This is a genomic window from Acidobacteriota bacterium (genome assembly GCA_016715115.1).
Taxonomy (GTDB): domain Bacteria; phylum Acidobacteriota; class Blastocatellia; order Pyrinomonadales; family Pyrinomonadaceae; genus JAFDVJ01.
The window spans coordinates 288,358-346,028 of the sequence record JADKBM010000013.1 but is presented as its reverse complement, the minus strand read 5'-3'; the positions used below and the strand labels follow the sequence as shown (position 1 = coordinate 346,028).

Genomic DNA, 57,671 nt, shown 5'->3' with positions numbered 1-57,671 from the left:
TTTTCGATCAATGATCCGAGTGCCGCATCGTCGATCAGGTCAAAGCCCGAAGTCGAACGGACGACGGGATCGACGACGAAGTTTTCGAAACCGAATTCCGACGCCATCGCCGCGATCTCTTCGATGATCCCGCGCGTCGGCAGCATTCCCGTCTTGACGGCGTCGACCTTGAAATCGTCGAAGATCGGCGCAACCTGCGCCCGAACGTTTTCCGCCGAAACATTCTCGGCGCCGAAAACTCCCTGCGTGTTCTGAAACGTGATCGAGGTCAGCGCCGCCGCACCGTAACAGCCAAAGGCGGCGAACGTCTTGAGATCGGCGATGATCCCGGCGCCGCCCGAAGGGTCGAGGCCGGCGATCGTCAACGCAATTTTGGGTTTCGGGATTTGGGATTTCATTTCGCGTTCAGTCGGGCAATGTTCTCCTCGCTGTTAAGAAATCGGATCGCGGCGAAACCGTCAGCGACTCCGAGGACATCCCCGAAGTTCGTTTGGTCGATCCCGCCCAGACCGAGAACCGGAAACGGTCTTACCTCAGCGAGAATTTCAGGAAACTCGCGCAACCCGGTCGGAGTTCCCTTCCCGGGAGTCGCAAAGACCGGACCGAAAACGGCGAAGTCGGCGCCGCTTTTCTTGGCATTGGCGATTTCTTCGCGCGAATGGGTCGAAACCCCGATCAGGAAATCAGACGGAAACACCGCGCGCAACGTTTCCGGCGAAACCGAGCTTGAAGTCAGATGAACTCCGTCCGCTCCGGCCGCGAGCGCGATGTCGGCACGGTCGTTGACAAGCAATTTGGAATTCGAATTTCGGGTGATCGTCGCCGCATCGGAAGTCAGTTGAAAGAGAAAGCGCGCCGGAAGACGCTTTTCACGGATCTGGATCAGCGAGATGCCGTTCCGGACGGCGCATTCGACGAGTTTTAGAATTCGCCGGGAACTTCCGGCGAAACCCGCGACCGTCGCCGAGCCATCGGTGATCAGGTAGATCAAAGGCCGCGGACCTAATTCATTCGTAAAGTTCGCCACCGTAGAGACCCTCGGGATGATCAACAATCGGCTGCGCCGGTCCCTTTTCCCTTTTGCCTTTTCCCTTTTGCCTTTTCCCTTTTGCCTTTTCCCTTTTCAAGCCTGACTGTCCCAGTCGTCGCCCTCGAGTTTGGCGACGCTCTCCTTGAAGTGAGCGATCTCCCAAAAAGCGATGAAAAGATTGAGGATTCCAAGCCCGCTGACGGCGCCGCGCACCCAGTTCGATGAAACCGCGCTCCTCAACAAGGGCAAGCCGGCTTTCTCCGATACAACCGCGAGCAGATAGTTGTCGCCCCATTCGCCGAATCCGTTCAGACGAAACCACGGCAACAGGGTGAGAAACATTCCCATCAAAAAGCAGAGCAGAATCAAAAAAATAACGGTAAGTTTCGCAACCATACCGCTAAGTATAACGTCAATTTCAGTTTAGAGACAAATTTCTGCCCGTTATGCAGGGCTTGGAGTATGGAGCGCTTCGAGTCGCTTCGAAACGTCGCGGTAATCGACGTCGACGGCGTAGATCTGTTCAAAACATTCGATCGCTTTTGATTGATCGCCGGCGAATGCGTAGCCGTTGCCCAATTCGTAGAGCATCGCGTGATTTTCCTGGGAAGTCAGACCCGGCGTTTCGAGCGAGCGCTTGTACCACATTATCGCGAGGTTCGGCATTTGCTTCTCCATAAAACACAGTCCGAGGAGATTGCAGCATTGGAAGAAGCGTCGCGAGCCGTCGTCCGGGCGGACGCGGTTCACGGCGTCCTGAAATCCCCGAATCGAGTCTTCGAGAAGTCCCATTTCCCGATACGCCGTCGCCGTGTGAAAGATCGTGTCGAAATCGTCGTCAACCGCAACTTTCGGCTCGTCAAGACCGAGTTCGCTACGAAATTCGTCCAGAAAATTTCCCGAAGCATTCGCCCCGAAGACCGGTGTCGGCTCGACCACGGGAATCCTCCGTGTTTCCGGCTTGACGGGTATTGCGGGAGTCTCATCGACGACCGCGACCGCCGGCATCTCCGATTCGATCGAAACGTCATCGGGCCATTGTTGGGTTTCGGTCTCGGGCTCGGTTTGCGCGATCCGAGCGCGTAGGTCATCAAATTCCGGACGATTCCCGAATTCATCTTCAAGCGCGGTAATCGAACGGTCGGCAAGTTCCATATAGCCTTGCCCGATGTAGAACTCGACGCTTTCAAGCTCTTGTGAAAGCCGCATTTCGGCCGCCGGACTCAATTCGGTTGTCGTTTCAACCGGTTTGCCGACTTCGGATGTTTCGCTGGGCGAATCGTCAAGCTCAACATCGCCGAACTCGGGAACGATATCCGATTCAGGAACGATCACCGACGCGTCTTCGGAAATCGCTGCGTACCCGTTTGAAGTTCCGTTCGTTCCGGCGAAACTCATTTCCGCGTCGGCCGCGAATCGCGGACTGTCGTTGATGTCCCTGAATTCGTCAAGCGGCACACGGTTGCCTTCGGGTTCAAAGTCGTCCCCGATATGGAAGTTCGAAAACTGCGGCGCAGGTTGGCGTACCGGAGCCAGTATCGGTTCAGGCGGGTCCGACATCGGGAAATCGCCGAGTTCGATCTTGATCTCCTGCAAGCGTTTCGCGTAACCGATCTCGTGGGGAACTATTAAAACCAGCTGACTCAACGCGTATTTTTCGTCATCGACCTGCTGGTGCAGGCGCGCGATCTCGGCGAGTCGCTCGAGTGCCCGACGGAGCTCACTTTCGTCACGCTGCCAACCGTGATAACGGACGAGCAGACGAAGGGCGTCGATCTGTTCAGGATCGCGGGCGACGATCTCGTTCGCCCAGCGCCGAAACTCCTCATGTTTTCCGCCGACGAGAAGATGTTCCGACGACATCGACAGAATTCGCGCTCCCGAAACGAGATCGCCGGATTTGATATACAGTTCGACGAGATCGATGAACTTCGGATAGTTCGCCGGTTCCTGCTCGACCAATCTGATAACGGATTCCTCGGCCAGCGTCAGGTTGCCGGATTCAAGGTGGCAATCCACCAGCAAATACAGGATCTCCCGGTTGTACGGCGACTGTTCGAGGATCTTCTCCAAACGACGGGCGGCATCGTCGGCATATCCAAGTTTGATCTGCGCCTTGACGTAACCGTTCAGCGCCGCCAGGTCATACTGCCGAATTTCGAGTGCGCGCGAAAATGCGGTCAGTGCGGACTCCATCTGCTCCGACGCGGCGAGACGAATCCCGGCTTCGGTGTAGGCCTTGGCGGCTTCGTCCTTCTGGCCATTTTGGAGACAGAACTCGGCGACTTTCAAATAGACTTCGGTATTGTTCGGATCGAGTTTGGCGATCTGTTTCCAGATCTCCAGCGCTTCGGCCTTTTTACCTTGCTTCTGATATTGATCGGCGAGGGCCGCATAGTGATTGCGGGCTTCGGCATTCGAACCTCGCGACTGGTGAAGCTGAGCGAGTTTTTCTAAGACTTCGGGCGAATGAGGATCGAGGCGCAAGAACTTGTTGTAGATCGCGATCGCCTTTTGAGCAAAACCCTGTTTGTTGTAGTGTTCGGCGACCTGCTTGAAACATTTCACGGCGTCCTCGGTTTCGTTGCCTTTGGCATAGAGGTCACCAAGAATGTTCAGGGTGCTGAAATCCTTCGGATCGGATTCGACAATTCTTTGATATTCGCTGATCGCCGCGCGAATCTTGCCCTGCGAGAGAAACCGCTCGGCATTCCGCATCGATTTTGTTTTGTCGAAGCTCATTGTGGATTAGACTTTTGCAAGAAACTGTATTGGTCTGGATAAGCGAGCAAGCGCTGTTAGATGGGACAAAAACAGCAGATGAAATTTCCGGTCCATCTACATTTAAGAAATTATCACGAAGTAACAAAATCTGTCAATGTTTTTTAACGTTGTTGTTTTCCGTCTTTGACTCGATATTTCGAATTGTGGTTTTGTGTTTTGCAACGCAATATTCTTAAAATCAGAGTGTCGAATTTGTTTCGTTCGAGCATTCAATTATATGCAGGCATTAATTTTAGCGGGAGGAAAAGGAACCCGGCTCAGACCGTTGACGGTTTACACGCCAAAGCCGATCGTGCCGTTTCTGAACAAACCTTTCCTGCTTTACCAGATCGAGATCCTGCGCCGTGCGGGCATCGAAGACATCACGCTTTCGCTGAGCTATCAGCCGGACAAGATCGAACATTTGCTCGGCAGCGGCGCGGAGTTCGGCGTCAACCTGCGATACATAACCGAACCGAGTCCGATGGGTACCGGCGGCGCGTATAAATTCGGTATCCACGACGAAAACGAAACGACGGTCGTTCTGAACGGCGACGTTATGACCGATGTTTCAATCGCCGATCTCGTCGAATTTCACCGGTCGAAGAACGCCGATGCGACGATTCTTCTGGCGCCCGTCGAAAACCCTTCCGCATATGGGCTGGTTCAGACGGACGCGGATCACAAGGTCCTGCGATTCCTCGAAAAGCCGAAAGCCGATGAACTCGCGAGTTTGACCACGAACACGATCAACGCCGGCATTTATGTACTCGAACCGTCAGTTCTCGAACTAATTCCCGCAGGTCGAAATTATTCTTTCGAATACAACGTATTCCCCGACCTGCTCGAGAAACAAAAGCGGTTTTTCGCCTATATTCTCGAAGGCGACTACTGGCGCGACATCGGAAATCCGGCAAGTTATCTTCAGGGACATCACGACTTTTTCGCCGGCAAGATTCGCGGTTTCGAAGTTGATCGAACGAAGGAATCGGAAATCGCCACGGCGGCCGTTATCGATTCGAACTCCATAATCGGTCCCGATTGCGTCGTTAAGCCGAATGCGAGGATCCTCAATTCAGTGCTCGGTGCGGGCGTCCACGTCGAGGAACACGCGATCATAGAGAATTCCGTGATCTGGTCGCACACGCGCATCGCCGGTTCGTCCGAGATCCGCGACGCGATCGTCGGCCGCAGTTGCCACATCGGCCGCAACGTGTCCGTCCGCGCGGGAACCGTGCTCGGAGACAAGACCTTGCTGACGGATTACACGCGGGTCTGAAGTTGAAGTTATTCATCGACAAGATCGTCATCTTCATCCTGACCGTGTCCGTCGCGGCGTTCCGGGGTTTCATCGGCGGATTGATGACCGCGATGGCGGTCTTCACGATGCGACATAAACCGATTTGGACACTAGGGTTTACGATGTTCTTTGCACTCTTTCACGCGGACGAGATAAAGGATTTTTACCGCGAACGAAACTGGATCGGATTGATCGGCAGACCCGCGGTTCTGTACGCGATCACCGCCGGGGTCGTTTCCCTGTTCGTTTTCGCTTTCGGCGGCATCGAAGCCGCCGACCTGTTTGACGCGATCGCGACACTTGTCATCGTTGGCGGATCGATACCGATCGCGCTTGGTTGGTTCGGGCTGAAGACGTACGGCAGCGGAACATCGCTGTATCGCGAACTCAGAGGAATCATCGATGGGCTGAAATCAGCCGGCGTTCTCTGGAAAACATAAAACAATGCCCGAACTTCCCGAAGTCGAACTGGTCGCTAGGTCGCTCCAAAAACTTGTCGGCGGCCGAACCTTTGCGTCTGTCGAACTCCGTCGCGAAAGGCTCGCTCCGGAGCATACGCCGGCGGATTTCGCGGCGTTGCTTGGCGGCGCTTCGATCGTTCGAGTCGATCGTCGCGGAAAACACATTCTGATCGAACTCGACAATCGACGGACGCTGATCGTCCACTTGCGGATGTCGGGCCGATTTATGCTTCTCGGCGCGGACCGCGAGGACCCGAAGTTCGCGCACGCCGTGTTTTATCTGGACGACGAAATGCGGCTCGTTTTCGAGGATCAGCGCCATTTCGGATTTATGCGGATCGTCGAAACCGATCTTCTCCAGGAAGCGAAAGAACTTAAGAAACTCGCGCCCGAACCGTTCTCCGACGCCTTCAACGCGGCGTACCTTCGATCCGTATTCAAGGATTCGAAACGCGCCGTCAAACTGGTCCTGCTCGATCAGACGCGCGTCCTCGGGCTTGGCAACATATATGCCTCCGAGGCGATGTTTCTCGCGAAGATCAACCCGAAACGACGGGCGTCTTCGTTCACGCGGCCGAAGACGGAGAAGCTCTTCGGGATGATCCGCGAAGTTCTTGCCGAATCGATGGCGCACGGTTCGACGCTCAACGTCGATCCGGAAAACATAGACGGAAGCTATTATGGCGGCGGCTATGAATCGGCGTGGCGCGTTTACGACCGCGAGAACGAGCCGTGCGTCGAATGCGAAACGCCGATCCGGCGCATCGTCCAGGGCGGGCGGTCAACATATTACTGCCCGAACTGTCAACGATGACCCGCAACGTTGACAAACCCAGACCGAAAACCGCAGACTTTTTTCGAGGATAAAACTAAATGACAAAACTGATCTTGACCGTCGCCTTTGCGACGTTGCTTCTTCTCCCGGCGAATGCACTCGCGTGCGCCTGCTGTGCTGAACACGGAACCTACTCGACCTGGACCGGCCGGCCGGCCGGTTATGATCTCGAAGTGATCGGCGGAATGAAGTTCGCGAAATCGGCGAATCTCATCCTCACCGAGGCGGAGTTTGAAGCGATCAAGGGACTCGAATCGCTGAAGGCGGATTTTTCCAACGAGAAATGGAGCGAGACGATCGATCAGTTCGACCTTGTCGCTTCATTCACCAAGAGCGTCTGGACGCTCAATCTCGCCACGAAAAGCGGCAAGAAAGGAACGCTTGTCCTTCCGCTTCCGGCGCAGCTTTCGAAGTTCAAAGTCGACATCCACGACGGGAAGCCGGGCGGCGCGGGCGGACCGCTTCTTTACAAGGAGTTCCGATTCAAGGGCACGGTCCGCAGCGGTTCGGGTATGTTCGGCGCCGGGATCGCTCCCGCAACGACCTACTTTCTGGTCTTCCAGGGCCGCGGAAACGGATGCGACAATACCGAAGATTTTTCGCACTGGCGTCTTGAGATCAGCGGCCGCAAGGCGCAATACGCTTTCTTCGGGCATCTCGATTCGGGTCCGGCAGAAGAGGAAGCGAAATAGCGCAGTTATGGATCCTTGCTTTTCAAGCGGGATCCGCGTGCGGTCGCCTATGAATTTGCTTGATCTGCACCGCGACGTTCGGCGAGTCGTTGCCGAAGGAATCCGAGCAGGTCGGTTTTGGGCCCATCTTCGCCGTTCACGGTTCGCTTTCGGCTTGACACCTACAAGCGTAAACCGCAGAATTTAAGTAACTTTTCGTGGTGAGTTAATGCGACTTGCGACCACGTTAAATAATCCGCTAAACAGCTAAACCGGACACTTTCAAACGAGTCTCGCTGTTGGCGAGGCTTTTTGATTTTCAAGTTGCGATTTTCGATTTGCAATTGCGTCTTTTGCGATTGCTTGAATCGACGGGAAATGGGGCCAAATCGGGCGGCGAGAATACCCAAGACGATTTCGGGTTCAAAAAACGCCGTCGATCCGATCGCAAATCGCAAATGGCAATTCGCAAATCAGATTATGCGTAACTTTCGAAATCTAATCGAGTCCGACGGCATTTACGTCTTTGACGGCGCGATGGGAACCCGCCTTTACGAGAAAGGCATCTACATCAACCGCTCGTACGACGAACTGAATCTCATCAACAAAGATCTGGTCCGCGAAGTTCACGAGGAATACGTTCGCGCCGGTGCGGAAATCATACAGACCAACACGTTCAGCGCGAACTATCATAAACTGCAGCAATTCGGGCTCGATTCGCAACTCCGCGAGATCAATCTTTCGGCGGCGCAGATCGCGCGCGAGGCGGCGGGAGAAAAGGTCTACGTCGCCGGAACGATCGGGCCGTTGGGAATGCGAATCGAACCCTATGGTTCGACATCTTTTGAAGAGGCGCGCGGTATGTTCAGGCAGCAGGCGGAAGCGCTGCTCGAAGGCGAGATCGACCTGTTCGTGCTTGAAACGTTCTCGGATCTGTCGGAAATTCAGCAGGCGATTCTTGCGGTCAAGGAAGCTTGCGATCTCCCGATCGTCGCGCAGATCGCGATTCAAACCGACGGCAACACGGTTTTCGGAGCGACGCCTGAGATCTTTACCCAACGGCTTGACGATTGGGGGGCCGACGTCATCGGACTCAATTGCAGCGTTGGTCCGGCGATGTTCCTCAACGCGCTCGAAAAAATGCGCGAAGTTACCGACAAGAAACTCTCGGCGCAGCCGAACGCCGGACTTCCGCGCGACGTCCAGGGCCGCCAGATGTATATGTGCTCGCCCGAGTATATGGCCGAATTCGCGCGCCGGTTCATACAGGTCGGAGCCAGTTTTATCGGTGGCTGCTGCGGCACGACGCCGGCGCATATCAAACTCCTGGCGGACGCGATCCGTTCCGTTTCGCCGCGACAGCGTCCGCATCATTTCGTCAAGCACCCGGTGACGGTCCAGGAACTCAAGCCCGAAGACGTCAAGGTCGTGGCGGCCGAAGAGCGGTCAAAATGGTCGCGCAAGATCGCGCGCGGCGAATTCGTGACTTCGGTTGAAGTTTTGCCGCCGAAAGGCTGCGACGCCGAAAAAACGCTCGAATCGATCAGGCTGTTGAAAACCGCCGGCGTTGACGCCGTCAACATCCCCGACGGCCCGCGCGCGCAGACACGTATGAGCGCGCAGGCAATGGCGGTGCTGGTCGAGCGCGAGATCGGAATCGAGGCGGTGCTTCATTACTGTTGCCGCGACCGGAACCTGCTCGGGATGATGTCGGATCTTCTCGGCGCGGCCGCGCTAGATCTTCATAATCTGCTGATCATAACCGGCGATCCGCCGAAAATGGGGCCTTACCCTGACGCGACCGCCGTGTTCGACATCGACGCTATCGGCCTGACGAATATGGTCAACCGACTCAATCACGGGCTCGATCTCGGGAACAACCCGATCGGCCGTCCGACGGCTTTTTCGATCGGCGTCGGCGTAAATCCGGGCGCGGTGAATCTCGACGAGGAGATCAAACGTTTCGAATGGAAAGTCGAAGCGGGCGCCGAGTACGCGATCACGCAGCCGGTTTTCGATACCGCACAATTGAGGCGTTTTCTCGAGCGCATCTCGCACGTCAAGATCCCGATAATCGCCGGAATTTGGCCGCTCATCAGTTACCGCAACGCCGAATTTATGCATAACGAGGTTCCGGGCGTCAACGTTACGGCCGACATTCTCGATCGAATGCGCGCGGCGTCTGAAAGGGGCAAGGAAGAGGCGCGCGACGAAGGCATTGCGATCGCCCGCGAATCGCTCGCGGAGGTCCGCGACATCATCGCCGGCGTTCAGGTATCGGCGCCGTTCGGCAACGTCAAATATGCGCTTCAAGTTTTTGAGGTGCTGGACGAGTTTAAGAAGTAGCAAAAAGACGAGCGGCAGCGTTAGAAATCAGACGATTCTGGCTGCCGCCTCGATATCCAAAAAAGCCTCACATTTCGGCGACAGCAGCGTCAAAAGTCGGCGGGCCTTTACATCCGGGCAGCAGGCCGCGAGAGTTTAGATGGCCAAATTTCACGATCAGGCAAAATCAGCGTGATGAAGTCGGATGATCGATAACCTTCACGATTCCTCGCTCTAAGCCGGCCGGATTCGGTGTCGGCGGCTCAACCAACGAAAATCGATGATTGAACCGGTCGCCGACGATCGATGAGTCCTGCCACTCGTATCGCATTATCGCGCCGTCGTGGAACTTGTAGAGCCTCTCGATTCGCGCGGCCTCATAAACTGTCGTCTGTTCGGCGGCAATCATCGACATTTCGTCGCGCATAATGATTTCAACGTATTTTTCGGCGGACATAAGCATTTGTAACTGAGAACTGAGAACTGAGAACTGGGAACTTGGAACTTGGAACTTGGAACTTGGAACTGAGAACGGAGAATGGAGAATGGAGAACTGATAAGTGAGATCTGAGAAGTAAGGGCTGAAGAGTGAGAATTGAGAAATCATCTCGGTTCTCCGTTCTCCGTTCTCCTTTCTCACCTCTCAGTTCTCATTTATCATTTCTCAGTTCCAAGATCTCACTTCTCACTTCTCACTTCTCACTTCTCACTTCTCACTTCTCACTTCTCATTTCTCATTTCTCACTTCTCACTTCTCACTTCTCACTTCTCAGTTCTCACTTCTCACTTCTCATTTCTCAGTTCCAAGTTCGAAGTTCTCCATTCTCAGCTCTCACTTCTCAGTTCTCAGTTAACAAGGACGATCTTCCCGAAGGCCTTGTGTTCGATTACATCGTGATGCGCCTGCGCTGCGTCATCGAGTTTCAGGCGTTTGCCGACGACCGGCTTCAGATATCCCTTTTGCAGACCCTCGTAGATCGCGACGTGGATCGCTGACATCGTTTCCGGCTTGGCGTTGAACAACGAGAGTCCGAGAATGCTCGCGTCTTTGCCCATCGTCAGGCGCGGGTTGAAGTCGAGGCTTCCGCGGTTTCCGATAACGACGATCCGGCCGAACATTCTCAAGACTTCGAAGTCCTTGACCAGATTGACGTTAGCAAGCATTTCGAGAACAATGTCGACACCTTTGCCGCCGGTGGCCGCGAGAATCTCATCGAGATAACTCTCGCTTGTGTGATCGAAGACGAAGTCGGCTCCCTGCTGTTTCGCGAGGCTCTTGCCTTCCTCCGAACTCGCCGTCCCGAGGACCGTCAAGCCCGCGTGTTTCGCCCACTGAATCGCCGCGATGCCGACTCCGCCCGACGCTCCGTGAATCAAAACGGTCTCGCCCGGACGGGCATTTGCCTTTTCAAACAATCCGCGCCAAGCGGTTGCGTACGGGACGAAAACACCCGCGCCCTCATCGAAATCGACGTTGTCCGGCAAGGCGTGAACCTGTGACGCTTCGCACAATGCGAATTCCGCGTATGTTCCCGTCACCGCGCCGGCGAGATATACGCGATCACCGGGTTTGAAGTCCACGACCGCCGCACCGACCGCTTCGACGATCCCGGCGCCGTCTTTTCCCGGCGTGAACGGCAACGTCGGCCGTATCGCGTGAAGGCCCGAGCGGATGTACGTATCGACCGGATTTACACCGGCGGCCTCGACACGAACGAGAATCTGCGAGTCGCCGACCTTCGGAGTGTCGACGTTCGTAAGCTTCATCACCTCGGGAGGACCAAATTCCGAAACAACAATTGCTTTCATATTTGGATCTCTGCCACAAACAAAACGAATTTCACGAACCCAACGATTCGTGAAATTCGTGATACCTCGCGGCAAACAAAACTAGACGTATTTTCCAACCATTTCGGCGAGTTTCTCGCGGCTGATGTTGCCGCCGACGTAGCGTTCCTGCTCTTCGCCGTTCTTGAAAAGGATCAGCGTCGGGATTCCGCGGATTCCGTAACGCTGCGGAACGTTGATGTTCTCGTCAACGTCCATCTTGAAGACCTTAGCCTTGCCCTCAAACTGTTCGGCGACCGCATCTACCGTCGGTGCGATGACGCGGCACGGACCGCACCATTCAGCCCAAAAGTCGACCAAGACCGGCTGATCCGAACCCAAAACATCCGTTTGAAAGTTCGAATCGCTAATTGCATTTGTAAAATTTCCCATTTGATATCTCCTATGAATATGACGTTTATTATAACCGCCGATGGTTTTATTCCGCAAAACCGAATAAACTGTAACCTGTCCGGTTACAAATGTCAAACACCTCTAATTGAAGTCGTTCTCGAGCACGATCCGATAGCGTGCCTTGCCGCTTTCGAGATGTTCGAACGCTTCGTTGATGCGCGACATAGGGAATTTTTCGGTGACCGTCTCGATCTTGTGGCGCGCGCAGAATTCAAGCATTTTGGCGACCACGCCGGGACTACCGGTCGCCGTTCCGCTCAGACTTTTTTGGTTCATTATGAGCGAAAATGCTCCGACCGGTATCGGTTCGAGGACCGCACCGACGACGTGCAGGATGCCTTTTGGCGCGAGCGCGTTGAAATAAAGATCCCAGTTCAGCGAAACATTGACAGTCACGAGGATCATATCGAATTTGCCCGCGAGCGACGCAAGCGCTTCATCGTCGCGAGTGCCGACGACAAAGTCCGCCCCGAGCTTTTTGAGTTCTTCGGTTTTCGAGGCGTTGGATGTGAACGCCGTAACCTCGCAACCCCATTTGTCCGCGAACTGCAGCGCGAGATGTCCCAGACCGCCGATTCCGACGACGCCGACCTTGTCCGTCGGTTTAATGCCGAGTTGAACGAAAGGGTTGAACACTGTGATTCCGCCGCAGAACAGCGGTCCGGCCTTTGACAGATCGAGAGCGTCAGGCAGTTTCACTGCCCATTCCCAGTTGCATCGCAGGCGTTCGGCGAATCCACCGTGACGCGCGACGATCGTCTGTTCCAGTTTGCGGCAGTTGATCTGATAGCCGTTCAGGCATTGATCGCAGCAATTGCAACTTCCGGAATTCCACCCAAGACCGACCTTGTCGCCGACCGCGACGCCTTTTGCATAGCTGCCGACGGCGACGATCTCTCCGACGGCTTCGTGACCGCCGACAAACGGATACTGCGTGATTCCCCAATCGTTGTTCAGCATCGACAGATCGGAATGGCAGATCCCGCACGAATGCACTTGGATCTCGACCTGTTCGGAGCCGAGTTCCCCGGCGTCGAAATCAAAACGATCAAACTTCCCTCGCGGTTCCGCGGCCGCATATGCCCGTACCAAGTTGCTCATATTATTTGTAGTTTTCGCAAATCTAGTTTGTGCAGTGTGATTGAGTATAAACAATCGAACCGGAGTCCGCACGGAACGGACTCCGGTCGATTCTCGTTGCTCAATGTTCAGGCCGGACTAAGTTCGGTTGCAGGATCAGCATCGACGTCGGGAAGCAGGTAGTTCAAAAGCCTCTCCACAAAAGGGATGAGTCCGACAGAACCAAGGACTCCGAGGATATTGAACATCAAATGCGCATTCGCGATCTGATACTTGATCTCGCTTCCGCTCGACACAGATTCGACCAGCGCAACGAACGGCACACGAAGCAAGAGACCGCAGACGATCACGCCGATCAACCCTAATGTGATTTCCATAATGTTCGAATATTTACTTTTACTTCAAGATTCATAATCGTATCATCCGACGCCGGTCGGGTTGTTACAAATGTCCTACTTTTGAGTTTTCGGTCGTGGTGAGGGGCGAATCAAGGTTCCCGGTTCGGCGCCTGATGTGAACCATTCGAAAGTAACGACAACGCGGCGAACCTTCCGCGCGCCTGCGGCTTCGAATCTCCGGCGTCGTTTTTGGTGAACCATCCGAAGTGAGAGATAATAATTGAATATGCGGAAAAAACTACTATTTCTAATCCTGTCCGTCGCGATGACGGCGGCTACCGTTGCAGCTCAAAACAAGTTCGAAGGCTACAATATCTTTCTTGATGCGCCTGAAAATCACCGGGCCGCGACGTGCGCGACAAGATTCGCGCCGCCGACCGTGAGCGTCACAATTGCAGATCTCGATCCGGCAACGCCGATGAATGTCCGCGCCTGCGACGGTTCGGGGACGACGGTCACAAAGGGTTCAGCTTCGACGGCCTCAATGCGCGTGAACTCAAATAACCTGAAATGGTGTTTCCAGGGGGAAGACAAAAAGTACCGGATCTCGTTTTCGGGCGACCAGTATGTCAGAACGGTGATCTATGACTGGATCGCGACGCCGGACGAAAAGACGCTCGGCGAATACAACATCCGGGATTTCGGGGCTTACGGCAACGGCCGCAACGACGACACATTGGCGGTTCAAAGCGCGCTCGCCTTCATCGCCTCGCACAACGGCGGCGTGTTGTATTTTCCCGAAGGCGATTATCAGATCGGAAACGTCCCGGGCTTTCGCGGCCTGACTCTGCCCTCAAACATCACGATCCGCGGCGCAGGCGGACTTCATTCGCAGGCCGCGACGAGCGATCTGATTCGCCGCAGCGCGACCCGCATCTTGCTGACGACCGCCAGACAGTCTCTGTTCAAAATCGGCGAATGCACGGAAAAGGTTTCATTTGAGAACATCGAACTGTCTTCCGTTACCGGATTGCCGATGACCAACGGCGTCGAAGCGCTCGGTGCATACACCTCAACGCAAAACGTCTATTTCGACAACGTCGCGTTCACCGCGTTCTGGCGGGGGATTTATGCTCACGGACTGCCCCAGACGAATCTCAACTGGCAGTTCGATTACATAAAGATCCGCAATTCGCGTTTTGTTTACAACACCGACACGGCGATCTACTGCGACACGCGCAACACCGACTGGAAGATCGAAGGGAGCGAGTTCATCAATCCGGCCCGCACCGCGACCCAGGCGGCGAATTCAATGCATTTCGAACGCGTCGGAATGGTAACGATCCAGGACACATTCGGCGGCGGATACTCGAATGCGCTCGGCGGGACGTTCATCAATATCCTCGACAGCGGAAATCTGACGGTAATCGGGTCGCAAACGGAATCGATGACGAATTCGCTCGTTTACAACGAAGTTCAGAATCCCGACGCCGGCGATTACTCGTATCCGATAACTTTCGTCAATTGCATTTTCGGCGATCCGATTGTTTTCAAAGCACGCCGGACGTTTGTCTCGGTCGGAAGTATGTTCAACGCCGACACGTTCCGTGCCGACGAGCGCGTCCGTGTCTATTCGACGGGCGACAGATTTTGTTACGACGGCTATACATTGGGATGCCGCGGCGCCGTGAAGCAGAATTTTGACAAGGCGACGATCATCTTTATGACCGGGCAACCCTCTGACGGACGCGTCGTCGGACATCCGACATATTTCGGGACCGACGTCCAGTTCGGCGCTCCGGTCCAGATGCCGATTTTCGCCCAGAACGCTCTTCCGGCCGGAAAACCAAACGGCTCAATGGTTTACTGTTCGAACTGCAAACGTGGTTCGACACCCTGCCAATCCGGCGGAAGCGGCGCGCCGGCAATGGTCGTCGCCGGACAATGGAGCTGCCTGTGACGATTTGGGATTGGCGATTGGCGATTTGCGATTTGGCGATTTGCGATCTGCGATTTGGGGCTTTGAAAAACCGACATAGCGGAAGCAGATCGCGTTTCCCTTAGAACACAGATTGGCGGGATGGAGCGGATTCGTTTCAGTCAATGGGAACAGAAAGGAATCTCGGGAGACGCTGTTTCAAAGCTCCCGATTCCAGATTCCAGATTCCAGATATTCCAGAATCGGTAGCTTTTGAGTTAATCGCGTCTGACACCCGGGTTCCGTTCCGCTTCACGTGCTGCTATCGCAAGTTCGTGTTCTCCGCCCACTTAATCGTTTTTCCGAGTGGCTCCTTGATTCTTTGAATCTGGATTTTGGATCTTCGATCTCGAACTCTTGGAATCTGGATTTTTGGAATTACCGCTTGCCGTCTGAGTTCTCAGCTCTCAGTTCCCACTTCTCAGTTCTCACTTCTCTCTCGCGCGATTTCTTCGACCGCCTCCAGTAATCTCTCGATTTCCTCACGGGTCGTGTAGATGCAGCAACCGATCCGCACAAGTCCGACGTCCGCGAGCCCGAGCTTTTCAACGACCGTCGTCGCGTAAAAATCTCCGTTAGACGCGAAAATGCCCTTTTCGGCGAGTCTAACGGCGACCGTCTCGGAATCGACGCCATCAATGACGAAAGACACGGTCGAAGTGCGCGGCATTTCGTAATTTGGCCCAAAAAGCCTCACACCACCGATCGCGGTCAGTCCGTTCCAAAGCGCCTCCGTCAATTCGAGCTGCCTTTCGTGAAGTTCGCGAAACGAGTTCTGAAGCCGCTCGCGCCTAGTCGCGCCGTCAGCGAGCGACGCCAGAAAATCGACGGCGGCACCGGCGCCGGCGATCGATTCGTGGCTTTGCGTTCCGGTTTCGACCCGATCCGGAGAGTTTTCGGGCGCCGGGCGAAGTTTTGGAAAGTCGATCGCACGCAACAATTCGCCCCGACCGAAGAGAATTCCGATGTGCGGTCCATAAAATTTGTAAGCCGAACACGCAAGAAAATCGCAGTCGAAATCGCGGACGTCGACCAGATTATGCGCGGCGTAATGAACCGCGTCGACAAAACTCAAAACTCCGGCCTCGCGCGCGAGCCGACAGGCGTGCCGGACGTCCGAGACCGTTCCCAAGGCATTCGACGCGGCTCCGATCGCAAGCAGTTTGGTCCTTGAGTTCAACAACGACCCGATCTCGTCGATATTGAGCGTTCCGCTTTCGGGATCCATCGAAACAAAGCGCAGTTTCACGCCGCGTTCCTTTTCGAGAAAACGCCAGGTGTCAATGTTCGCGTGGTGATCGAGTTCGGTGCAAACGATCTCATCTCCCGGTGAAAACTCTCTTCCGAGCGCCCGTGAAAGATGAAACGTCAGCGACGTCATATTCTGGCCGAACGCGATCTCGGTCGGTGCCGCATTGAGAAAATCGGCCAGCGCTTCGCGCGAACGTTCGATGATCGCATCGGTCTCGCGGCTTGTCGGAAACGCCCAATGGGAATTGGCATTGTGGTTGAGCAGGTAATCCGACATCGCATCGACGACGACTTGCGGAACCTGCGTTCCGCCCGGGCCGTCGAAATAGGCAACCGGAAAACCGTTGTGAGTCCGCGCAAGGGCGGGAAACTGCGAGCGAATTTTATCGACAGAATGAACCATATGGATTTGGGATTTGGGATTTGCGATTTGGGATTTGGGATTTGGGATTTGGGATTTGGGATTTGGGATTTGGGATTTGCGATTTGCGATTTGGGAATACGGATTTCGCCAAATCAAACCGCACCGAATCCGATAGTGCGAACATCGCAAATCCGAAATCCCAAATCCGAAATCCCAATTCCCAATTCCCAAATCCCAATTCCCAATTCCCCAATCGGCCTACTCGTCGCCGTCGTCTTCAATCTGAAGGAGCGAGGCGCTGGTGACGAGATCTTCCTCGCCCGTTCGAATAAGCATCACACCCTGCGCGCTGCGGCCTGTCTCGCGGATCTTGTCAACGCCGAGACGAATCAGTTTCGCCTGCTGAGTGATGATCATTATCTCCGAATCGTCCTTGACCGGAAACGCCGCAACGACCTTGCCAGTCTTGGCCGTCGTCTTCATATTGATGACGCCCTTGCCGCCGCGTTTCGTCAGACGATAGTTCGCCGCCTGGGTCTGCTTGCCGTAACCCTGTTCGCTGACCGAAAGGATACGTTCAAGCCCTTCGGGCGCGATCGCGCAGACGGCGACGCAGAAGTCGCCCTTTCTCAGATTGACGCCGCGCACCCCGCGCGCGACGCGGCCCATCGGACGAACGTCGGTTTCATTGAACCGAACCGCCATTCCGTCGTGCGTTGCGATCAGGATCTGCTGCTTGCCGTCGGTGCGTATGACGTCGAGCAGTTCGTCGCCCTCGTCGATGTTGATCGCATTGATCCCGTTGACGCGTATGTTCTGATACTCCGAAAGCGCTGACTTCTTGATCACGCCTTCCTTTGTGACCATCATCAGGTAGATCTCTTCGCTGAAATCGCGCACCGGCATCACCGTCACGAGTTTGCGCTCCGATGAAAGCTGAACGAGATTGACGACGGCCTTGCCCCGCGCCGACGGATCGGCTTCCGGGATCTCGTGGACCTTCATCTTGAAGACCTGTCCGTCGTCGGTGAAGATCATCAGATAAGCGTGCGTCGAGGCGATAAACAAATGCTCGACAAAATCGTCGTTCTTTGCCTTCGCGCCGAGCCGGCCCTTCCCGCCGCGGCCCTGTTTTGAATAGATCGAGACCGGCGTCCGTTTGATGTAACCGGCGTTCGTCACGGTGATCGCGACTTCTTCGTCGGGAATCAGGTCCTCGATGCGGAATTCGACTCCGGCATCGACGATCTCGGTCCGCCGCGCATCGCCGAAGTTCTTTCTGATCTCGGCGAGTTCGTCCGCGATGACCTGCCGCAAAAGCTGCTCGCTGGCGAGGATCGCCTCGAGTTCGGCAATATGCTTGAGGATCGCTTCGAGTTCGTCGATGATCTTCTGACGCTCGAGAGCGGACAGTCTGCGAAGCTGAAGGTCGAGGATCGCCTGCGCCTGAATGTCCGAAAACCCGAGCGCGCCGACGACGCGTTCGAGATCCTTGAGGAATCCCGCAAGCGTTTTGTCGGTCGGAATTCCGCGCCAGTTCTTGACCTCGTGAAGCGTCGCGAGATTGTTCGTCAACCAGCCTTTGGCCTCATCGACAGAACGCGAATTGCGGATCAGCGGAATGATATAGTCGAGCGCGTCGATGGCCTTGTTCAGGCCTTCCAAAATATGCGCTCTTGCCAGCGCCTTTTTCAGTTCGTACTTCGTGCGTCGCCGGATGACCTCGCGCCGGAATTCGATGAAATGCTCAAGTATCTCCTTGAGATTCATCACCCGCGGCTCGCCGTCGACGATCGCCAGGTTGATGATGCCGAAGGATGACTGCAGCGGCGTCAGTTTGTAAAGCTTGTTGAGAACGACCTGCGGAACCGCATCGCGCTTGAGTTCGATGACAATCCGCATTCCCTCGCGATTCGATTCGTCGCGGAGTTCGGAAATGCCGTCGAGTTTCTTCTCGTGCACGAGTTCGGCGATCTTCTCGATAAGCCTTGCTTTGTTGACCTGATACGGAATTTCAGTGACGACGATGGCGTCCTTTTCACGGTCGCCGCGACCGACGCGGTCGATCGCCGCACGGGCCCGCATCTGAATGATCCCGCGGCCTTCGCGGTAGGCGCGGTGGATCTCTTCGCGGCCGTAGATAAAACCGCCGGTCGGGAAATCAGGCCCCGGTACGATCTTGATGAGTTCTTCAATGGATGTTTCCGGATCCTTGAGAAGCGCGCTCACAGCGTCAATTATCTCCGTCAGATTATGTGGCGGAATCTTCGTCGCCATCCCGACCGCGATTCCTTCCGAACCATTGATCAGCAGGTTCGGCACGCGCGTCGGCATAACTTTCGGCTCGCTCAGCGACTCGTCGTAGTTCGGCTGGAAATCGACGGTTTCCTTTTCAATATCGGCAAGAACCTCGTTCGTGAGCTTCGCCATACGGACTTCGGTATTGTGATTGACGAAGCCGTTTGCGACGAACGAATGACATTTGCTGTCGACACGGATCGAATAGACCTTTTGTTCGCCGGCGGATGTTATCGACTCGATCGGCGAGAAAAGGTAATTCGAAATCGCCAGCCCATTCAGGAACTTGAACTCGCTTTCCTGCACTACCGTTTGGAGTTTTTCCAGGGAACCGAGCAGTCGCGGCATCCGATCGAAGTTGTTTCTTTCAAGCCACGTCCGGCCTCCCCGCAATTCGCGCGACCGGACGAACGATGCAACAAACGGCACGTAATCTGTTCTTGACAGCACTCTGCCGGTCATCTCCGACAGAACCCGGTCAAGCGCTTCCGATTTTCGATTCGAGAAAAATCCTATCTTCTCCCGAAAGCGTTCGAGGTTCTCCTTTCCATTGATACACAACCGGAAAGTGCTGCGACCGTGCTTGGCATCACTGTATAAATTCGCCCCGATCCCAAATCGCAGAAGCAGAACCTGCGTCTGATGAAGCAGTTCCCGGCTGACAGATGTCAACGTCACGCGCATCAGACTTTTCGCTGATCTTTCGACCGCGCCATCTCCTTCGTACATGCCGCGGAGGAAAGCCGCGACGACTTTTTGCGGAGACGCGAGGATCGCCGCGGGTATTTGCTTTTCCCGCGATTTGCCGTCAAGGCCAAGATTTGAAAGAAGTCCGACGACCTGCTGACTGACGACCTGCATCTGCCACCACTTCTTCTTACCGTACGAATTCGGCTCCCTCAGCCACCGATGAAGCTTGCAGGTCGGAAAGCATCGCTCGAACGCGCTTACGAATTCGTCGGCAAATTCTCCTTCGCCGTTCCCGAATTCGATGCGATCCTTTTGAAGGGTTCCCTCGGCGACCAAAGCTCCCAGCAGAAACGCGAGATCTTCGCCGAGTGTCTTCGGCAGCTGATGCCGGACTGTTCGCGGATTCTCGAATTCGGGCACAAAACTCGCCAGATCCAATTCACTTTCGGGCCAGAGCTTTTCGCTGCGATCGATGACAAGGAAATCCCCGTTTTTCAAATCGCCGATCATCTTCCAAACAAAACGGGGGCGGTTATCGCGTGCCGTTTCCCAAACGAGCAACGGGTGATTTTCGGTTCCAGTGATCTCGAAACCGAGCTTGGTGCGAACCGTCTTCACCGGGTGCTCGCCGCAATCGAACCACTTGCTCGCCGAATTGATATTTTGATGATGCGACAGGACGTTGACCGTGATCTCTTCCCGGTCCGAAAGTTCCCCGATCTTTACCAACCCGCGATTTGTAACCGTAAGTGTTTTGCCTACAACACAATACCGCATGGCCGCCGCGTTGTCGCCGTCGATACTGCCGAAGTTTCCCTGTCCGTCGACCATCGGGTAGCGGAGCGAGAAATCCTGCGCCAGCCGGACGACCGTGTCATAGACCGCAGTGTCCCCGTGCGGGTGGTACTTACCGATAACGTCGCCGACGACGCGCGCGGATTTCTTGTACGGTTTGTTGTAGGTATTGCCGAGTTCGTGCATCGCCCAGAGGACGCGCCGGTGAACCGGCTTGAGCCCGTCGCGGACGTCCGGAAGCGCGCGGCCGATGATCACGCTCATTGCATAATCGAGGTACGACCGCCGCATTTCGTCCTCAATATTAATCTGATTGCGTTCGATAAGATTATCCATTTATTTTTTGATGAATCCTGTAAGTTCTTTTGTTAGATGGGTTTCAACAAAAGGCGTGAACATAAAAAGTTCTGGAATTAAATCCAATTTAATTGTATCCTTATTTTACAGGCTTGGAGCCTGTTTAGCAAACTATCGAAAGTCGGCTTAAAACGCCGGAATCCGGACTTTTCGGCCTCCTCAACAATCCACTCTGCGACGAAAGACAGTCCTGTTTACCGAGGCTTTTTCAATGTATACGAACACTCAAGTAAGCGAAAAAGAAGCACGGCGGATTCAACGCCTGGCGCTCGCTTTGCCCGTCCGCGTCGAAGGAAAGATCGACCGCACGGTTTCGTGGAACGAGATCACACGTCTTAAGGACGTTTCGGCGTTCGGGGCCGGTTTTCATCTGAACCGACCTGTCAAGCGCGGTCGACTGGTCGTCTTGACCCTACCGATGCCGCGGCAACTTCGCTGTTTCGACCATATGGAACCGCAGTATCGAATCTGGGGACTCGTTCGGCGCTGTATCTCAATCAGCAGCAACCTGACCCCCGAACAATACGCGATCGGCCTCGCGTTCATCGGAAAGGATCCGCCGAACGGGTATTTCGACGATCCTTCAAGACTCTACGAGATCGTCGAACGACCGGAGGACAGCTTCTGGCAGATCACCGAAGCGCCGGACCGGCCCGACGAAAACGAACTTCCGCGTGAGCTCCGACGGCATTCGCGATATCCGATCCCGGTCAGCTTTCTCCTCGAAACCCTTGACGACGAGGGCAACGTCACGGCGGCCGAGATGACGGTGACGGAAAATATTTCGCTCGGCGGCGCGGCGGTGTTTACGTCGCTGGAGACTCACGTCGGCTCGTTCCTGCGAGTTACGAGTGAACAGTACAAGACGACGATCATTTCGGTCGTCCGCGGAAAACGTCTGGGTCCGGACGGGATTCCACGCCTTCACATCGAGTTCATCGACCACTTCTTCCCGCTCGAAGGAATCGAATGAAGTTCAATTCCCGAAATCCGGATCAAGTGCGTCTCAAATTCGCGCTGGTTACCCCATTCCCAGTTGTCTGCATTCAGGAAAAAGGAGTATGAAAGTGAACCTCAACGAATTACCGGATCTTCGGAAATCCGACCGGATGTATACCACGTCAAGCACACTGGTCAAAGGCAAAGACGCGGAAGGCTCGGTTTGGAAAGAGCACACCGAAGCAATTTCTTTCTCACGTACCGGCGCCGGATTCTTTTTGAAACACGATTGCCACCCGGGCCAGTTGTTGTCGTTGCTCGTGCCTCTTCCAAGGCACCTGAGAGCATATGACCAGGAGCGGGAACTATACCGAGTTTGGGGCGTTGTCCAACACTGCCAGTATTTGTCTGAATCCTGCAGTTTTCAGGTTGGCGTGGCATTCGTCGGAAGAATCGAGCAGGACGACTATCAGCTTGATCCGAAGAAATGGTACCGCATCGTCGGGATTGCCGAAGACGGGCTTTGGAAGATAACAGAGACGACACGGCCATTCATCACGAGAAAGTTCTCACGATTCCCATTCAGGGCCGATGTCACAATATCGGCGGTCTCCGATGAAGATAGTCCTGCTGCGGAAACAGAATCCGTTACCGAGAACATAAGTCAGCGCGGGTCGGCGGTTCTTTCGACGCTCGATGTGAACATAGGCGATTGCGTTCGGTTCACTCTCCAACAACCTCAATTCTCTGTACTTGCGGTGGTTCGGAACCGTCGGAGCCATCACGATAACGTTAACCGAATCCACCTCGAATTCGTCACGGCAGATTTTCCGATCAAGGAGGTGCCGTCTCACGATGTGCCGGAAGACGTTGCGCAAGCCGACGATGAAACAAATGCCCCGCCGAGCAAGCAAGAGGCCGCAGAAGACATTAATGAGCGGCAACACTGAAATCCGACGCCGTTGTTCCCGAATAGCGCTCTCATTACCGACCGTTATCTCGGTGCGAACGCCTGAAACATCGATTCAACGCGAGATCACTGGATCGGTCAATGTCTCGCCGTACGGAATGAGTTTTTACTTCAGGCGACCGCTCGAAGTTGGCCAAATAATACTTGTCTCGCTTCCGCTTCCGACGCAAATGAGGCGTTTCGACGAAAAGTCGGATGAATACTCGGTCTGGTCGGTCGTTCGCTTCTGCCGTTCCGTACTGATGAACTACAAAGAGGCTCACCAGATCGGCGTCGCCTTCACCGGGAAAGATCCGCCGCCGGGCTACCTTCGAAACCCCTTTTGCCTTTATGAAGCTTCGGGATACGATGGTGACGAGTTCTGGAAAGTCACGGAAACCGGTTCGACAATGAACCGACGAAGACACCTGCGCTATGCTCTTCCGATCAGTGTCACTCTTGATGTTTGCGATGCGGACGGCAATGTCACCGCGCACGAGCAGACCGTTACCGAAAACATAAGTGTTTCCGGTGCGACCGTTTACACGAGCCTTCCGCTTAAGGTGGGCGATTTTGTTAAATTCCAGTCGGTTGAATATAATGTGACTCTGGTCGCCGAAGTCAGAAACGTCCGCACCGGAACCGATGGAATGCCGCGGGCACATTTGAGGTTTGCTGACGGTGCATTCCCGCTCGAAGGAATCGACCGGTCCTAAGCCCTGTGAAATCAAAACGCGCCCCCATTTGGTATACGCCGCCGCTGGTTATGGACGGCGTACGGCTATTTATCCGCGGCGTCAGCAGAATCGCCTGGCGCATCAAATACCGCGGAACGGAGAACATCAAAAACCTGCCTCAGGGCGCGCTTTTGATCGTCGCCAACCACCAAACCTATATGGATCCGTTCTGGATCTGCTCTCCGCTCAAACGAAAGTTCCGATTTATGGCGTGGGATCGCGCCTTCGGTTGGCCCGTGATCGGCCAGATCATCAAGTTTCTCGGGTCGTTTCCGGTGAACACCGCGTCGGGCAGGACAAAAGACGTTTTGCGCGAGTCGCTCGGCGCGCTCCGCGACGGCGCGACGCTCTTGATCTTCCCCGAGGGCGTGCGCGAATTTGCCGACGGACAACTCCTGGAATTCAAAACCGGCGCGGCGCGGATCGCGGTCACCGCAAACGTTCCGATTTTGCCGGTGACCGTACGCGGCGCGAATCGCGTCTGGCCGCAAGGTTTCGGATATCCGCGGTTTCGCAAGGTCGAGATCGTCTATCACCCGCTGCTCCTGATCGAAAAACCCGCGGACGGCAAAATCACGCGGGAATTTCTTGAATCACAGACCGCACGGATCGCCGCGCTCATCGGTTCGGAATTGAAAAGCTAATCCTGCGGCGGATCGGGACGATTCTGCTGTTCCCGCTGCAATTCCAGCGCACGCCGCAGTTTCTTGCGCTGTGCCGGGGTCATCTTTCTCCAAACATCCGGCGGGATCGTCTGATTCGTTCGAGGGTCGCGCGCCGGACCGACCTCGCCGGGCGGCGGCGGACGATCCGTCACTGCCGGATCGGGACGCGCATTCGGCGGCGTCGGGACCGTTTGCGCATCGACCCTGGCATCGGACTTCGTTGCATCCTGCGTTTTCGAAACTACCGGCTTCGGGCCATCTTTGACCGTTTCGGCCTTCGCTTGATTCGCCGGAAGACTGTTGGATTCCGCCGTCGTCTGATTCGCGACATTCGCGTTCGTCAATGCGACGTTCGTATTCTCGTTCGAATCGTTCGCCGCTGCGGTCTTTCTCTCGACGTTCGCATTCGAAGCCGTGTTCACGTTACCCGTCGACGGGCCGAAGACATAAGCCGCGCCCGCCGCGCCGCCAAGCAAAACCAGCCCGCCGAGGGCGGCGCCGATTGCCAAACCGTGCCGCTTCGGCTTCCCGGCCGCAAGGTCGTCCGACCGAACATCGGAACGCATTTTCGTGACTTTGGATTCGCCGCCGGAGAGCGCTACCGTGTGGATCTCCGATTGTTTGCGACCGGTCTCGACGTCGGACTGCAATTGCGTGTTCTGAGTAAAAAGATTCGTTTGCGGTGCGCCTTCAACAATCGTCGGCGCTGCCGCAAAGCTCTCTCCTCGGGCCGCTGCCTCGAGCATCGACTTCATCTCCCGGGCCGTCGCCGGACGCTCGTTCGCGTTGAGCGACATCGCCCGCTCAAGAACCTCCGAAACGCCAACCGGAACTTCCGGTCGAACCCCGGCGATCGCCATCGACGGATCCGGCTTGTCGCTGAGAACGTTCATCGCCCGCGTCAACGCGTCGACCGGCGGACTTCCGGCGAGCAAGTGATAGAGCGTCGCCGCGAGACTGTAGAGATCGCTGCGCGGATCGGTCCCGGTTCCCTGGATCTGCTCGAGCGACGCGTAATTCCTCGAATATCCGAAAACGCTCTTCGCCGCCGTCGCCGATTCCGGGTTGGTCGTATTTCCCTTCGCCAAACCGAAGTCGAGAAGAACGACCTGTCCCTCAGGCGTAAGTTTCAGATTCTGCGGTTTGATGTCGCGATGCACGACCGGCATCACTTGAGAATGAAGATAGTCGAGCGCATCGAGCAGTTGATCGGCCCAGTTCAAAACATCTCCGACCGGAAAAGCGCGGCCGTCGTTCTCGATCTGTTCGGAAAGGTCCTCGCCGGCGATGTATTCCATCACGATGAACTGGCCGTTGCCCTCGATGAAATGATCGCTGACGCGCGGCAACGCCGGATGCCGGAGACTGTTGAGGAGTTTCGCCTCGCGTTCGAACGCCTTTCGGAACTTGTCGTCGGTGAAAAGCGTCTCCTTGATCGCCACGGTGCTTCCGAAGCGTTCGTCGGTCGCGATGTAAACCGCGCCCATTCCGCCCTGTCCGACCTGTCGAACGACCTTGTACCGATTTTGTAAAACCTTTCCCGCTTCGATCATCGTTGCATACCCGAAAACTGCGGACATTTTACTACATTTTCGAAAAAAACCGAGGCGGACTCCTGAAAGCCCGCCCCGGTTGGTTCGATCGGTCCCGTTGCGATCTATTTGTAAACGCTTGATCCGACCTTCGCCAGATTGTAAACATCGGCCAACGTGTTCAATTCATATCGAACGCGGCTCCAGTTCGCCTCGGTTGTCGCGCCGAAACGGTAATTCTTCATATTCTTGTCAATGTCGCTGGCGATATTCAGGCAGCGGCGAACTTCTTCCTTGTTCTCGATCCAAGCGTCTCGGCGATCGAATTCACGCGCGAGTTCATCGGTCGCAGCTTCGAGATCGCGCGCTCGCTTCATCAGCCAATCTTCGCGGCTCGAACCGTCAAGCTTGCTCCGGTCGAGCGATTTGTCGTAGTTCTTTACGAAGTTGTCAACGCGGTCCTCGACGCGGTTGATGATCGCCTTCACCTCCGCTTTCGACTTGAGTCTTCCGCGCGACTCACGCCGGCGCTGGGCGTTGCTGACATCGGCAAACGTCAAGACCATAACCACCGCAAACAAACCCAACAACATATTTCCAAAGTGCTTTCTCATTTTTCTTCTCTCCTTTTTTGATCTTTACTGCTTAACTTATTATTTCTCAGTAATCGTTCGGCGAATCTCGTTCGCACGGTGTTCTGACGCGAGAGGTTTGTGGATAGTCGAAGAAAACCGGTAAAAAAAACAATAAAATAATTCTCGTAACTTATTACGCAAAAAGCAGTTTACGTCAACGTCAAAGCGATTTTGGATTTGTGATTTCGGATTTTGGATTTGCGATTTTGGATTTCGTTTGAAGCTCACCTTGACGTTCAAGGAGTTGCCGTCAGATAACGGCCAATCCGAAATCACAAATCCCGAATCCCGAATCGTCAGTGCCATTTCTCGGTCATATCGCACCAGATCGCGAGTCCGCGCCAGCGTCCGAACTCTTCGTAAAATAATGCAATTTGCTTGTCGTCGCAAACGTCGCCGTTGTTGTGCTTTTTGTAGAACTGGGACCGCAGCCACGAATCGAGCGCGAGACCGTCGTAACGACCGACGAGTTTCAGGAGGTTCTCGGCGGCGTAATCGCCGACTCCCTTGACCGTCTTCATCGCTTTTTTCAGTTCCGGAGTCGGCAATTCGGAATCGAGCCAGCTTTCGGGATCGAGCGAACCGTCGGCGACCTTCTTCGCAAGCTCGGCAAAATACGGCGAACGATAGCCGGCGCGAATTTCGTCACGATAGAAATCGGACGAAGCGGCGGCCATCGCGTCCGCGGTCGGAAACGCCTTCTGACCGGTCGAACTCGCTTCGCCAAGTTTTTCAACAAGATTCGAGACCATCGATTTGGTCAGCGCCCAGGAACAGTTCGTCGTGCAGATGGTTTTCACGAGATCCTCGAAAACCGTCGGCGAGCGAAGCAATCGGCCGGCATTCATTTCAGATACCCATTTCAATCGCTTCTGCCGATTAGTCAGCCGATAAAATTCGTCAAGCTCTTCGTCGAGCCTGAAGATGTGTCGGACATCGCGAATCAGGCGCGAAGGATCAACGAGTTCGGCTTCGGCATCGATGACGAGTTTGTCATCCTCCACGAAGATCGTCGCCTGAACCGGATCTTTATCGACATCCCTGAAAACACCGCTCAACTTCCAGTTCTCCGCATCGAGCCGGAACGGAGCGAGGTCGTACCAGCCGTGACTGAAAACTGCCGTTCGGAAATTGAAGTCCGACGGCATCTCAAGATTGATTCGTTCGACCATAGCGAGTAAAGTTTAGGCCGATACCGTTTTTTCGACAAATCCGCGGTTTTCTTTCGGCCAAACCGGATTTTGCGTCGTCTAAGTCTCCAGCAGAAACGATTCGCATGGTTTTAGTAATTGGGTTCGGTCGAAAAAAAGACTTGTCTTGGCAACGTCGAATCCGATAGAATTGTAAAACATCATTAAACGGCGCATTCCCAACCGGTCGTCGTAAAGACATAATCAGTAGTGTTTATTTCGAGTAGATCTTTAGGAGGAAAGGGTATGACAAGCGAGCGTATGCGCCTTTGGTCAAGAATTCTGGGGGCAAGTTTCGTTATTTTCACGGTTCTCTTCCCGGTTTTCGGGCAGGACGACACGGATCCGAATTCACCGACGCCGATTCTGATCAGCGAGGAAGGTTCAACAAGGGCTTTGGCGACAACGCCGGCGAAGATCGGACGGACCAACCTGGCGAAGATCGAATCGCAGGCGTTTCGGCCGGAATCGAAGGTAGTCCTTTACGTGACGAATATCGAACTGATGAAGGGCGAAGGGGCGAACGCGTTTCGGGTTTACGCCGAAAGCGCGGACGGTCGGACCTATCGCTATCCGGTAACCGACATCAAACCGTCGGATCTTTATCCAGGAGTGTTCGCTCTGACGTTCGAACTCAAGGATCAATACGGATTCTGGGAACCTCCAACCTACGGCGACGTCTTGCTTTCGGTTACCTGGCGCGGTCTTGTAAGCAATCGCGTCAAATTAGGTTACGGAAGCATGGGCGGGAATTTGCCCGAAGACGAATTGGCCAAGCCGACGCCTCTTGATGATTACGTTTTCAAGACACCGGAAACGCCAACCTCCGATTATGTCGGAGCTCGTGCTCCGGGCGACCGCGTTCGCTTTATGGAGCAGGCGACATTCGGGCCGACCCAGGCGCTCGATAGTTGGCTCAAACGATTCGGTATCAAGACCTGGCTCAACAATCAGTTTGAAATGCCTTATCCGTCGGCCGCGAACCCGTATCCGAATCTTCCGCTGAAACCGATCAACGCACCGGCGGATTGCGACGGCGAGCAAACCACGGTTCCCGATGTTCCGGTCACGTGCGCCCGCGACACATATACGATGTATCCGATCCAGGCGTGGTTTTACAAAGAAGCGTTTTATGGAGAACCGCAGCTTCGGCATCGCGTCAATTGGGCGCTAAGCCAGATTTGGGTGATTTCCGGATTCAACGGCGACACGCAGCAGGCGAGCCATATGATCGCTTACCATCAACTGCTGAACAAAAACGCATTCGGCAACTGGCGAACTCTGATGACGGATATGACGCTCAACCCCGGAATGGGCAACTATCTCGATATGATGCGTTCGACGCGAACAAGCCCGAACGAGAATTACCCGCGTGAGGTTCTGCAGCTCTTCAACATCGGGCTGTTTATGCTCAACCAGGATGGCACGGTCCAAACTGACGGCCAGGGAATTCCGATTCCGACGTACGACCAAAACACCGTCAACAATTTTACCAAGGTCTTTACCGGTTGGCGTGATTGCCGTGCGGCCGACTTCAATGCGAGTTGCCCGAACGCGCTCGCCGGCACCGTCGATTATAAGGATCCGATGACGCTCGCCACGGCGAACCACGATCTGACGGCAAAAACGCTCCTGACCTATCCGGGTTCGACGACCACCAACATCTTGGCCTGTTCGGGGTGTACGACCGCGGCTCAGATCGGCCCCTATGCGAATAACTCGCTGAATCAGGCGCTCGACAACATCTACAATCATCCGAATGTTGCACCGTTCGTCAGCAAATTGCTTATTCAGCAACTCGTGACAAGCGATCCGACTCCGGCATATGTCGGACGCGTGGCGGCAGTTTTCAACGCCAACCGTTCCAGCCAGACGCAGTTGAGGGAGGTCATCAGGGCGATCCTTCTCGATCCGGAGGCGCGCGGCGACGTCAAGACCGATCCGCGCTACGGCAAACTTCGTGAACCGGTCCAGTTGTTGACGAACGTCCTGCGCAATTTCAATGTTGCTTCGGCCGATCTTGCGACCCAGAGCGATGGCAACGTCAACCGCTTCGTCTCCGGTCTCGGACAGGACGCTTTCCGCTCGACGACCGTCTTCAACTATTATTCGCCCGATTATGTCGTTCCCGGGACGACTCTGCTCGCGCCGGAATTCAACATTTATACGACGAGTACATCGATCGGACGTGCGAATCTATTCAATCTGTTTGCGTTCAGTCAGGTCAATATCTCGAATCCTGACACACCAACGGGCACGAGAGCGAACTTTACCGATCTCGCCGCGCTCGCCGCGGCGGATACGACGAGCAACCGACTGCTCGATCATCTGAACACTCGGATGATGCACGGCACGATGTCGGCGCAGATGAAATCCACGATTCAGACGGCTGTCAACGCGGTCGCATCGTCGAGTCCGTTGACGCGTGCGCAAACGGCGGTTTATTTGATCGCGACATCGTCGCAGTTCCAAGTGCAGAGATAGGAGAGGTGAAAATAATGAAACAGAACAGAAGAGACTTTTTGATCAAATCGGGTTGCGCCTTGAGTATGACTGCACTGGCATCGCAGATGCGTCACTTCGGAATGATGAGCGCGCTCGCTCAGGAAGCCAAAGACGCCCAAGACGGTGCCGTTCCAAGCGATTACCGGGCACTCGTGTTCATCCAACTCTCGGGCGGAAACGATGGCAACAATACGGTCATCCCGAATCATAACGACGCCTCGATCAGCAATTACAATGCTTATTTCACTGCGCGGAACACACAGGGACTGGCGTTGGCGCAAGCCACGCTTTTACCGATATCGGTTCCGCGTTTGGGAGGCTTGACCTATGGACTGCATCCGGCACTCGGACCGCAGACCCCGGCGACCAACATCGTCAACAATGGGATCCACGAACTTTGGGCATCGAACAAGATGGCGATCGTCGTCAATAACGGGACGCTGGTCGCGCCGATGACAAAGACACAATACCAGAACGGCTCGATCCAAAAGCCGTTTCAATTGTTCTCGCATTCGGACCAGGTCTCGCAATATCAGGGCGGCCGTAGCGACACGGCTTCGTTCACCGGTTGGGGCGGTCGGATTTCCGATCTGCGCACGGCTCCCGATAACCCGGGCGGATTGGTTCCGATGATCACTTCGATCTCCGGTGCGCAGCTTTTCACATCCGGGCAAACGACGCTTCCGCTCGCGATCGCGAACGCCGGGACTTCGCTGGCGAACGTCCTGAACCCGCAAGGATACAATACGACGGCCGCTTCGCAGGCGAGACTTCTGGCGTTCAACCAGCTTCGGACTCAAGATCTCAGCTCCGAAATCGTTGCCGCCGCCAGCGGAATTACCAATTCGGCGATGCAGGCGAACGCCGTTTTTCAGGTTTCCCAGGAAGTTACGGTCCCGTTTCCGACGACATCGATCGGCCAGCAGCTGAAGCAGGTCGCGCGGGTCATCAAGAAACGGACCGATCTCAGCGTCAATCGCCAGATCTTCTACTGCCAGCTCGGCGGTTTCGACACGCACAATGCCCAGTTGGCGAATCAGAACAATCTGCTTGTTCAACTCAGTCAGGCGATGCGTTCGTTTTATGAGGAGATGGTTGTCCAGGGAATCGGCGACAAGGTCACGCAGTTCACGATGGCGGACTTCTGCCGAACGCTCAATCCGGCCGGCTCCGGCGCGATCGTCGGCAGCGACCACGCTTGGGGAAATCACCACTTCGTTGTCGGCGGCGGCATTGTTGGAGCTGACTTCTATGGCGGCACGCGACCGGACGGCTCCGGCAATTACTATCCGACACTGACGTTCAACGGCCCGGACGACGCCGACAGCGGAACCGGAGCTCGGGGACGCTGGATCCCGACCACTTCGGTCGAACAGTACGCGGCGACGCTTGCCCGTTGGTACGGATTGCCGGACGCGAATATGAATGCAGTGTTTCCGAAATTGACAAACTTCCCGACGTCCAATCTCGGGTTTATGGGACCAGCGTAGCGATTTTGGATTTTGGATTTTGGATTTCGGGCTCTCAGATTTGAGGGCCCGATTTGATTTGGGAATTGGGATTTGGGATTTGCGATTTGCGATTTGCGATTTGAGAACTGGGATTTGGGAATTGGGATTTGCGATTTGCGATTACCTGATCTGCGGCGAGTCAGTACCGCCTGCGTGAGCGGGCGGGCAACCGTTGGGATTTGGGATTGCGGATTTGGGATTGCGGATTTTGGAGGGGCGTCGTGCGGCCGCCGTTGCCCGCCCGCTCACGCAGGCGGTACTGACTCGCCGCAGATCAGGTAATCGCAAATCGCAAATCCCAATTCCCAAATCCCAAAATCCCAAATCCGCAATCCCAATTCCCTTGACTCTCAAATCTTCCAAACCTAAACTCTAAGTGCCGTGAATTTACCGAATTATCTGACATTGGCGCGTATCCTCGTCGTTCCGCTTCTGGTCGTCGTGCTGCTCACGTCGTTGTCGGATAAGTGGTTTGGAATCAGCGGTTACGCGTTTGCGATCGTCCTCTTTCTGCTCGCTTCGTTCACCGATATTCTCGACGGGCATCTCGCACGGCGCCGAAATCAGGTTTCGAATCTCGGAAAACTGCTCGATCCGATCGCCGACAAACTCCTTGTTTCGGCCGCGCTCATCGTCTTGGTCGAAAAACATCTCGCGCCGGCGTGGGCGGTCGTCGTCATCCTCGGCCGCGAATTCATCATCACCGGATTGCGCTCGGTCGCGGCAACCGACGGGATCGTGATTCAGGCACAGTTGAGCGGCAAGATCAAAATGTGGGCTCAATGCGTTGCTATCGTGGCCCTTCTCGTTGCCGGCGCAAACGGCAATCCGCCGGTCTCGAACTTCGGCTGGAGTTTGCCGACGGTCCTGTTTTGGCAGGTCGCCGAGGTTCAGGTCGCATTCTCCAATCTTCTCAGGTTTTCTCTGACGTCCAACGACTGGAAGGTCTTCGGCTACCTTGTCGGACGCGGCGCGCTCTGGGTTTCGGTCGGGCTCGCCGTCTGGTCGTTGTACGACTATTTCCGGTTCTTTATGCGGGAATCCAACCGCCGCCGGCAAGACCTCGCGGAACGCGCGGCCGAAAACGAAAGAAGCTGACGCGAAGGACGATTGACACTTCGCCGGATTCAACTTAATTTGAATCCATCTTCTAGTTCCGGATAGATTCGATGTCAAAACAATTCTCCGCCGCGATCTTCGCGCTCGTCATTTTTGCCTTTGCTTTTCCGCCAACCGGCGCGCACGCCGATAACGCGATCCAGGTCGTCCGGTTTGCGGAGAGCTTTGACTCGGTCACCGCGCCGGCCCTGCCCGCCGCCTGGTCCACCTCGTCGACCGGAACCGGCGCCGGTTTCGCCACGACAACGAACAATCCGGACACCGTCCCGAACGCCGCGTTCTCTCCGAGTCCGTCGACGACGAGCAGCGCCGCGCTGACGTCGCCCCCGATTCTCATAACCGGCGCGACCGCGTTGCTCAACTTCCGGCACAAGTATGCATTGGAGACGACCTGGGACGGCGGCGTGCTTGAGATCAGCCTTGGCGGCGGGCCATTTCAGGACATCGTCGATGCCGGCGGATTTTTTGTCGCGAACGGCTACACCAACGACTTGAATCCGTCAACGAACCCGATCGGCGGGCGCCGTGCGTGGAGCGGCGCAACGCAGGGCGGATACGTATTGACAACGGTCCGGCTTCCGGCCAGTGCTTTCGGCCAGACCGTGCAGTTCCGATGGATATTGGGAACAAACGACAGTTTCGGCGTCGATGGTTGGCTGATCGATACCGTCAGCCTCGAAAACGTCCCGACCGCCGCGAATTCGAACGCGATCACGATCGCCAACTCCGGAAACGCCAACCCGTATCCAAGTGAGATTCAGATCTCGGGACTCAGCGGTTTCGTGACCGGCGTGACGGTCGCGCTTGAGAACTTTTCGCACACCGCGCCCGACGATGTCGACGTTCTGCTCGTCGCGCCAAATGGGCGAAAGATCGTCTTGATGTCCGATGCGGGCGGCACGAATCCGGTTAACGACATCGATCTGACGTTCGCCGACGGTGCCCAAACCAACCTTCCTGACAGCGCGGCGATCGCGTCAGGACTCTTCAAACCGACCAATTACGATTCCATTGACGTCTTCCCTCCGCCGGCGCCACAAACTCCCGCCAGCGGGACGACGCTCGGCAACTTTTTCGGGATCAACCCGAACGGCGCGTGGCAGCTTTTCATCGTCGACGATACCGGAACGAATTCGGGGGCCGTCGCGGGCGGCTGGAGCCTTGACGTTCGAACGTCGGTCAACGCCTGTCTTTTCAGTCTCTTGCCGGCGGCGCAGAGTTTTCCTGCCGCAGGCGGAAACGGAGCGTTTCAAATCAGCATACCAACGGGCTGCGGTTGGACGGCATCGACGAGTTCTTCGTTTGTTTCGATCACGTCCCCGGCCTCCGGCGAAGGCACCGGAAACATCGGTTTCAGCGTAGCCCCGAACGAAGGGGGCGCGCGGACCGGCCTGATAACCGTCACCGACGGCATCACGACGCGGACCTTTCAGGCGCAGCAAGGTTCGGGCTGTCCGACGTCGATCGCGCAGTCGACGCTGAATTTCGCATCTGCCGGCGGTCCAGGCAGCTTGAATGTAACCGCCGGCGCCGGTTGTTCTTGGTTGGCCACGACGACCGCAACCTGGATCGGGGTCACATCGCCGCAGCAAACCGGCAACGGCACGGCGGCATTCAACGTCGCGCCGAACACGAGCCGCAACGCGCGCTCCGCGTCGGTCACGATCGGCGCGCAAACGCTGACGGTAAATCAGTCGGGGGCGACGGCCACGAAGTTCGATTTCGATGGCGACGGCCGTTCCGACGTCTCCGTATTTCGTTCCGGAATCTGGTATTTGCAGCAAAGTTCGAACGGCTTCGTTTCAACGCAATTCGGACTCGCGACCGACCGGCTCGTGCCTGCGGATTACGATGCCGACGGCAAGACGGATCTCGCCGTCTATCGTGGCGGTGTCTGGTACATTCTGCGAAGCAGCGACTCGCAAGTCGCCATCGTGCAGTTCGGAATTGCCACCGACGTGCCGGTCCCGGCCGATATCGACGGAGACGGACGCGCCGAACTCGGTGCGTTTCGCAGCGGTTCCTGGTATTTTCTCAACCTCTCGAACAATCAGGTTTCGACATCGCAATTCGGCGTCGCGGGCGACAAGCCCGTCGTGGGCGATTACGACGGCGACGGCAAGGCCGACATCGCGGTCTTCCGCAACGGTACTTGGTTCGTCTTGCGTTCGTCGCTTGGCCTGATCTCGGTCCAGTTCGGACTCGCGGCCGACCGTCCGGTTCCCGCCGATTACAATGGTGACGGCCGAACTGACGCGGCCGTTTTCCGCAACGGCGACTGGCACGTTCTTTTGGACTTCCAGAACTATTCGGTGACACAGTTCGGCCTCGCCGGCGACGTTCCGGCGGCGGCCGATTACGACGGAGACGGGCGGGCGGATCGAGCCGTTTTTCGCTCCGGAACCTGGTATCTGCTGCAGTCGACGCAAGGCGTGGCCGTATCGCAGTTCGGACTTGCCGGCGATACGGTGATCCCGTCGGTGTTCGTACCGTAGAGTTGGATCGGTGAGAACTCTCGCGGCGCGAACGGTCGTTCCAACGAGCCGGTCTTGAAGATCTGATGCACTTCCGGCCCCGAATACTGATCCGACCGACAGACTCTGCGATCGCAACCGGAAACGGATTTACAAACGCCTCCGATTAATGCGAAAATCAGTCACTATGAATCGCATACTGACGAGTTTCTTGATAATCGCTCTCGCCTGCGCGGCGGCGTTGGCGCAACAGCGTCCGCTGCTCACCGAAGACGTCGATATCACGAACACCGGAGCGATCGAGGTTTCGGCCGGCGTCGATTTCTTGCAGAATGTGAAGTTTCCGCTCTCCGGCCTCAAGGGCGATCTGACGCGCGTTGCCGACATCCGCGTGCGGCAGGGTTTCGCACCGAACGTCGAGATTCAGATCGAAGGGACGATCCAGAATTTTCTTGCCATCAACTCGCAGTCCACGCCGTCGCCGATTCCTTTGAACATCGCCGGCAACTCGACCAACGATTTCGATGATTTCATAGTGTCGGTAAAGGTCAAACTCCGCAACGAGTCCAAGAATCTGCCGGCGATCGGAATGAAGTTCGGATATCAGATGCCGAACACCGATCAGGCGAGGGGCATCGGCACGAACACGATCAATATTTTCAGCAAGGTTCTGCTGCAGAAAAAATTCGGCAAACGGCCGAACCGTTCGCCGTTGGCCAACATTTTCGGCAACGTCGGTCTCGGGATAATGACCGCGCCGCTCGGGAATTTCAGCCAGAATGACGTTCTGCTTTACGGACTCGCCGGAATTTTTCGCGTCAACGACCGCATCAATTTGGTCAGCGAAGTGAACGGCCGGGCCAACACGCGAAGTCGCGGCGCGCCGCTCGGAACCGAAAGCGTCGGCCAGTTTCGCGTCGGCGCACAGATTCGTGCATCGGGTTTGCGGTTTGATACCGCTGCGGTGTTCGGCCTGACGAAATATAGCCCGCGCACCGGCGTCACGTTCGGCGTAACGTACCAATCGCCGAAGATCTTCAAACCGGCGCAGTAGTTCTGAGTCCGGCGTGCGGCGGGCCGTGCAAGACAGATCTCAAATGTTCGAGCTTTCTCCACAGACATTCGAAGAATTTCTCGCCGAATCCGAAAAAGGGAACGTCGTCCCGGTGGTTCGGAGCGTTCTGGCGGATCTTCAAACGCCTGTCAGCGCCTTCCTTCAGATCTCCGCCGGAGCCTCGCAGTCGTTTCTTCTTGAGTCGGTCGAGGGCGGCGAGCGCATCGCAAGGTATTCGTTTCTCGCCGCGAATCCGTATATGACCGTCAGTTCGAAAAACTCTCTGACGACGCTCGAAAAGGACGGGTCCAGAAAGACATATCCGGACCGGACGCTGGTTGATTTTCTACGCATCCACTTCAAACGCTACAAACTCGCGCGCCGCGAAAAGCTTCCTCCCTTGTGCGGCGGCGCGGTCGGTTTTTTCGGCTATGACACGGCCCGTTGGTTCGAACCGGCACTCCGCAAAAAAGCGCCGTCGGCACGGATCGAGGCGGCCTGGATGTTTTTTCGCAATATGCTCGTCTTTGATCGTCTTCGGCAGCGGATCGAGATCGTCGCGACCGTCTTCACCGACGATGCCGACGGTGATCCCGCGCGCCTTCGCGAACTCTACGAGAGCGCCATCGCCGAAACCGCATCGGTCGCGGCGAAACTGCGCGAACGCCCGTTGGCGATATCGACCGCCGCAAAAAGACCCGACTCGAAGCAGTTCGTTTCGAACTGGAAAAAAGGCGATTTCCTGGCCGCGGTCGAGACGGTCCGCGAACATATTCTCGCCGGCAACGCCTATCAGGTCGTGATCTCGCAAAAGTTCAAACGCCCGACCGGGGCCGAACCGATCAACATCTATCGCGCGCTCCGAACGACGAATCCGTCGCCTTATATGTTCTTCGTCAATCTCGGTTCCGAAACCCTGATCGGCGCATCGCCCGAGATGCTCGTCCGTTGCCACGGCAGGAAGGTCGAATACAGGCCGATCGCCGGAACCCGGAAACGCGGAGCGACGGAGACTGAAGACTGGATGCTGGCCGAGGATCTGCGTTCCGATTCAAAAGAGATCGCGGAACACGTGATGCTCGTCGATCTCGGACGCAACGATCTCGGACGCGTTTCGGAATACGGCTCGGTCGAGGTCGCGGAACTGATGAAGATCGAGAAATACTCGCACGTCCAGCATCTCGTGACCAGCTTGCGGTCGCGACTCGCAAAGGACCGCGACCGGTTCGATGCGCTCGCCGCGTGTTTTCCGGCCGGAACCGTTTCCGGAGCGCCGAAAGTCCGTGCGATGCAGATCATCGATGAACTCGAGCCCGACAGTCGCGGAGTCTACGCGGGAGCGATCGGCTATATCGATTATGCCGATAATCTCGACACTTGCATCGCGATCCGCACGATCCGGCTCAAGGACGGAAACGCTTCGATTCAGGCCGGCGCCGGCATCGTCGCGGACTCGGTTCCGGAAAAAGAATACGAAGAGACGATCAACAAGGCGCGGGCGTTGGTCAAAGCGGTCGATTTGGCGGAGAATTTTGACGAGGAGTAAGACGATGAAAAAGCAATTGATACTTTTGTTCCTTCTGGCGGTTGCGGCTGCCGGATGCGGAGCGCGTTCAACGGAAACGACGCCGGAGATGGCGCAGAGCCTTCTCAAGGCGCGCGGCTTTAATTTTACCGAGGACGATTTTTTCAAGGCATTGAAACAGAGCGAGGCGGCGAACGTCAAGCTATTTCTGCAAGCCGGTATGGATCCGAACGTACGCAACAAGACCGGCGACACCGCACTGACGTTCGCGGTTTTGAACTCGACCGTCGAAACGCTCAAAATACTGTCGGAAAAGGCCGATCTGAATCTCAAGGACGGCGCGGAACGCACGCCGCTTTACGCCGCGCTCAAAAACGAACGGTTCGAGAACTTCGATTTTCTGCTTGAGAAAGGAGCCGACCCGAACAGCACGGGAACGGTCGGAAAGACGAAGGGGCAAACGGTCCTGTACGTCGCGGTCCTTCTCAACAAACCGTCGACGATCAAGAAACTCCTCGACAAGGGCGCCAACCCGGATCAACCCGACGCCGACGGCGCGGTCCCGATCTCGGAGCATGCGATGGCGACGCGGGCCGATCTGGAAGTTGTGAAAATGCTTCTCGAAAAGACGAAGAACATCAATGTGCCCGAAAGCGACGGCACGACGGTTCTGATGTTTGTCGCGCAGAATACGAAGATCTCGCGCGCCGACCTCAAAGAGATGATCAAGCTTTTCCTCGAAAAAGGCGCGGACAAATCGCTCAAGAACAAAGAGGGCAAGACCGCGCTCGATCTGGCGAAAAAGACACAGAATAAGGAAGCGATCGAACTTCTGCAGTAGTTTCGAATTATGCTGCTTGTTATCGACAACTACGATTCGTTCACATACAACCTCGTCCAGTATCTCGGTGAACTCGGCGCGGCGATGGAGGTCCGCCGCAACGATCAGGTGACGCTCGACGAGATCGTCAGCGATCTCAAGCCCGAGAAAATACTCATCTCGCCCGGCCCCGGAACGCCCGACGAAGCCGGCGTTTCGCTTGAGACAATAAAGATGCTCGGCGAGAGCGTCCCGATCCTCGGCGTCTGTCTCGGACATCAGGCGATCGGCCAGGTTTTCGGCGGACGCGTGATCCGCGCGCCCGAACCGGTTCACGGAAAACCGGTCGAGATCTGTCACGACGGGAAGACAATCTTCGATGATCTGCCATATCGATTTCGCGCTGCGCGCTATCATTCGCTCGTTGTCGAACGCGAAACCCTGCCCGATTGTCTCGAGGTCTCGGCGACTTCTCCGGACGGCCTGATAATGGGACTCAGGCATCGCAGGTTTCCGATCGAAGGCGTTCAGTTTCATCCCGAGTCGATCCTGACGAAGGAAGGCAAAAAACTCTTGCAAAACTTTCTAAATCTTTGAGATAGTAGAGATTAGCGGTTTCACCCGCGACTGCTTCCGATGCTTCGCTGTTTCAACTTTCCCTCTTCCCGCGTAGAATTGCTTATATGCCGAAATCCGGATGGCTTCTCGACGTTCCAGTCGGTGCCACCAACGCCAAGGCGGACACGCCATTGTTTCCATTTCTCAGCCGTTTGACCCGCGGCGAGGATCTGTCGTTTGACGAGGCGAGCGAGTTTTTCCGGGCTTTGACCGCTCCCGACGCCAACCCGGCCCAGGTCGCCGGATGCCTCGTCGCGCTTGCCGCCAAGGGCGAGACGTTCGAGGAACTGGCCGGGATGGCCCGCGTGATGCGTGAGCGGGCCGTCAAGATCACGGCGCGGCAAAAGAACCTGATCGATATCACCGGCACCGGTTCGAGTCCGGCAAAGACCTTCAACGTTTCGACCGCCGCGGCGTTCGTCGCCGCCGGTGCGGGACTGACCGTGGCGAAGCACGGCAACCGCGCGGTCACGAGCCGTACGGGAAGCGCCGACGTGCTCGCCAAACTCGGGGTGAAAGTTGCGAGCGAGCCGGAGGTTGCGCAGACCAGTTTGAGCGGCGCGGGAATCTGTTTTATGTTCGGCCCGAAGTTTCATCCGGCGCTCCGCCGAGTCGGCGACATCCGCCGCGCGCTCGGGATTCGAACCTCGCTTAATCTTCTGGGCGTTTTGGCGAATCCGGCGAACCCGATGAGACGGTTGCTCGGAGTCTGGCATCCGTCGCTCGTGCGGCCGATCGCGCAGGCGCTGGCGCTGCTCGGAACCGAGCGCTCGTGGGTCGTTCACGGCTCTGACGGGCTCGACGAACTGACGCTTTCCGGCCCGACATCGGCCGTCGAGATCACCGGCAACAAACTACGGGAATTCCAGATCTCGCCGGCCGACTTCAAACTCAAGGAAGGCAGCATCGAACATCTTCGGACCCACAGCGCAGATGAAAGCGCGGCGATCATCCGGGATGTCCTGAGCAGCAAACGCCGCGACGAGGCCCGTTCGCTGATCGTTCTCAACGCCGCCGCGGCGCTCGTCATCGGCGGCATCGCCAAGGACCCAATCCACGCCGCGCGTCTCGCGGAACAAGCGATCGACAGCGGCCAGGCGCAGAACAAGCTCGACCGACTGATCCAGACAACGAACAAACGATAACTCACGCAAGAGTAACGCGTTCACGCGTGACCCCGAGAAGAATTTCACCGAATCGCTCTTCGTCGTCGAAACTCAAACGGTTTTCGGCAACCACGCAAGGGATCGGAAATTCGAGACCGACCAGTTTTACGGCGTCCTTTGCGGTTGTCACAACCGTGTCAGCGCCGGCGGACCGGGCTTCGGAAGCGATCGCAGCGATATCTCCGGCCGAGTAGTAATGGTGATCGGGATAGGCCTTCGTCCCGACGATCTTGAAACCTTCCGCGCGCATCTGATCGAAAAAATTCTCCGGATTCCCGATCGCGCAGAACGCGAAACAGTTCGCTCCCGAATCCCGTTCGACGGATTCGCGATTCAAGGCCCGAAATCCCGAGAACGTGTTCCGCGAAGCGAAGATCGGACAATTCGAGAGACTTCGAATTTCGTCGACGATCCGTTCCAACCGTTCATTTGAAACGAGATTGGCGCGTGAAACGACGATCATTCCGGCGCGTTCCAAGCCCGAAAGCGCTTCGCGCAGAATGCCGAAGGGCAGTGTTTTCCGATTTCCGAACGGATTGGTCGCGTCGATCAAGACGATGTCGAGGTCCCGTTTCGCACGAAAATGCTGAAACGCGTCGTCGAGCACGAACACCGTCGGAGCGAGAGCGTCAAGTGCGCGTGCCGCGGCCCTGATCCGATCGGCGTCGACGATAACGGACGCCTTTCCGCGCAAATTTATCGCGAGTTCCAGCGGTTCGTCGCCGGCGTTCCGCGCATCGGCGAGAATGCTTTCGCCATCGGAGACGATGACGCAGGAGCGCTCGTTTTCGCGTTTATAGCCGCGTGAGATGATGCAGACCCGTTCGCCCCGTGAGGCCAGAAACTCGGCGACAAACGCAACGAACGGCGTTTTCCCGGTTCCGCCGACGGTGATGTTGCCGACGCTGATCGTCGGCGCCCCGAGCGAATGGGAGCGATAAACGCCCTTATCGAAAAGTCGTTCACGCAATCTCGCGAGTAGTCCGTATAAAGCGCTGAAAGGCATTGTCTCGTCTCGGATTCAGGATCGGGACCCGGAATACGTGAACTCCTATTTGGAAGTCACCCGCGGTCTCTGGAAACTCACAAATCCGAAATCCCAAATCCCAATTCCCAATTCCCTATCGGCTGTCTTGCGTTTTCCCGCTCTCGATCTTCTTGGTCGATGACGCCGGAGTCTTTTGCTCCGACGGCTTCGTTTGCGGAGTCTTGGCCGGAGCAACGGTCGGAGAAGGCTGCGGTTTCGGCGTCTCGGTCGCGGCCGGCGTCGCGGCGGTGTTCGCTGCGGGCGACTTAGTCGGCTTCGGCGACGGCGTCGTGTTCGTCGCCGTGTTCGAAGGCTGCTGAACGACGACCGTGTCGCACGGCATAAACGGATTGTTCGGATCGCACGGTCCGACGGTTACCTGATTTCCGGCCGGCGGGATGTAAACCGGTCCTTGCGGAACGTAATTCTGATCCCACAACGGATTGCTCGTGCCGCCGGAAAGAGTGTCCGGCGCGGTTAGCATCATATTTGAATTGGAAAAATCGAGCGGAACCTGGGCGATGTTCGAAAGTCCCTGTTCGTTCATCCCGGTCGCCGGACCGATCGGCTGAACCGGCATCGCATTCGCGTCCGACTGGTACGTTGACGGATCGGTCTTGCGGCCGGAAGTCGCCCAGATCAGGCCGGCTGAAAGCAAAGAGATGCCGGCGAGAACGACGAATGCCGTCTTCCAGATATTGTTCGGTGACCCGGGTTCCGCGCGCTCGTTTGCCGGGGCCGCAACGAATCCGCGCGACGCGCGATTCAGATCGTCGATCAGTTCGACGGCGGTCTGATGACGCATATCCGGATTTTTCGCGAGCGTCTGCAGGATCACCGGCTCGATCTCGGGCGGAAGGTCCTTGCGAAACGCCGTCAGCGGCGGCGGCGGTTCCTGGGCGTGCTTGAGCATCAGCTCGTTCGTGTTTTCGGCCTGAAACGGCGTCTCGCCGGCGAGCATTTCGTAAAAGATCACACCGAGGCTGTAGATGTCCGAGCGCTCGTCGCCGTTCGACGGATCGGCGCATTGCTCGGGCGAAAGATAACGGATGCGGTCGGTCGTGTACTCGCCGTCGACTGGTTCGCTGCCGGCACCGAGGTCGAGAAGTTTCACCTCGTCGTCCTGGTTGACGAGGATATTGTCGGTCGTCAGATGGCGGTGAACTAGTCCCTTGATATGACCGGCCGAAAGCGCGGACGCCACTTGCCGCACGATCTTCACGGCACGCGTCGCGGAAAACTCCTCGCCGTGCGCGAGCAACTTGCGCAACGTCTGTCCGTCGGCGTCCTCGAAAACGATAAAGACGGTTCCGTCGGCGTCTGAGCCGAAGTCGGTGACGTTGAGCAAATTCGGATGCGAAATGTTAGAAACGGCACGCGCCTCGCGGGAAAAGCGATTGACGATGCTTTCGTCCACCGCCAGCGCCGGCGAAAGGACCTTGACCGCGACGTTTTTATCCATCAGCAGATGCGTGCCGTGATAGATGCGGCCGAGATCGGTGTCCCGCATCACCGAATCGATCCGGTATTTTTCCGCCAAAACTTTTCCGACAAATTGGTCAAGCATAGAATCTTAGAGTTAGAAAACGCGAAATTCGTTCGCAGGTTTCCTTTTTCGCATCCGGGATTCAGTATAGTTCAAAGAAAAATCGCGGACAAAGCTTTTTCAAACTTCGTCCGCGAGACTTCGGTCGAAACCGTTGATTAAAGTTTGACGAAAACGATCAGCAGCGCGAAAAGCACGAGCGATTCGATGAGCGCCAGCGCAATGATCATCAGCGTCTGAACCGTTCCGGCCGCGCCCGGATTGCGTGCCGCGCCTTCAGCCGCGCGCGAGCCGACGAGCCCCTGGCCGATAGCCGCCAAACCGGCGACCAATCCGAATCCGATGCCGCCGCCGATGGCCTTGTAAGCCAACACGGTCTGTTCGTTGTCGGCCGCACCGCCCTGCGCGAAGGCCGAGACAGACATCAGCGCCAGAAGCATCGTCGCAAAAACTACGTATTTCATTTTATTCATTTTCTTATCTCCTGTGTTTTGTTTAATTTACGACAGGCCATAGCGAAAATCCGCGGTGGTTTATGATTTCGCCTCACTTCCGGTATGCGCTTGATTTATACTCGCGTCGAGTCAAGGCTCCTGTAGCGTGCGGGCTCTAACTGCTATAAAGTGCGAATTTTCAACCTGCCAACCTCGGGCAAAAACGCCCGAATCCTTTTCAATCCGCCGAAAACTAAGCCGCAACCGCGACTTCCGCGTGCGATTCTTCGGCGTGATGCTCGTCGTCGTGACCGTGATCGCCGTGCGTCACTTCGCTGATGTAGATCATCGAAAGCAGCGTGAACACGAGCGTCTGGACGAAAGCGACGAAGACTGCCAGCGGCAAAAGCGCGACCGGCAGCAGAAACTGGGTGAACGGCGCGTACAGATTCGAGATCTGCATCGCGATCTGCTCATCGGCGAACATATTGGCGAAAAGTCGGATCGAGAGCGTCAACGGGCGAATCAGGTTCGAGATCAGTTCGATGCTGAAGATCAACGGCGTGATGATGAGCGCCATTATTCCGGGAAGCTTGGGCCCCGCTAGGTGGCCGAGATGCTTGCCGATGCCGTTTTCGCGGATACCGACCGAGTTGTAGTAGATGAACGACGAGATGCCGAGTGCGAACGTAACGCTGATATGCGCAGTCGGCGCCATAAACATCGGGAAAAGCCCCATCAGATTGGAGATCAAAACCAGCGTGCTGAATGTCGCGATGACCGGAAAGTACTTGAATCCGTGTTCTCCGACGACGTTGACGATCATATCTCTGATCGCGAGGAAACCCGCTTCAAGCGTCAACTGGCCCGGCTTCGGGTCTTCCGACGACAACTTGCCTTTCATGATCGAGATGACGATCATCGTCAGGATACAGGCGATGACGAACATTATCGAATACCAAGGGATCGCGTTCTCGACGGTGTACGGCCCGAACATCGTCTCGGCGCTGGTTCCGAACTTCGCGAACAACTTGTCCCATAACGGCTTCGTATAGGCCATTTGGAACTCGTAAGCCGGCTTTCCAAGATAGTGATTTACAAATTCGACGATCAGCGGAGTGTGATGTCCGCCCTCTGAAAACAAAAGCATTTTCAAATTTCCTTTCTATTAAAAGCGATTAAAAACAAACGTATTATACCCTCGATCGTAACGGCGACCGCGAGACTCACGAGTCCGGCAAGCACCGCGGCGAACTCGACGGCGTTGGTCAAATAAATGATGACCAGCGCCAGCGCCAGAAAAACGTAGCGCAAAAGATATCCGCCGATCAAAAACTTCGGCTTCTTCCCGTCGCGGATCGCCTTTTCAAAAATCCCGCCGAGCGCCTGTTTCAGCCAGTAATAATTGACTTCCGCCAAAATCCCGCCGACCAGAATCCCCGCACCGAAACGCGGTGAACGAAACAAAAAACCAAGCGCCGTTCCCAACACGATCACCGCCGCCATCAGGATCAGAATGCGTCGGTGCGAAAGATTCGGTGGCTCTTGTTCGTACGTGTTGGAATTTTCGCTCATGGCGAAACAAGAATTTTACAAACTTAACCGGAAAAACTCAATTCGGGCGGGGAGAATGTTCCGTACAAAGTTGAAAACCGATAGTGGACAGTTGATATTGCAGTTTTCATCTTTCTTTCAGTTATCCAATACTGCCACTTTCATCTCTCAGCTATCAACTTTCAGCTATTCCGGAGCTTTCCCTTTTCGGAATAGTTGAAAACTGATAGCGGATAGTTGATATCAATAGTTGAAAAACAATGCTGTCCTAAACGTTTTCATTCCGGATTCCGACCGGCCTGAAACATTGGTTGTGACGCGTTCTCAGGCGTCGGATTTGAAAAGAACCCCCTGGTTCAAATTAATTGCTTTGGACGGCCGTGAACGGGTCGTCGAGCCAATGTGCAAACTATGACATATTCAGCCGAATAAATGCCACTAAATTCGATAAATGCCATTTATATTTTGCCTTTGCTTTCAGATATTTCAAAAGCAGAATCGTGATCAGCCGGTCCAGCTGAATCATCACGGCGTTTAGAGTCGTGCCGATAAACGATTTGATATGAAGCAGCTGTTTGATCTCGAAGAAGATCTCGATCTGCCAGCGGCTCTTAGGCCATCGTGTTTGCCGACCGTAAAATTATTCGTCAATAGTTCGATCCCTGTTGGTGTTCTTCATTCCAGACGACCACCCGGCGAAGCTTCTTCGATAGCGTTGCTTCGATTTCGGAACGGCGAACTCGATGATCTGGTCCGCCCGAACAGGCGAATCGGACGGCGTCTCATTCTCCTTCAGAACCGTGTATTGAGGTTCTCCGTGCCGGACGACGAACTTAACGCCGCTGCTGTCCCAACGTTGAGCAAATAAAGATCGGCGTAGAAACGGTCGGCGACGACGACGCTTCCCGGGATCAGAGGAATGCGTAAGCCCCTTGTTATCGCCTGTTTTGCCCGTTGTGACGTTCAACCGGCAATCCGCCCATCGAGCAATGGGCAGCTTGACCGCGCCCTTGCCGCTTGTAATGCGCCCAGTCGAACAAGTCCAGACAACTGATCGTCGTCGAATCGAGCAGCAGAATCTTCGATTTGATCCTGAACTTTATCTTCCGGTGGGTCTTCTGCTGTCCTAAAAGATCGAGCAGATGAAAATAGTAATCCTGAAGATGCGCCAGTCGCGATTGTCTGGTAACTGACCGCGACCGACGGTGCCTTGGCACACCGAGATGATTCAGGTTGCGGTCGCCGACCGAAGCCCGTTGCTGATGTCGCGGACCGACTGGCTCTGCGAACTGGCAAAACAGCATCGAGATCAGATGCGTCCAGCTGTCATAACCCTTTGCTGCTTGTCGGTCTGGTGCTTTCGGACAATCCGGTCGAATCCAAAACGATCCAAACGGGTGACGATCTGCGCAAATAATGTTATTTTTTCCATAAGAGAAGGTGTTGTTTTTGTTTCAACTCAACGATAGCCCGAATCAATTCAGGAAATCATTGAGAAAAACCACTTTCTCTATTTTTTTATCTGCTAAAATGACCCAGTTTTCAAAAAACGTTTAGGACGGGATTGGTTGAAAAACTAAGAATGGACAGTTGAGAACAGATAGCGCTGCAACTTTCATCTTTCAGTTATCTCAGCCATTCTTGAAGATCTGTGAAGTGATCCTGAAAAAATTAACGAATCCGATGATCGATCCCAACACGATTCCGCCGACGATTCCCCACGGGGACGAGCCGAGAAGGAGATCGACCAGCCATCCGAGTATGAGGGTGAAAACGACCGATCCGAAAAACACGACGCCGGCCGACCAAGCGAGGCCGCTGCGGCGAATTGTTTCGACCTTCGACGGCTCCTTGAACGGCGCGATGACAATCGCCGGCTCGTGATCCTTCGTCGTTGCCGCCTCGTTCCATTCGTTTGCATCGTAAGCCGGATCCGGTTCAATCGCCGGATCCGAATCAAACGGTTTCGATTCGACCTCGGCCGGCAACTCCTCCGTCACCGCGGCTAGCGAGAATAGCGACATCGGGACTGTGGCCGGAGTTTCATTTTCAACGGGAACTTCTGCCGGTTGTTCGTCTGCGCTGAGAAGGTTTTTAATCATTGCGATTCATTCTGCCGGCCTGAAACACCGCCGAGTTTCTATTTTATCGCCGCGTTTCCGAATAGCAAAGCAAACAAACGGTCCTGAATCGCCGGATTGGTGATGAGTCGTCCGTGCGACTCACATTGATAGACCTCGTCCGCCACCGGCAGCGTTTTTGGACTTCCAGTGTTTTGCGCCTTTAGCGAACGCAACGAGACGACGCCGTCACCCATAGAAAAGATCGTCTTTCGGACTTCGTCGGCCGAGACCTTGTCCCCGTTTGACCGCTCGAACGATTCGGCGCTGAAGATCATCTTCCATCGGTCCTTCTTAGTTTTGATCAGGACGGCGCCGTCGAGTGTTTCCCGGCAGTCGGCTCCGACCAGATAAAACGACACCGGCGGCGTCCCGTTCGACGCGTTCAATGCCGTCTGAAACTGCCGCGCCCTTTCGAGCGCGACACGGAAGTAACGCCGCGCGTATTCCTGTTCGATGATGTCGAATTTCTTCTTGAAATCGTCGTCGTCCCAAATATTCCAGCCATATTCACTCCACGTTTTCGGATCATAAAGGTCGATCGTCAATGGCTTCAGATTTTCGTCGTAGATTTGCAGCGCGCCGTTTTGCGGCATCAGTTGGTACATCGACGGAAGCGTAAAAACGTCGAACCGGGAAAGATCCTGAACGAACGGAAGATTTACCCCGCGCCCGAAATACGAAAATCCGTTGAGCATCGCGTCGAGCGCCGAGATCGCGCCTTCGTTGGGTGTTCCGAGCAAAAAGATCTTGTCGAGATGTTTGGCGCCCGACCAGTTGGGCTGCGGCTTGCCCGTGCCGACGTCGCCTGTGCCGTACATCGCCGCGTAGCGAGATATCAAACCGCCCATCGAATGCGCGATGATGTTGAACTTTAGGTTCGGCTTGCCGAGTTTGCGTTTCAAGCCCTCGATCTTTCGCACAAGAATCTGCGCATTTTCGATGTTATCGCGCCGCCAGTCGTACGGAAAGACGTAAAAGGTCGATTCGAATCCGCCTTTTTCCGGTTTCTCCCAGTCGCCTTCGACATACCCGACACGCTTCTCGAGCGCAGAGATCAGTTGGGAATAGATTTCGACTTCCGGGAGTATCTTGACGAGCTGAACGCCGCGGATGATGTCGCGAGCGATGAGTTTGTCGCGGTTTCGCGCGAGATTCGGCTTGATCGGCAAACGCAGATCGTCGTCCTTGGAACGTTGCGGCTTGAACCAGACGAGTTCGTCCGTTTCGCTGTTGACGAGTTCCGAACCGGTCAGGCCCGGAATGATGATGATCGGCGCCTTGTTCTTGTCACTCTGCGCGGTGACAGAAAGCACCGACATTGTGAGAACCAGTATGATAACGAGCGATTTCAGCGTCTTGTTCATAATCAATTGTCCACGATCTTAACATTTAAGTCTGTTCGATGGGACACATTCCGGATCGGTTGGTCATTTTGGGTCGCCGATGACGATCGTTTCGTTCGGCGAGCGCAGCTCGTAACGGATGCCTCGCCAAAGGATCCGCCGCGACAAAAGCGCGCAGACCGAGTTGAAAAAAAACAGCGCCGGCGACAGCAGCCAGAGCGTGCATTGCGCCGGCCACTGTCGGCGGATCGGGGCCGCGTGCTCCGTCAGAACCAGACTCACCGCGAGCATCCTGTAAACGCTTTTTCCGATGCTCAGGATCGAGACCGAAAGAAGCGTGACCAACGCGCCGAGCCAGGCGAGACTGCCCACAGGTTGAACGAACAGAAGAACCGCTGCCCAGATCATAACGCCGCAGAACAACGCCGATCCGACGAGCGTCAGTTTCCACAAATGCGAACGGTAGACGCGCGTGATCTTCATTTGCCGCGTGGTGAACTCCAAACATTCGCGGAAACCGCAGCCTTCAACGCTCGCGCTCAACGCCCGCGGGACAAAGGCGATGGCGAGTTCGTTGTCGTTCATCGCCCGCGTCATCGCGAAGTCGTCCGACAGCGTCCCGCGCCAACGCTCACGCATTTCGACCCTTTCGAACGTCGAACGACGAATCGCCATCGATCCGCCCCAGCAAAAATTGCCCTTCATGTTCGGCCCGAGCGCCGACGCGATCGAGGCGTTCCAAACCGAGCGCAATTCCGATGCAAAGCCGCGTGGTTCCGAGATGAACCAACGGTAACCGCTCGCGCAGCCGATCGCATCGTCTTCGAGCGGTCCGACGAGCGCGCGCATCCAGTCATTTGCAGGGCGGACATCGGAATCCGCAAAAACGAAAACCTCGGATCGTTCCGACGCCTGCAAAACCGCCTGCCGCAGGTTATGGACTTTCTGGCTCTCGCCCTCAGTCTTGCCGGCGACGACCATTTTCGCGCGGCCGCCTTTCAAAAATCGGCCGATTACCGGAACGGCCTCATCATTGACCGAATCGACGACGAAAACGACTTCATAGTCCGGATATGCCTGAGACATCAGCGGCGCGAGGTTTTCTTCGAGCCCGTCGTCGAGCCCTCGGCACGGAACGAAAACGGTCGCGAACGGCGCGTAGTTTGACGGTCCGCGTCCGAGTTCGCGCCGAAAAAACCGCAAATACTCTACCCCGCCGGCGTAGGACTTCCAGCTCAAGAGGATGAGCACGGCCGCGAGAAAATAGAAGACGAAGATCATTTGATTTCGTGAACCTGGAGAAACGTCCGAAGCTGTTCAATGGTCTTATAGGTGGCGCCGCGGTTGTTTTCCATCACCGTCTGTGCGTTCTTCCCGAGCGTCGCGCGCGACTCCCGATCGTCAAGAAGCCGGCCGAGGGTTTCGGCCAACGCGGAGACAAGATCGGATTCCGTCATATCCTGAAGCTGGATCAGCGCCTGATGTTCGACGAACGTTCCGACAACGGCGCGGAAATTCGATGTATGATGGCCGGTGATTATGGCGCGACCGGCCGACGCCGGTTCGAGGACGCTCTGCCCGCCGTGCGGGATAAGGCTGCCGCCCACAAAGACGATTTCCGCGAGCGGATAAACGGCGCGAAGCTCTCCGATCGAATCAAGCAGAATGACATCGGCGAGTTCATCCGTCCCGGCCGGAGGCGACGAACGGCGCACGAAACTGAAGCCGGACTTCGCGATCAACGCTTCGATCTCGTCAAACCTTCCCGGGTGCCGCGGTGCGATCAAAAGTCTTGGCAGCCGGCCCGCGGACGATTTGTAAACACGGCGAAACGCCTCGAGGACGAGGCGTTCTTCGGGAGCGTGCGTGCTTGCGGCGACGATCAGCGGCGACTCTTCGGAAATCTTGAAACGTGCTTGAAGTTCGCCGGTCAGATCCGTTTCGGCCTGGCGCTGGTCGAATTTGAGGTTTCCCGTGACCTTCACTTTCGACGTACGTATCCCGAGCGAGATCAGACGTTTCGCGTCTTCTTCGGTCTGCATCAGCGCGAGATCGACCCGACGAAGAACGCGCTTCATAAAATTCTTGATGTACGAATACTGGCGAGCTGACTTTTCCGACAAACGGCCGTTGACGATGGCAACAAACGCGCCGTTGCGGCTTGCTTCGCGAATGAAGTTGAACCAGATTTCCGTTTCCATCAGCAGGACGATTCCCGGCCGAAACAGCTTAAGCGCGCGATTCACGGCAAATTTCAGGTCGAGCGGGAAATAGAAAACCGCATCGGCCGCATCTTTGAAAACGGCAGCGGCAAGTTCCTGACCGGTTCGGGTCGTCGTCGAAACGACGAGCCTGAAATTCGGAAAGTCGCGCCGGATGCCGTCGACAAGCGAGCGCGCCGCGTTGACTTCGCCGACCGAGACGCAATGCAGCCAGATCACCGGCCGCGCATCGTGTTTGAAATCAGGGAGATAACCGAGTCGTTGCCAGAATCCCGCGGCGTACTTCTTGCGCCGAATCAAAAAGACCGGCGACATCAAAATAATGCCGACGGTCAGAAGGATGCTGTAGATCGTGAACACCGTATCGATTTTGGATTTTCGATTTTGGACTTCGTTTTTCGGATCAGCGATTGCAATTCTACGGACAACCGATCCAAAATCAAAAATCAAAAATCATTTGACTCGTTCCATATAGCGCGACTCGGTCGGGTTGACGCGGATTCGCTCACCTTGGACGATGAACGGCGGAACGTAAAGAGTGACGCCGTTCTCGAGTTTCGCCGGCTTGTTCGAATTCGAAGCGGTAGCGCCTTTCATTACGGGTTCCGTCTCAACGACGGTAAGTTCCATCGAACTCGGCAGCGTGATGCCGATCGGCGTCCCGTCGTAGAACTCGACCTCGATCTTCAAACCTTCAGTCAGCCATTGCGCGGCGTCGCCGAGTTCTTCCTCGGTCAGCGCGACCTGCTCGTACGTTTCGGCATTCATAAAATGATGGTGCGACCCGTCCGAGTAAAGATAATCCATCTTGTGCTGTTCGAGCGTCACCTTTTCGAGCGTGTCGTTCGAACGAAACCGATGCTCGAACGAGTTCCCCGTCAGAAGATTGCGGAGCCGCGTCTGAACCATCGCCCGCAGGTTGCCGGGCGTGTGATGATGAAACTCCATCACCTTGGCCGGCGTTCCCTCGAACAAAATAACCATTCCCTTTCTGATATCGTTAGCCGAAAGTGCCATAAATTCCTCTAAAACTCCGTCTTGCGAAAAATCCTTGTTGAATTCAAAAGGATAAGTTTAGTTTTTCAGGCGCGAAATTGTCTAGCCGGAAATGAATTCCAATGCCGACTCGCCCGAAGTAATCGTGCGCGTCCAATTTCAGAACCGCGCACGCATTGGGCGTGCCTTGATCCGGCCTTTCGCATATCGGGTCCGATGCGCCGCTGCTATTTGGGCTTGTTCTGCTGATTCGGCGCCATTTCCTCGCCTTCTTTCGGGACCGGTTTGCCGACCATTCCGTAGATCTCGACGATCTGGTCGTGCATTTCCTTGGCCTTTGTGTCGGACGGATCGAGTTTCAACCCCTTTCGAAAATCGCCGAGCGCGGCCGAATACTGGGCCGCGTTCGTCAGGATGAACGCACGGTCGAAATAGGCCTTCGCAAGCTCTTTCTTGGCCGCATCGTCGGTCGGTTTTGCCTTGAGCGCCTTGTCGGCCTTGTCGATCGCCGCCGTCTGCGCGTCAACGTCGGTGGGCTTCTGCATCGGCGAACCGCCTGTCGTCGAGCTCGAAGTCGGAGGCGTCGGCTGTGACTCGGTGCGATGCCCTGAAACGATCAGGCTGTTCGTGTTCGACGTCGTAGCGGCATCCTTCGCGGCATTCGCGGTATTGCCGTTCGCGACCGGCTGCGGCGAATTGCCGCAAGCCGCAAAAAGGATGGTTGATAATGTAATGACTGCAATCTTTTTCATATTTTTCTGATTTTCTTATTTTTCTATTCTGAGCTGCGAGCTTTGGGCTTCGAGCTGTGAGCTTTGAACTTTGATCTTTGAACTTTGATCTCTGAACTTTGGGCTTTGAACTTTGAACTTTGATCTTTGGCACCTAAGCCCAAGTTCTCACTTCCCAGTTCTCATTTCCCAGTTCTCACTTCCCACTTCCCACTTCCCAGTTCTCACTTCCCACTTCTCACTTCCCAGTTCTCACTTCCCACTTCCCACTTCCCAGTTCTCACTTCCCACTTCCCACTTCTCACTTCCCACTTCTCAGTTCTCAATATATGGCCGCGACTGAACGATGTAGATGCGGCCCTTCATTATTCCCCATTCGATGTCCTGCTCGGCCCGGTTTCCGAAGGCACGGCGGATTGCCAGCGAGATGCCGGCGAGAGAGCGTACCTGCGCGTCGTTCAAGATACGCTTGGTCGCCGGGTTCGCACATTTGTCCGGGATTTCCTTCAGATCGCCGCTTGCGTCGAACGTCAGAGCGTTCTTCTGATCCGAATACGTCATCAGGATGACGGCGTTCGATCGCGGGTTGAAAAGCGTCTGTTCGGGAATTCCTTTGTTGTTGACGACGTTCTGGCCAAGCCCGCAGACGGTGCTGATGTAGACCGAATTCTTGTTTTCACGGTCGAACGGGTCTTTGGTGATCAGGACTCCGCTCTTGTCCATATTGATGCCGACCTGGATCAGCGCCGACATATAGACGCTCTCCTGATCGACGTAATTCCGGACGCGAGCCTCGTACGCTTCGAATTTCCAGAGCGATCCCCAGACCTTCTTGACGGCCTCGATCAAACCGTTCTCGTCAACGACGTTTGGCACGCTCGAATAAAGTCCTGCCCCCGAGAAATTCGGCAGATCTTCGGAATTCGAGGAGCTTCTGACAAAGACCGGTTTGCCGGCGAGTTCGGATTTCCAGCGGGCGATGATTTCCTTCCGCAGCGCCTCGTCGAACGTTCCTTTTTGGACCTTCGCCCGAAACTCGTCGAGTTTCTGGCGGCGGTAACGCGGATTATGGACGAAGTCGTATTCGTCCATCTGCGCCACTATCGCCTTATCCAAACCGTTGTCCTTCATAAACTTATCGTACCAGTAGAACGGAACGGAAAAGCCCTCGGGCACGATGAATCCGGGAAGCCGGGCGTTCATTATCTCGCCGAGATTCGCCGCCTTCGAGCCGAATTCGACGCTGTTCCGCTTGCGCATCGCGCGCAGGCTCGTCAATTTCTTGACACCGAGATTGACCGGCGCGATCTGCTGATCGGGCGGCTTAGGGATCTCGGGCCGTTCGCTCGGATCAAAATCGACGACGCGTTTGATCTTGTAATTGGTCAGCGACGCGTCAAGTTCGACCCACCACGTGTCCATTTCCCTGAACAGCTTGTCGGCGTCCTTGATGTAAACGTTCGGCACGTCCCAACCCTTTGCGAGAATGTTGATGTGCGAGAGCGGCGACGACGGTTTGGCGACGATGATCCCGCGCACCGGCGGAAGGCTCACCGGAAGTTCTTTGAGGATGACGATCTCGTTGTCACCGATCTCGACCGTATCGTCGAGCTTGTCGATGATATGGATGCGGCCGACTGCCTTGCCCGTATTGAGCGCGAGGTATTCCTGATTCTTGTTGAGCTCGTCCTGAGTGATGCGCTCGACGCCGATGTTCGCCGAAGCGTCGTCCTGGCGGTTCGAGTTCGGTTTGAAATAGACCTTCTCGTAAAAGGTCTTGTTGATCGCGGCGGTCGCCGTTTTGATGTGATCCGCATTGGCGAGATCGCCTTCCCAGAGTTCCCAAGTCCATTTTTCGACGGCTTTCTGCCAGGCGATCGTGCCGACGATAAACCGCCGGTCCTCGGGGAAGTAGGCCGCCTTGTAAATATCGGTTCCGAGCGCGGCGAGTCCCGTCGCATAAAGAAAATCCTTGTGAAAACGGAAGCGCTGCGAATTGACGTAGTAGATCTTGTTGTTGTTCTTGCGGTCGATGACGAACATCGCGTGGAGCATCGCGTACGGCGTGTCCCGATGATACACGCGGCCGACCGTTTCGAACTCGGCGCGCGATCCGATCTTGAGCAGCGAGTTCTTTTTCGAATCCGGGCGCTTGTCCATCGCCCCTGCCGGTTCGCGCGTCGGCGAAGGCTTGCGCGACATCTGCGCGGACGCCGCCGAAACCAGCGAAATGAAGATCGTGACAATGACGAGAACCTTTTGAACTAGCATAACCGAAAATACATTCTAACGTCTGAGATCATTTCTGCAACAATCGATCGCGCCGAGCGGCCGAACGCGCCCCGTCCTCCCGCTCTACGATCTCTGCGGCGGCTTGGCCTTCGGCGCACGTGACGAATCTCATTCCGCTTCTTCCGTTTCGACCGCGAGGCGTTTGGCCTCGCGCTTTTCATTGCGAGCCTTGACCTCGAACCGCACGCTCAGAAAGAACGAGACGGCGCCGAAGACTACGGCAACGAACCCGCCGTCACGGTTGCCGGTGAGAAGAAAATAGGCGGCGACTCCGGCCAGAATCACCGCCAAAATTTTGAAAAATAGAACCATTTGTTACTGTTTGCCGAGCTCTTCCCTGACGATCTCGGAGACAGTTTCCTTTCTCCGCGCCTTTCTCACAAGATAGCGAATCAGCAGATAGATTGGCAAAACCACGAGGATCAGAAACGGCAGGATCGCGATGATAAACGTCACGAAGCCCAGCACGAAACCGATCGCGACGTCGAATCCCTTCCCGACCGACTCGCCGAATTGATAGAAAAAGCCTTTCGAATTCGAAGAGAACGCCGCCGGAGTCTGAACCCGGACCTTTATCGTCGAAAGGCTCGTTTGATTCTGGAGGAACCGCAAACGGCCCTCGATCTTCTCGATCTCAGCGCGAACGTCGGAGAGTTTGCTTTGCACGTTGAGTGCGTCTTCGACGGTATTGGCGCGTTTCATGATCTCGAGAAACTGCGCTTCGAGCGACTTCTTCGCCTTGAGGCGCGCTTCGACATCGATGAATTCTTCGGTTACATCGTCGCTTTTGACGGTTTCGACGATGACGCGATTCGCCGATTTCCGGATCTCGTCGAGCGCTTCGCTGAATTTCGCCGCCGGAACGCGAACCGTCATCGTCACCGTATCGCGCCGGTTCGCGCGGACATCGCTCGAAGACTGCTGCGATTCGACGACAAAACCGCCCTTCGCTTCGGCGATTGCGGTTATCTTTTGCTGAACTTCCTCCGGCGCGTCCGATTCAAGCTGCAGATCGCCGTTGCGGACGATCTTGCGTTCGGTCGTCGGCGCCTGACTGTTTTGAGTTTGATCGAGCGAAACCTGCTGGGTCACGGGCGCAGTCTGCTTCTGCGCTCCGTCGGCGGCGTTCGGCATCGCTTCGGACGAACGCGTGACCGAATCCTGTTCGGACCTCTTTGACATCGGCGCCGATGCCTCGCCACAGGCGGAAAGAACGAAAGAAACGAGAATCAAGATCGCGATCAATTTGAAAGTTTTCATAAATAGACTCCTCGAATTTGTCTCACCTTCCCTTTGGGATCGTTTCGGGCGGGCAGGGATGCCCGCGCTCCGGCCGCTATCCGGCTCTTCGCGCGATTTCCTTGAACCCTTCGCCGCGAAAGAACGCGCGCGTCGCGTTCAGCAGCCGGCGGATCGCTCGATAGACCTTTGGCGCGAACCAGGTAAAGAAGGCGACAAAGATGACCAGCGCGATCGCGATCACGATCGGGGCGAACACGGCGAGCAGAGTGCCGACAAAGGCGATCACGTCTTCGACGATCGAAAGCGTCCAGTTCGAAACCGGTTCCGGCGACAGATTCGCGCCCGCCCGGAGCGCGGCCTTCGTCCCGTGCGACGACAAGGCCAGGCCGCCGCCGACAAGCGCGGCGATGACCCACACGGTCGTATCCATCTGGCTCGTCGCGGCATACGCAACGACCGCGCCGGCGGGGACACGGATGAAGGTGTGGACGACGTCCCAGACGCTGTCGACGTACGGGATCTTGTCCGCGAAAAACTCGATCGCGTACAGACCGCCGGCAACGCCGATGATCCACCAGTTGTCGAGCACGTCAAGCCCGCCCGGCAGTTTCGTGAGTCCGAACTTCTGAAGTAGTCCGAGAACCGTCACCGTCGCATAAAGATTGATCCCCGACGTCCACGCCGAGCCGAGCGCCAATGTCAAAGTAGAAAACCATTCCATAGTTTTACCCGTTCTATCACATATCGTATCACCGAACGGCTGTATTTTGATGCAATTTTTGAGACGGAAGTTTAGGCTTTTCAACGAAGTCCCCGCGATCTTCCGCTCCCGCTTCCGACATTCCGTTTCGGGACTTCAAAGGCGCTGATCGCATAAGTCGCCGACGCGGGCGTATTGTCAAAACACCTCGATTTGGCTGATACTGACCGTGACCGGATTTCGACGACGACAGGCTCGTCGCTGCTTTTGTGGCCGACATCGGAGACCGTGAAGGAGGATGGGATGGTACAAATTGAGGAAACCGACGACGAAATCACTCTCAAGGGATTTCCGTTGATCGTTTGGGCGATGGCCGTCGGAGCCTTTGTGCTTGGCTTCTCGTTTTTGAGTTTCGCCGTTTCGGAGGTCGGCGGCATTGCGAGCATCGGCCGAATTATCAAGGGCGACGGCAGGTATCTGGTGGTTGTGGGTGTCGCGGCGGCCTGCTTTGTCGGCGGACTTTGCCTCTTCCACTTCTTACCGATGACGGTCACCTCATTCAACCGGGCGACGAAAACCGTAAAGCAGACGAGATACACGCTGATCGGAAAGAGAACGCGCAGATTCGGCTACAGCTTTCTGCAAAGCAAGGTGCAGTGCGAATCAGACACCGCCGAGGGAACGACACATCACTGGCTTTTCTTCTATGTCGAAGGCGGCGAACGAATCTACGTGACCGGTCACTCATTATGGTCCCGGGACGAAAGTCTGGAAACCGCGGACAAGTTGAATAAGTACTTGACCGAAAAAGCCTGAACATTCGAGTCGGCCTTGAAGCGAATTCGATCGCGGGCAAACTATTCTCCCTCTTCTTCCATCCCGTCGCGTTTGAACCCGAACTTCTCGAGCCGGTACTGAAGGGTTCGGAACGTCAGTCCAAGCAACTTCGCGGATTTCGTGATGTTGTTGTCGGTTCTCTCCATCGCCTGCATTATCAAACTTCGTTCGACATCCTCGAAATTCACGCCTTCGGGCGGCAGTTTGAAGCGTTCGTTCGAACCCGAATCGCCGTTCGCCGGCCGCATTCCCTGCGTCATCTCCGGCGGCATGTCGTCAAGCGTGATCGTATCGTTCTCGCAGAGCAGGATCGCGCGCTCGACGGCCGATTCGAGCTGGCGGACATTGCCCGGATAATGGTAATCGTCGAAGATCCGCTTCGCATCGGGGCTGATCCTGATCTGCCGG

Annotated in this window: 52 protein-coding genes and 1 riboswitch (2 of these 53 only partly in view); of the genes, 20 read left to right on the top strand and 32 right to left on the bottom strand. The window is 55.7% G+C overall.

Annotation, left to right across the window (positions count from 1 at the left end):
• The 4 genes from IPN69_16355 to IPN69_16340 form a co-directional block, all read right to left on the bottom strand.
• A protein-coding gene (locus tag IPN69_16355; GenBank protein MBK8812283.1) for a hydroxymethylpyrimidine/phosphomethylpyrimidine kinase crosses the window boundary here: on the bottom strand, window positions 1-398 show its 5' end (the start). It extends 559 nt beyond the left edge of the window; 398 of the gene's 957 nt are visible here — the first part of the coding sequence; the start codon lies at window positions 396-398; its stop codon lies beyond the left edge, outside the window.
• The gene (locus IPN69_16350; GenBank protein MBK8812282.1) at window positions 395-1,027 is read right to left on the bottom strand and encodes a thiamine phosphate synthase; all 633 of its coding nucleotides are present in this window, start codon (window positions 1,025-1,027) and stop codon (window positions 395-397) included. Before IPN69_16350 ends, IPN69_16355 begins: the two co-directional genes overlap by 4 nt.
• Before the next feature lie 96 nt (window positions 1,028-1,123).
• Window positions 1,124-1,426: a hypothetical protein gene (locus IPN69_16345; GenBank protein ID MBK8812281.1), complete on the bottom strand. Its 303-nt coding sequence runs from the start codon at window positions 1,424-1,426 to the stop codon at window positions 1,124-1,126.
• Between the two features lie 48 nt (window positions 1,427-1,474).
• Window positions 1,475-3,772: a tetratricopeptide repeat protein gene (locus IPN69_16340; protein MBK8812280.1), complete on the bottom strand. Its 2,298-nt coding sequence runs from the start codon at window positions 3,770-3,772 to the stop codon at window positions 1,475-1,477.
• 259 nt (window positions 3,773-4,031) lie between these two features.
• Between IPN69_16340 and IPN69_16335 the strand changes: the two genes are divergently transcribed.
• From IPN69_16335 to IPN69_16315, 5 genes are all read left to right on the top strand, one after another.
• Complete coding sequence (locus tag IPN69_16335; protein ID MBK8812279.1) at window positions 4,032-5,072, top strand: NDP-sugar synthase; 1,041 nt, start codon at window positions 4,032-4,034, stop codon at window positions 5,070-5,072.
• Window positions 5,073-5,074: 2 nt separating this feature from the next.
• Window positions 5,075-5,533 (top strand): hypothetical protein, encoded by a 459-nt coding sequence (locus IPN69_16330; GenBank protein ID MBK8812278.1) that lies wholly within the window; start codon window positions 5,075-5,077, stop codon window positions 5,531-5,533.
• Between the two features lie 4 nt (window positions 5,534-5,537).
• Window positions 5,538-6,368 carry a bifunctional DNA-formamidopyrimidine glycosylase/DNA-(apurinic or apyrimidinic site) lyase gene (gene mutM / locus IPN69_16325; protein ID MBK8812277.1) on the top strand — a complete coding sequence of 277 codons (831 nt, stop codon included), beginning with the start codon at window positions 5,538-5,540 and terminating at the stop codon, window positions 6,366-6,368.
• A 59-nt stretch (window positions 6,369-6,427) separates the two neighbouring features.
• Window positions 6,428-7,081, top strand: coding sequence for a hypothetical protein (locus IPN69_16320; GenBank protein ID MBK8812276.1), 654 nt, complete (start codon window positions 6,428-6,430; stop codon window positions 7,079-7,081).
• Window positions 7,082-7,268: 187 nt separating this feature from the next.
• A riboswitch (SAM riboswitch) is annotated at window positions 7,269-7,344 on the top strand.
• A gap of 196 nt (window positions 7,345-7,540) precedes the next feature.
• Complete coding sequence (locus tag IPN69_16315; protein ID MBK8812275.1) at window positions 7,541-9,406, top strand: bifunctional homocysteine S-methyltransferase/methylenetetrahydrofolate reductase; 1,866 nt, start codon at window positions 7,541-7,543, stop codon at window positions 9,404-9,406.
• Window positions 9,407-9,572: 166 nt separating this feature from the next.
• Here IPN69_16315 and IPN69_16310 read toward each other — a convergent pair whose 3' ends face one another.
• The 5 genes from IPN69_16310 to IPN69_16290 all read right to left on the bottom strand — a co-directional run bounded on the left by IPN69_16310 (window position 9,573) and on the right by IPN69_16290 (window position 13,083).
• On the bottom strand, window positions 9,573-9,842 hold the full coding sequence (locus IPN69_16310) for a hypothetical protein (GenBank protein MBK8812274.1): 270 nt from the start codon (window positions 9,840-9,842) through the stop codon (window positions 9,573-9,575).
• A 389-nt stretch (window positions 9,843-10,231) separates the two neighbouring features.
• Window positions 10,232-11,194, bottom strand: a complete 963-nt coding sequence (locus IPN69_16305) for an NADPH:quinone reductase (protein MBK8812273.1) — start codon at window positions 11,192-11,194, stop codon at window positions 10,232-10,234.
• An 81-nt stretch (window positions 11,195-11,275) separates the two neighbouring features.
• The gene (gene trxA, locus IPN69_16300) at window positions 11,276-11,605 is read right to left on the bottom strand and encodes a thioredoxin (protein MBK8812272.1); all 330 of its coding nucleotides are present in this window, start codon (window positions 11,603-11,605) and stop codon (window positions 11,276-11,278) included.
• Window positions 11,606-11,707: 102 nt separating this feature from the next.
• Window positions 11,708-12,727, bottom strand: coding sequence for an NAD(P)-dependent alcohol dehydrogenase (locus tag IPN69_16295; protein MBK8812271.1), 1,020 nt, complete (start codon window positions 12,725-12,727; stop codon window positions 11,708-11,710).
• Window positions 12,728-12,834: 107 nt separating this feature from the next.
• Complete coding sequence (locus IPN69_16290; GenBank protein MBK8812270.1) at window positions 12,835-13,083, bottom strand: hypothetical protein; 249 nt, start codon at window positions 13,081-13,083, stop codon at window positions 12,835-12,837.
• 247 nt (window positions 13,084-13,330) lie between these two features.
• Here IPN69_16290 and IPN69_16285 point away from each other — a divergent pair, with 247 nt between their 5' ends.
• Window positions 13,331-15,004, top strand: a complete 1,674-nt coding sequence (locus tag IPN69_16285; protein ID MBK8812269.1) for a hypothetical protein — start codon at window positions 13,331-13,333, stop codon at window positions 15,002-15,004.
• A gap of 439 nt (window positions 15,005-15,443) precedes the next feature.
• Here the strand turns inward: IPN69_16285 and IPN69_16280 are convergent, their stop codons facing one another.
• Both IPN69_16280 and gyrA read right to left on the bottom strand, forming a co-directional pair.
• On the bottom strand, window positions 15,444-16,676 hold the full coding sequence (locus tag IPN69_16280) for a cysteine desulfurase-like protein (protein MBK8812268.1): 1,233 nt from the start codon (window positions 16,674-16,676) through the stop codon (window positions 15,444-15,446).
• Window positions 16,677-16,895: 219 nt separating this feature from the next.
• Window positions 16,896-20,756 carry a DNA gyrase subunit A gene (gyrA, locus tag IPN69_16275; GenBank protein ID MBK8812267.1) on the bottom strand — a complete coding sequence of 1,287 codons (3,861 nt, stop codon included), beginning with the start codon at window positions 20,754-20,756 and terminating at the stop codon, window positions 16,896-16,898.
• Window positions 20,757-20,988: 232 nt separating this feature from the next.
• Here gyrA and IPN69_16270 point away from each other — a divergent pair, with 232 nt between their 5' ends.
• The 4 genes from IPN69_16270 (at window position 20,989) to IPN69_16255 (ending at window position 24,046) form a co-directional block, all read left to right on the top strand.
• A complete protein-coding gene (locus tag IPN69_16270) occupies window positions 20,989-21,750 on the top strand; it encodes a PilZ domain-containing protein (protein MBK8812266.1) in 762 nt (253 codons plus the stop codon).
• 94 nt (window positions 21,751-21,844) lie between these two features.
• Window positions 21,845-22,666 (top strand): PilZ domain-containing protein, encoded by an 822-nt coding sequence (locus IPN69_16265; protein MBK8812265.1) that lies wholly within the window; start codon window positions 21,845-21,847, stop codon window positions 22,664-22,666.
• A 52-nt stretch (window positions 22,667-22,718) separates the two neighbouring features.
• Window positions 22,719-23,381 (top strand): PilZ domain-containing protein, encoded by a 663-nt coding sequence (locus IPN69_16260; protein MBK8812264.1) that lies wholly within the window; start codon window positions 22,719-22,721, stop codon window positions 23,379-23,381.
• 5 nt (window positions 23,382-23,386) lie between these two features.
• The gene (locus tag IPN69_16255) at window positions 23,387-24,046 is read left to right on the top strand and encodes a 1-acyl-sn-glycerol-3-phosphate acyltransferase (GenBank protein ID MBK8812263.1); all 660 of its coding nucleotides are present in this window, start codon (window positions 23,387-23,389) and stop codon (window positions 24,044-24,046) included.
• Here IPN69_16255 and IPN69_16250 read toward each other — a convergent pair.
• The 3 genes from IPN69_16250 to IPN69_16240 all read right to left on the bottom strand — a co-directional run bounded on the left by IPN69_16250 (window position 24,043) and on the right by IPN69_16240 (window position 27,406).
• Window positions 24,043-25,647 carry a protein kinase gene (locus IPN69_16250; protein ID MBK8812262.1) on the bottom strand — a complete coding sequence of 535 codons (1,605 nt, stop codon included), beginning with the start codon at window positions 25,645-25,647 and terminating at the stop codon, window positions 24,043-24,045. The genes IPN69_16255 and IPN69_16250 overlap by 4 nt on opposite strands.
• A gap of 77 nt (window positions 25,648-25,724) precedes the next feature.
• Window positions 25,725-26,213 (bottom strand): hypothetical protein, encoded by a 489-nt coding sequence (locus tag IPN69_16245; protein ID MBK8812261.1) that lies wholly within the window; start codon window positions 26,211-26,213, stop codon window positions 25,725-25,727.
• A gap of 317 nt (window positions 26,214-26,530) precedes the next feature.
• The gene (locus IPN69_16240; GenBank protein ID MBK8812260.1) at window positions 26,531-27,406 is read right to left on the bottom strand and encodes a Fe-S cluster assembly protein HesB; all 876 of its coding nucleotides are present in this window, start codon (window positions 27,404-27,406) and stop codon (window positions 26,531-26,533) included.
• 264 nt (window positions 27,407-27,670) lie between these two features.
• Here IPN69_16240 and IPN69_16235 point away from each other — a divergent pair, with 264 nt between their 5' ends.
• The 9 genes from IPN69_16235 (at window position 27,671) to trpD (ending at window position 40,195) form a co-directional block, all read left to right on the top strand.
• The gene (locus IPN69_16235) at window positions 27,671-29,908 is read left to right on the top strand and encodes a DUF1800 family protein (GenBank protein MBK8812259.1); all 2,238 of its coding nucleotides are present in this window, start codon (window positions 27,671-27,673) and stop codon (window positions 29,906-29,908) included.
• Between the two features lie 14 nt (window positions 29,909-29,922).
• Window positions 29,923-31,419, top strand: a complete 1,497-nt coding sequence (locus tag IPN69_16230) for a DUF1501 domain-containing protein (protein MBK8812258.1) — start codon at window positions 29,923-29,925, stop codon at window positions 31,417-31,419.
• Between the two features lie 402 nt (window positions 31,420-31,821).
• On the top strand, window positions 31,822-32,538 hold the full coding sequence (gene pgsA, locus IPN69_16225) for a CDP-diacylglycerol--glycerol-3-phosphate 3-phosphatidyltransferase (protein MBK8812257.1): 717 nt from the start codon (window positions 31,822-31,824) through the stop codon (window positions 32,536-32,538).
• A gap of 71 nt (window positions 32,539-32,609) precedes the next feature.
• On the top strand, window positions 32,610-35,054 hold the full coding sequence (locus IPN69_16220; GenBank protein MBK8812256.1) for a hypothetical protein: 2,445 nt from the start codon (window positions 32,610-32,612) through the stop codon (window positions 35,052-35,054).
• A 166-nt stretch (window positions 35,055-35,220) separates the two neighbouring features.
• Complete coding sequence (locus IPN69_16215; protein MBK8812255.1) at window positions 35,221-36,087, top strand: hypothetical protein; 867 nt, start codon at window positions 35,221-35,223, stop codon at window positions 36,085-36,087.
• A gap of 43 nt (window positions 36,088-36,130) precedes the next feature.
• Complete coding sequence (gene trpE, locus IPN69_16210) at window positions 36,131-37,633, top strand: anthranilate synthase component I (GenBank protein ID MBK8812254.1); 1,503 nt, start codon at window positions 36,131-36,133, stop codon at window positions 37,631-37,633.
• Between the two features lie 4 nt (window positions 37,634-37,637).
• Complete coding sequence (locus IPN69_16205) at window positions 37,638-38,453, top strand: ankyrin repeat domain-containing protein (GenBank protein ID MBK8812253.1); 816 nt, start codon at window positions 37,638-37,640, stop codon at window positions 38,451-38,453.
• A 9-nt stretch (window positions 38,454-38,462) separates the two neighbouring features.
• Window positions 38,463-39,029, top strand: a complete 567-nt coding sequence (locus tag IPN69_16200; GenBank protein MBK8812252.1) for an aminodeoxychorismate/anthranilate synthase component II — start codon at window positions 38,463-38,465, stop codon at window positions 39,027-39,029.
• 86 nt (window positions 39,030-39,115) lie between these two features.
• On the top strand, window positions 39,116-40,195 hold the full coding sequence (gene trpD / locus IPN69_16195; protein MBK8812251.1) for an anthranilate phosphoribosyltransferase: 1,080 nt from the start codon (window positions 39,116-39,118) through the stop codon (window positions 40,193-40,195).
• A 1-nt stretch (window position 40,196) separates the two neighbouring features.
• On the opposite strand, the gene lpxK is transcribed toward trpD, so the two are convergent.
• From lpxK to IPN69_16110, 17 genes are all read right to left on the bottom strand, one after another.
• Window positions 40,197-41,222, bottom strand: coding sequence for a tetraacyldisaccharide 4'-kinase (gene lpxK, locus IPN69_16190; protein MBK8812250.1), 1,026 nt, complete (start codon window positions 41,220-41,222; stop codon window positions 40,197-40,199).
• A gap of 115 nt (window positions 41,223-41,337) precedes the next feature.
• Window positions 41,338-42,810, bottom strand: coding sequence for a protein kinase (locus tag IPN69_16185; protein ID MBK8812249.1), 1,473 nt, complete (start codon window positions 42,808-42,810; stop codon window positions 41,338-41,340).
• A gap of 137 nt (window positions 42,811-42,947) precedes the next feature.
• On the bottom strand, window positions 42,948-43,262 hold the full coding sequence (locus IPN69_16180) for an ATP synthase F0 subunit C (protein ID MBK8812248.1): 315 nt from the start codon (window positions 43,260-43,262) through the stop codon (window positions 42,948-42,950).
• Between the two features lie 214 nt (window positions 43,263-43,476).
• Entirely contained in the window at window positions 43,477-44,373 is an 897-nt protein-coding gene (atpB, locus tag IPN69_16175) for a F0F1 ATP synthase subunit A (protein MBK8812247.1), read from the bottom strand.
• Window positions 44,374-44,375: 2 nt separating this feature from the next.
• Window positions 44,376-44,798, bottom strand: a complete 423-nt coding sequence (locus IPN69_16170) for an ATP synthase subunit I (protein MBK8812246.1) — start codon at window positions 44,796-44,798, stop codon at window positions 44,376-44,378.
• 914 nt (window positions 44,799-45,712) lie between these two features.
• On the bottom strand, window positions 45,713-46,081 hold the full coding sequence (locus tag IPN69_16165) for a hypothetical protein (GenBank protein ID MBK8812245.1): 369 nt from the start codon (window positions 46,079-46,081) through the stop codon (window positions 45,713-45,715).
• Window positions 46,082-46,086: 5 nt separating this feature from the next.
• Window positions 46,087-46,209, bottom strand: a complete 123-nt coding sequence (locus tag IPN69_16160) for a DUF4372 domain-containing protein (GenBank protein MBK8812244.1) — start codon at window positions 46,207-46,209, stop codon at window positions 46,087-46,089.
• A gap of 199 nt (window positions 46,210-46,408) precedes the next feature.
• Complete coding sequence (locus tag IPN69_16155) at window positions 46,409-46,879, bottom strand: AtpZ/AtpI family protein (protein ID MBK8812243.1); 471 nt, start codon at window positions 46,877-46,879, stop codon at window positions 46,409-46,411.
• 38 nt (window positions 46,880-46,917) lie between these two features.
• A complete protein-coding gene (locus IPN69_16150; GenBank protein ID MBK8812242.1) occupies window positions 46,918-48,264 on the bottom strand; it encodes a hypothetical protein in 1,347 nt (448 codons plus the stop codon).
• A 63-nt stretch (window positions 48,265-48,327) separates the two neighbouring features.
• On the bottom strand, window positions 48,328-49,524 hold the full coding sequence (locus IPN69_16145) for a glycosyltransferase (protein MBK8812241.1): 1,197 nt from the start codon (window positions 49,522-49,524) through the stop codon (window positions 48,328-48,330).
• A complete protein-coding gene (locus tag IPN69_16140) occupies window positions 49,521-50,825 on the bottom strand; it encodes a 3-deoxy-D-manno-octulosonic acid transferase (GenBank protein ID MBK8812240.1) in 1,305 nt (434 codons plus the stop codon). The genes IPN69_16145 and IPN69_16140 overlap by 4 nt, the downstream gene beginning before the upstream one ends.
• A gap of 93 nt (window positions 50,826-50,918) precedes the next feature.
• Window positions 50,919-51,482: an elongation factor P gene (gene efp / locus IPN69_16135; GenBank protein ID MBK8812239.1), complete on the bottom strand. Its 564-nt coding sequence runs from the start codon at window positions 51,480-51,482 to the stop codon at window positions 50,919-50,921.
• A gap of 206 nt (window positions 51,483-51,688) precedes the next feature.
• Window positions 51,689-52,213 carry a tetratricopeptide repeat protein gene (locus IPN69_16130; protein MBK8812238.1) on the bottom strand — a complete coding sequence of 175 codons (525 nt, stop codon included), beginning with the start codon at window positions 52,211-52,213 and terminating at the stop codon, window positions 51,689-51,691.
• A gap of 294 nt (window positions 52,214-52,507) precedes the next feature.
• Window positions 52,508-54,463, bottom strand: coding sequence for a PEP/pyruvate-binding domain-containing protein (locus IPN69_16125; GenBank protein ID MBK8812237.1), 1,956 nt, complete (start codon window positions 54,461-54,463; stop codon window positions 52,508-52,510).
• A 129-nt stretch (window positions 54,464-54,592) separates the two neighbouring features.
• The gene (locus IPN69_16120) at window positions 54,593-54,796 is read right to left on the bottom strand and encodes a hypothetical protein (protein MBK8812236.1); all 204 of its coding nucleotides are present in this window, start codon (window positions 54,794-54,796) and stop codon (window positions 54,593-54,595) included.
• Between the two features lie 3 nt (window positions 54,797-54,799).
• Complete coding sequence (locus tag IPN69_16115) at window positions 54,800-55,744, bottom strand: DUF4349 domain-containing protein (GenBank protein ID MBK8812235.1); 945 nt, start codon at window positions 55,742-55,744, stop codon at window positions 54,800-54,802.
• A gap of 76 nt (window positions 55,745-55,820) precedes the next feature.
• Window positions 55,821-56,447 (bottom strand): DUF4126 domain-containing protein, encoded by a 627-nt coding sequence (locus IPN69_16110; protein ID MBK8812234.1) that lies wholly within the window; start codon window positions 56,445-56,447, stop codon window positions 55,821-55,823.
• Window positions 56,448-56,729: 282 nt separating this feature from the next.
• Here IPN69_16110 and IPN69_16105 point away from each other — a divergent pair, with 282 nt between their 5' ends.
• The gene (locus IPN69_16105; GenBank protein ID MBK8812233.1) at window positions 56,730-57,242 is read left to right on the top strand and encodes a hypothetical protein; all 513 of its coding nucleotides are present in this window, start codon (window positions 56,730-56,732) and stop codon (window positions 57,240-57,242) included.
• A gap of 41 nt (window positions 57,243-57,283) precedes the next feature.
• On the opposite strand, the gene IPN69_16100 is transcribed toward IPN69_16105, so the two are convergent.
• Window positions 57,284-57,671: the final stretch of a sigma-54-dependent Fis family transcriptional regulator gene (locus tag IPN69_16100; GenBank protein MBK8812232.1), read on the bottom strand. It continues 980 nt past the right edge of the window; 388 of the gene's 1,368 nt are visible here — the last part of the coding sequence; its start codon lies beyond the right edge, outside the window; it ends in the stop codon at window positions 57,284-57,286.

Bases quoted from the DNA above. Each gene is read 5' to 3' on its own strand.
- IPN69_16345 (MBK8812281.1), bottom strand. From the start codon at position 1,426: ATGGTTGCGAAACTTACCGTTATTTTTTTGATTCTGCTCTGCTTTTTG.
- IPN69_16340 (MBK8812280.1), bottom strand. From the start codon at position 3,772: ATGAGCTTCGACAAAACAAAATCGATGCGGAATGCCGAGCGGTTTCTC.
- IPN69_16335 (MBK8812279.1), top strand. From the start codon at position 4,032: ATGCAGGCATTAATTTTAGCGGGAGGAAAAGGAACCCGGCTCAGACCG.
- mutM (MBK8812277.1), top strand. From the start codon at position 5,538: ATGCCCGAACTTCCCGAAGTCGAACTGGTCGCTAGGTCGCTCCAAAAA.
- IPN69_16320 (MBK8812276.1), top strand. From the start codon at position 6,428: ATGACAAAACTGATCTTGACCGTCGCCTTTGCGACGTTGCTTCTTCTC.
- IPN69_16315 (MBK8812275.1), top strand. From the start codon at position 7,541: ATGCGTAACTTTCGAAATCTAATCGAGTCCGACGGCATTTACGTCTTT.
- IPN69_16310 (MBK8812274.1), bottom strand. From the start codon at position 9,842: ATGTCCGCCGAAAAATACGTTGAAATCATTATGCGCGACGAAATGTCG.
- IPN69_16305 (MBK8812273.1), bottom strand. From the start codon at position 11,194: ATGAAAGCAATTGTTGTTTCGGAATTTGGTCCTCCCGAGGTGATGAAG.
- trxA (MBK8812272.1), bottom strand. From the start codon at position 11,605: ATGGGAAATTTTACAAATGCAATTAGCGATTCGAACTTTCAAACGGAT.
- IPN69_16295 (MBK8812271.1), bottom strand. From the start codon at position 12,727: ATGAGCAACTTGGTACGGGCATATGCGGCCGCGGAACCGCGAGGGAAG.
- IPN69_16290 (MBK8812270.1), bottom strand. From the start codon at position 13,083: ATGGAAATCACATTAGGGTTGATCGGCGTGATCGTCTGCGGTCTCTTG.
- IPN69_16285 (MBK8812269.1), top strand. From the start codon at position 13,331: ATGCGGAAAAAACTACTATTTCTAATCCTGTCCGTCGCGATGACGGCG.
- IPN69_16280 (MBK8812268.1), bottom strand. From the start codon at position 16,676: ATGGTTCATTCTGTCGATAAAATTCGCTCGCAGTTTCCCGCCCTTGCG.
- gyrA (MBK8812267.1), bottom strand. From the start codon at position 20,756: ATGGATAATCTTATCGAACGCAATCAGATTAATATTGAGGACGAAATG.
- IPN69_16270 (MBK8812266.1), top strand. From the start codon at position 20,989: ATGTATACGAACACTCAAGTAAGCGAAAAAGAAGCACGGCGGATTCAA.
- IPN69_16250 (MBK8812262.1), bottom strand. From the start codon at position 25,647: ATGTCCGCAGTTTTCGGGTATGCAACGATGATCGAAGCGGGAAAGGTT.
- IPN69_16245 (MBK8812261.1), bottom strand. From the start codon at position 26,213: ATGAGAAAGCACTTTGGAAATATGTTGTTGGGTTTGTTTGCGGTGGTT.
- IPN69_16240 (MBK8812260.1), bottom strand. From the start codon at position 27,406: ATGGTCGAACGAATCAATCTTGAGATGCCGTCGGACTTCAATTTCCGA.
- IPN69_16235 (MBK8812259.1), top strand. From the start codon at position 27,671: ATGACAAGCGAGCGTATGCGCCTTTGGTCAAGAATTCTGGGGGCAAGT.
- IPN69_16230 (MBK8812258.1), top strand. From the start codon at position 29,923: ATGAAACAGAACAGAAGAGACTTTTTGATCAAATCGGGTTGCGCCTTG.
- IPN69_16220 (MBK8812256.1), top strand. From the start codon at position 32,610: ATGTCAAAACAATTCTCCGCCGCGATCTTCGCGCTCGTCATTTTTGCC.
- IPN69_16215 (MBK8812255.1), top strand. From the start codon at position 35,221: ATGAATCGCATACTGACGAGTTTCTTGATAATCGCTCTCGCCTGCGCG.
- trpE (MBK8812254.1), top strand. From the start codon at position 36,131: ATGTTCGAGCTTTCTCCACAGACATTCGAAGAATTTCTCGCCGAATCC.
- IPN69_16205 (MBK8812253.1), top strand. From the start codon at position 37,638: ATGAAAAAGCAATTGATACTTTTGTTCCTTCTGGCGGTTGCGGCTGCC.
- IPN69_16200 (MBK8812252.1), top strand. From the start codon at position 38,463: ATGCTGCTTGTTATCGACAACTACGATTCGTTCACATACAACCTCGTC.
- trpD (MBK8812251.1), top strand. From the start codon at position 39,116: ATGCCGAAATCCGGATGGCTTCTCGACGTTCCAGTCGGTGCCACCAAC.
- lpxK (MBK8812250.1), bottom strand. From the start codon at position 41,222: ATGCCTTTCAGCGCTTTATACGGACTACTCGCGAGATTGCGTGAACGA.
- IPN69_16185 (MBK8812249.1), bottom strand. From the start codon at position 42,810: ATGCTTGACCAATTTGTCGGAAAAGTTTTGGCGGAAAAATACCGGATC.
- IPN69_16180 (MBK8812248.1), bottom strand. From the start codon at position 43,262: ATGAATAAAATGAAATACGTAGTTTTTGCGACGATGCTTCTGGCGCTG.
- atpB (MBK8812247.1), bottom strand. From the start codon at position 44,373: ATGCTTTTGTTTTCAGAGGGCGGACATCACACTCCGCTGATCGTCGAA.
- IPN69_16170 (MBK8812246.1), bottom strand. From the start codon at position 44,798: ATGAGCGAAAATTCCAACACGTACGAACAAGAGCCACCGAATCTTTCG.
- IPN69_16165 (MBK8812245.1), bottom strand. From the start codon at position 46,081: ATGCTGTTTTGCCAGTTCGCAGAGCCAGTCGGTCCGCGACATCAGCAA.
- IPN69_16160 (MBK8812244.1), bottom strand. From the start codon at position 46,209: ATGGAAAAAATAACATTATTTGCGCAGATCGTCACCCGTTTGGATCGT.
- IPN69_16155 (MBK8812243.1), bottom strand. From the start codon at position 46,879: ATGATTAAAAACCTTCTCAGCGCAGACGAACAACCGGCAGAAGTTCCC.
- IPN69_16150 (MBK8812242.1), bottom strand. From the start codon at position 48,264: ATGAACAAGACGCTGAAATCGCTCGTTATCATACTGGTTCTCACAATG.
- IPN69_16145 (MBK8812241.1), bottom strand. From the start codon at position 49,524: ATGATCTTCGTCTTCTATTTTCTCGCGGCCGTGCTCATCCTCTTGAGC.
- efp (MBK8812239.1), bottom strand. From the start codon at position 51,482: ATGGCACTTTCGGCTAACGATATCAGAAAGGGAATGGTTATTTTGTTC.
- IPN69_16130 (MBK8812238.1), bottom strand. From the start codon at position 52,213: ATGAAAAAGATTGCAGTCATTACATTATCAACCATCCTTTTTGCGGCT.
- IPN69_16125 (MBK8812237.1), bottom strand. From the start codon at position 54,463: ATGCTAGTTCAAAAGGTTCTCGTCATTGTCACGATCTTCATTTCGCTG.
- IPN69_16120 (MBK8812236.1), bottom strand. From the start codon at position 54,796: ATGGTTCTATTTTTCAAAATTTTGGCGGTGATTCTGGCCGGAGTCGCC.
- IPN69_16115 (MBK8812235.1), bottom strand. From the start codon at position 55,744: ATGAAAACTTTCAAATTGATCGCGATCTTGATTCTCGTTTCTTTCGTT.
- IPN69_16110 (MBK8812234.1), bottom strand. From the start codon at position 56,447: ATGGAATGGTTTTCTACTTTGACATTGGCGCTCGGCTCGGCGTGGACG.
- IPN69_16105 (MBK8812233.1), top strand. From the start codon at position 56,730: ATGGTACAAATTGAGGAAACCGACGACGAAATCACTCTCAAGGGATTT.